55 protein-coding genes (2 of these 55 only partly in view) are annotated in these 57,671 nt (G+C 50.7%); 35 read left to right on the forward strand and 20 right to left on the reverse strand.

Annotated elements, in window-relative coordinates; all coding sequences use genetic code 11:
* The 5 genes from BUB30_RS32660 to BUB30_RS32680 form a co-directional block, all read left to right on the forward strand.
* A protein-coding gene (locus BUB30_RS32660; protein WP_073142966.1) for an acyl-CoA carboxylase biotin carboxyl carrier protein subunit crosses the window boundary here: on the forward strand, positions 1-16 show its final stretch. 479 nt of this gene lie to the left of the window's left edge; the window shows 16 of its 495 coding nt (coding positions 480-495); its start codon lies beyond the left edge, outside the window; it ends in the stop codon at positions 14-16.
* Positions 17-137: 121 nt separating this feature from the next.
* The gene (gene pyrH / locus BUB30_RS32665) at positions 138-845 is read left to right on the forward strand and encodes a UMP kinase (protein WP_073142968.1); all 708 of its coding nucleotides are present in this window, start codon (positions 138-140) and stop codon (positions 843-845) included.
* Positions 846-881: 36 nt separating this feature from the next.
* On the forward strand, positions 882-1,436 hold the full coding sequence (gene frr, locus BUB30_RS32670; protein ID WP_073142969.1) for a ribosome recycling factor: 555 nt from the start codon (positions 882-884) through the stop codon (positions 1,434-1,436).
* An 85-nt stretch (positions 1,437-1,521) separates the two neighbouring features.
* A complete protein-coding gene (locus tag BUB30_RS32675) occupies positions 1,522-2,754 on the forward strand; it encodes a serine hydrolase domain-containing protein (protein WP_073142971.1) in 1,233 nt (410 codons plus the stop codon).
* Positions 2,755-2,823: 69 nt separating this feature from the next.
* Positions 2,824-3,618, forward strand: a complete 795-nt coding sequence (locus BUB30_RS32680; RefSeq protein ID WP_073142973.1) for an Fpg/Nei family DNA glycosylase — start codon at positions 2,824-2,826, stop codon at positions 3,616-3,618.
* 36 nt (positions 3,619-3,654) lie between these two features.
* On the opposite strand, the gene BUB30_RS32685 is transcribed toward BUB30_RS32680, so the two are convergent.
* The 3 genes from BUB30_RS32685 to BUB30_RS32695 all read right to left on the reverse strand — a co-directional run bounded on the left by BUB30_RS32685 (position 3,655) and on the right by BUB30_RS32695 (position 6,635).
* Positions 3,655-5,211, reverse strand: a complete 1,557-nt coding sequence (locus BUB30_RS32685) for an Rne/Rng family ribonuclease (RefSeq protein WP_073142974.1) — start codon at positions 5,209-5,211, stop codon at positions 3,655-3,657.
* A gap of 211 nt (positions 5,212-5,422) precedes the next feature.
* Positions 5,423-6,235 (reverse strand): tetratricopeptide repeat protein, encoded by an 813-nt coding sequence (locus tag BUB30_RS32690; protein ID WP_073142976.1) that lies wholly within the window; start codon positions 6,233-6,235, stop codon positions 5,423-5,425.
* Positions 6,236-6,329: 94 nt separating this feature from the next.
* On the reverse strand, positions 6,330-6,635 hold the full coding sequence (locus tag BUB30_RS32695; RefSeq protein ID WP_073142978.1) for an HU family DNA-binding protein: 306 nt from the start codon (positions 6,633-6,635) through the stop codon (positions 6,330-6,332).
* A gap of 99 nt (positions 6,636-6,734) precedes the next feature.
* On the opposite strand from BUB30_RS32695, the gene mutY reads away from it, so the two are divergent.
* The 5 genes from mutY to BUB30_RS32720 all read left to right on the forward strand — a co-directional run bounded on the left by mutY (position 6,735) and on the right by BUB30_RS32720 (position 11,733).
* Positions 6,735-7,799: an A/G-specific adenine glycosylase gene (gene mutY, locus BUB30_RS32700; protein WP_073142980.1), complete on the forward strand. Its 1,065-nt coding sequence runs from the start codon at positions 6,735-6,737 to the stop codon at positions 7,797-7,799.
* Between the two features lie 77 nt (positions 7,800-7,876).
* Positions 7,877-8,317, forward strand: coding sequence for a single-stranded DNA-binding protein (locus BUB30_RS32705; RefSeq protein ID WP_073142981.1), 441 nt, complete (start codon positions 7,877-7,879; stop codon positions 8,315-8,317).
* Positions 8,318-8,339: 22 nt separating this feature from the next.
* A complete protein-coding gene (gene gldE / locus BUB30_RS32710) occupies positions 8,340-9,653 on the forward strand; it encodes a gliding motility-associated protein GldE (protein ID WP_073142983.1) in 1,314 nt (437 codons plus the stop codon).
* On the forward strand, positions 9,640-10,248 hold the full coding sequence (gene gldD / locus BUB30_RS32715; protein ID WP_073143469.1) for a gliding motility lipoprotein GldD: 609 nt from the start codon (positions 9,640-9,642) through the stop codon (positions 10,246-10,248). Before gldE ends, gldD begins: the two co-directional genes overlap by 14 nt.
* Before the next feature lie 126 nt (positions 10,249-10,374).
* Positions 10,375-11,733, forward strand: a complete 1,359-nt coding sequence (locus BUB30_RS32720; protein WP_073142984.1) for a dipeptidase — start codon at positions 10,375-10,377, stop codon at positions 11,731-11,733.
* Here BUB30_RS32720 and BUB30_RS32725 read toward each other — a convergent pair whose 3' ends face one another.
* Both BUB30_RS32725 and BUB30_RS32730 read right to left on the reverse strand, forming a co-directional pair.
* The gene (locus tag BUB30_RS32725; protein ID WP_073142985.1) at positions 11,734-12,930 is read right to left on the reverse strand and encodes a GAF domain-containing sensor histidine kinase; all 1,197 of its coding nucleotides are present in this window, start codon (positions 12,928-12,930) and stop codon (positions 11,734-11,736) included.
* A 90-nt stretch (positions 12,931-13,020) separates the two neighbouring features.
* Entirely contained in the window at positions 13,021-14,076 is a 1,056-nt protein-coding gene (locus tag BUB30_RS32730) for a PA0069 family radical SAM protein (protein ID WP_073142986.1), read from the reverse strand.
* A 60-nt stretch (positions 14,077-14,136) separates the two neighbouring features.
* Between BUB30_RS32730 and BUB30_RS32735 the strand changes: the two genes are divergently transcribed.
* Positions 14,137-15,054 carry a 1-aminocyclopropane-1-carboxylate deaminase/D-cysteine desulfhydrase gene (locus BUB30_RS32735; protein ID WP_084138523.1) on the forward strand — a complete coding sequence of 306 codons (918 nt, stop codon included), beginning with the start codon at positions 14,137-14,139 and terminating at the stop codon, positions 15,052-15,054.
* Between the two features lie 90 nt (positions 15,055-15,144).
* Here the strand turns inward: BUB30_RS32735 and BUB30_RS32740 are convergent, their stop codons facing one another.
* Positions 15,145-15,729, reverse strand: coding sequence for a 2'-5' RNA ligase family protein (locus BUB30_RS32740; protein WP_073142987.1), 585 nt, complete (start codon positions 15,727-15,729; stop codon positions 15,145-15,147).
* Between the two features lie 188 nt (positions 15,730-15,917).
* On the opposite strand from BUB30_RS32740, the gene fumC reads away from it, so the two are divergent.
* The 6 genes from fumC to BUB30_RS32770 all read left to right on the forward strand — a co-directional run bounded on the left by fumC (position 15,918) and on the right by BUB30_RS32770 (position 23,008).
* Positions 15,918-17,315: a class II fumarate hydratase gene (gene fumC, locus BUB30_RS32745; RefSeq protein ID WP_073142988.1), complete on the forward strand. Its 1,398-nt coding sequence runs from the start codon at positions 15,918-15,920 to the stop codon at positions 17,313-17,315.
* A 56-nt stretch (positions 17,316-17,371) separates the two neighbouring features.
* On the forward strand, positions 17,372-18,007 hold the full coding sequence (locus BUB30_RS32750) for a coiled-coil domain-containing protein (RefSeq protein ID WP_073142989.1): 636 nt from the start codon (positions 17,372-17,374) through the stop codon (positions 18,005-18,007).
* Positions 18,008-18,153: 146 nt separating this feature from the next.
* Positions 18,154-18,906 carry a hypothetical protein gene (locus tag BUB30_RS35855; protein ID WP_178377249.1) on the forward strand — a complete coding sequence of 251 codons (753 nt, stop codon included), beginning with the start codon at positions 18,154-18,156 and terminating at the stop codon, positions 18,904-18,906.
* A gap of 3 nt (positions 18,907-18,909) precedes the next feature.
* Positions 18,910-20,610 carry a single-stranded-DNA-specific exonuclease RecJ gene (recJ, locus tag BUB30_RS32760; protein WP_073142992.1) on the forward strand — a complete coding sequence of 567 codons (1,701 nt, stop codon included), beginning with the start codon at positions 18,910-18,912 and terminating at the stop codon, positions 20,608-20,610.
* A 3-nt stretch (positions 20,611-20,613) separates the two neighbouring features.
* A complete protein-coding gene (lptB, locus tag BUB30_RS32765; protein WP_073142993.1) occupies positions 20,614-21,405 on the forward strand; it encodes an LPS export ABC transporter ATP-binding protein in 792 nt (263 codons plus the stop codon).
* A gap of 79 nt (positions 21,406-21,484) precedes the next feature.
* Positions 21,485-23,008, forward strand: coding sequence for a GH3 auxin-responsive promoter family protein (locus tag BUB30_RS32770; RefSeq protein WP_073142995.1), 1,524 nt, complete (start codon positions 21,485-21,487; stop codon positions 23,006-23,008).
* Positions 23,009-23,018: 10 nt separating this feature from the next.
* On the opposite strand, the gene BUB30_RS32775 is transcribed toward BUB30_RS32770, so the two are convergent.
* Together BUB30_RS32775 and radA are read right to left on the reverse strand one after the other, a co-directional pair.
* Positions 23,019-23,939 carry a DUF6263 family protein gene (locus BUB30_RS32775; RefSeq protein WP_073142997.1) on the reverse strand — a complete coding sequence of 307 codons (921 nt, stop codon included), beginning with the start codon at positions 23,937-23,939 and terminating at the stop codon, positions 23,019-23,021.
* A gap of 78 nt (positions 23,940-24,017) precedes the next feature.
* On the reverse strand, positions 24,018-25,391 hold the full coding sequence (radA, locus tag BUB30_RS32780; protein ID WP_073142998.1) for a DNA repair protein RadA: 1,374 nt from the start codon (positions 25,389-25,391) through the stop codon (positions 24,018-24,020).
* A 98-nt stretch (positions 25,392-25,489) separates the two neighbouring features.
* On the opposite strand from radA, the gene BUB30_RS32785 reads away from it, so the two are divergent.
* Genes BUB30_RS32785 through BUB30_RS32795 form a run of 3 tightly spaced genes read left to right on the forward strand, consistent with a single transcriptional unit; the run spans position 25,490 to position 31,291 of the window.
* Positions 25,490-27,427: a DUF3857 domain-containing protein gene (locus BUB30_RS32785; protein ID WP_073143000.1), complete on the forward strand. Its 1,938-nt coding sequence runs from the start codon at positions 25,490-25,492 to the stop codon at positions 27,425-27,427.
* A 2-nt stretch (positions 27,428-27,429) separates the two neighbouring features.
* Positions 27,430-29,373, forward strand: coding sequence for a transglutaminase domain-containing protein (locus BUB30_RS32790; protein ID WP_073143003.1), 1,944 nt, complete (start codon positions 27,430-27,432; stop codon positions 29,371-29,373).
* A 25-nt stretch (positions 29,374-29,398) separates the two neighbouring features.
* On the forward strand, positions 29,399-31,291 hold the full coding sequence (locus tag BUB30_RS32795; protein WP_073143005.1) for a DUF3857 domain-containing transglutaminase family protein: 1,893 nt from the start codon (positions 29,399-29,401) through the stop codon (positions 31,289-31,291).
* 16 nt (positions 31,292-31,307) lie between these two features.
* On the opposite strand, the gene BUB30_RS32800 is transcribed toward BUB30_RS32795, so the two are convergent.
* Entirely contained in the window at positions 31,308-32,114 is an 807-nt protein-coding gene (locus BUB30_RS32800) for an SDR family oxidoreductase (protein WP_073143007.1), read from the reverse strand.
* A gap of 48 nt (positions 32,115-32,162) precedes the next feature.
* Here BUB30_RS32800 and BUB30_RS32805 point away from each other — a divergent pair, with 48 nt between their 5' ends.
* Positions 32,163-33,014: a lysophospholipid acyltransferase family protein gene (locus tag BUB30_RS32805; protein ID WP_073143009.1), complete on the forward strand. Its 852-nt coding sequence runs from the start codon at positions 32,163-32,165 to the stop codon at positions 33,012-33,014.
* Between the two features lie 139 nt (positions 33,015-33,153).
* Positions 33,154-34,107: a TolB family protein gene (locus tag BUB30_RS32810; protein WP_073143010.1), complete on the forward strand. Its 954-nt coding sequence runs from the start codon at positions 33,154-33,156 to the stop codon at positions 34,105-34,107.
* A 2-nt stretch (positions 34,108-34,109) separates the two neighbouring features.
* Here the strand turns inward: BUB30_RS32810 and BUB30_RS32815 are convergent, their stop codons facing one another.
* The 3 genes from BUB30_RS32815 to rbfA all read right to left on the reverse strand — a co-directional run bounded on the left by BUB30_RS32815 (position 34,110) and on the right by rbfA (position 38,760).
* Complete coding sequence (locus BUB30_RS32815; protein ID WP_073143012.1) at positions 34,110-37,055, reverse strand: DEAD/DEAH box helicase; 2,946 nt, start codon at positions 37,053-37,055, stop codon at positions 34,110-34,112.
* A 94-nt stretch (positions 37,056-37,149) separates the two neighbouring features.
* Positions 37,150-38,376: an FtsX-like permease family protein gene (locus BUB30_RS32820; RefSeq protein WP_073143014.1), complete on the reverse strand. Its 1,227-nt coding sequence runs from the start codon at positions 38,374-38,376 to the stop codon at positions 37,150-37,152.
* A gap of 15 nt (positions 38,377-38,391) precedes the next feature.
* Positions 38,392-38,760, reverse strand: coding sequence for a 30S ribosome-binding factor RbfA (gene rbfA / locus BUB30_RS32825; protein WP_073143015.1), 369 nt, complete (start codon positions 38,758-38,760; stop codon positions 38,392-38,394).
* 92 nt (positions 38,761-38,852) lie between these two features.
* Between rbfA and BUB30_RS32830 the strand changes: the two genes are divergently transcribed.
* On the forward strand, positions 38,853-40,247 hold the full coding sequence (locus BUB30_RS32830; protein WP_073143017.1) for a glycosyltransferase family protein: 1,395 nt from the start codon (positions 38,853-38,855) through the stop codon (positions 40,245-40,247).
* Here the strand turns inward: BUB30_RS32830 and rpiB are convergent.
* From rpiB to BUB30_RS32865, 7 genes are all read right to left on the reverse strand, one after another.
* A complete protein-coding gene (gene rpiB, locus BUB30_RS32835) occupies positions 40,237-40,665 on the reverse strand; it encodes a ribose 5-phosphate isomerase B (protein WP_073143019.1) in 429 nt (142 codons plus the stop codon). The genes BUB30_RS32830 and rpiB overlap by 11 nt on opposite strands.
* On the reverse strand, positions 40,662-41,525 hold the full coding sequence (gene tatC, locus BUB30_RS32840; RefSeq protein WP_073143021.1) for a twin-arginine translocase subunit TatC: 864 nt from the start codon (positions 41,523-41,525) through the stop codon (positions 40,662-40,664). Before tatC ends, rpiB begins: the two co-directional genes overlap by 4 nt.
* Before the next feature lie 62 nt (positions 41,526-41,587).
* Positions 41,588-42,856, reverse strand: a complete 1,269-nt coding sequence (gene glyA, locus BUB30_RS32845; protein ID WP_073143022.1) for a serine hydroxymethyltransferase — start codon at positions 42,854-42,856, stop codon at positions 41,588-41,590.
* 188 nt (positions 42,857-43,044) lie between these two features.
* Complete coding sequence (locus BUB30_RS32850; RefSeq protein ID WP_073143024.1) at positions 43,045-43,983, reverse strand: TPM domain-containing protein; 939 nt, start codon at positions 43,981-43,983, stop codon at positions 43,045-43,047.
* 76 nt (positions 43,984-44,059) lie between these two features.
* The gene (locus BUB30_RS32855; protein ID WP_073143026.1) at positions 44,060-44,797 is read right to left on the reverse strand and encodes a TPM domain-containing protein; all 738 of its coding nucleotides are present in this window, start codon (positions 44,795-44,797) and stop codon (positions 44,060-44,062) included.
* Positions 44,798-44,853: 56 nt separating this feature from the next.
* Entirely contained in the window at positions 44,854-45,516 is a 663-nt protein-coding gene (locus BUB30_RS32860) for a TPM domain-containing protein (RefSeq protein WP_073143028.1), read from the reverse strand.
* 111 nt (positions 45,517-45,627) lie between these two features.
* Positions 45,628-46,341 carry a pyridoxine 5'-phosphate synthase gene (locus BUB30_RS32865; RefSeq protein WP_073143029.1) on the reverse strand — a complete coding sequence of 238 codons (714 nt, stop codon included), beginning with the start codon at positions 46,339-46,341 and terminating at the stop codon, positions 45,628-45,630.
* Positions 46,342-46,442: 101 nt separating this feature from the next.
* Here BUB30_RS32865 and BUB30_RS32870 point away from each other — a divergent pair, with 101 nt between their 5' ends.
* The 12 genes from BUB30_RS32870 to BUB30_RS32925 all read left to right on the forward strand — a co-directional run bounded on the left by BUB30_RS32870 (position 46,443) and on the right by BUB30_RS32925 (position 57,362).
* On the forward strand, positions 46,443-46,895 hold the full coding sequence (locus BUB30_RS32870; protein ID WP_073143031.1) for a GatB/YqeY domain-containing protein: 453 nt from the start codon (positions 46,443-46,445) through the stop codon (positions 46,893-46,895).
* Positions 46,892-47,389, forward strand: coding sequence for a CvpA family protein (locus BUB30_RS32875; protein ID WP_073143033.1), 498 nt, complete (start codon positions 46,892-46,894; stop codon positions 47,387-47,389). The genes BUB30_RS32870 and BUB30_RS32875 overlap by 4 nt, the downstream gene beginning before the upstream one ends.
* 75 nt (positions 47,390-47,464) lie before the next feature.
* Entirely contained in the window at positions 47,465-48,217 is a 753-nt protein-coding gene (locus BUB30_RS32880) for an alpha/beta fold hydrolase (protein WP_073143035.1), read from the forward strand.
* Positions 48,218-48,262: 45 nt separating this feature from the next.
* Positions 48,263-48,928 (forward strand): CBS domain-containing protein, encoded by a 666-nt coding sequence (locus BUB30_RS32885; protein WP_073143036.1) that lies wholly within the window; start codon positions 48,263-48,265, stop codon positions 48,926-48,928.
* 96 nt (positions 48,929-49,024) lie between these two features.
* The gene (locus BUB30_RS32890; protein ID WP_073143038.1) at positions 49,025-49,897 is read left to right on the forward strand and encodes an NAD kinase; all 873 of its coding nucleotides are present in this window, start codon (positions 49,025-49,027) and stop codon (positions 49,895-49,897) included.
* A 52-nt stretch (positions 49,898-49,949) separates the two neighbouring features.
* On the forward strand, positions 49,950-51,005 hold the full coding sequence (locus tag BUB30_RS32895; RefSeq protein ID WP_073143039.1) for a DUF6089 family protein: 1,056 nt from the start codon (positions 49,950-49,952) through the stop codon (positions 51,003-51,005).
* The gene (porG, locus tag BUB30_RS32900) at positions 51,002-51,706 is read left to right on the forward strand and encodes a type IX secretion system protein PorG (protein ID WP_073143041.1); all 705 of its coding nucleotides are present in this window, start codon (positions 51,002-51,004) and stop codon (positions 51,704-51,706) included. The genes BUB30_RS32895 and porG overlap by 4 nt, the downstream gene beginning before the upstream one ends.
* A 109-nt stretch (positions 51,707-51,815) precedes the next feature.
* Positions 51,816-52,532 carry an isoprenyl transferase gene (locus tag BUB30_RS32905; RefSeq protein WP_073143043.1) on the forward strand — a complete coding sequence of 239 codons (717 nt, stop codon included), beginning with the start codon at positions 51,816-51,818 and terminating at the stop codon, positions 52,530-52,532.
* Complete coding sequence (locus tag BUB30_RS32910; protein ID WP_073143046.1) at positions 52,532-55,213, forward strand: BamA/OMP85 family outer membrane protein; 2,682 nt, start codon at positions 52,532-52,534, stop codon at positions 55,211-55,213. Before BUB30_RS32905 ends, BUB30_RS32910 begins: the two co-directional genes overlap by 1 nt.
* A gap of 2 nt (positions 55,214-55,215) precedes the next feature.
* Positions 55,216-55,752 carry an OmpH/Skp family outer membrane protein gene (locus BUB30_RS32915; RefSeq protein WP_073143048.1) on the forward strand — a complete coding sequence of 179 codons (537 nt, stop codon included), beginning with the start codon at positions 55,216-55,218 and terminating at the stop codon, positions 55,750-55,752.
* A gap of 14 nt (positions 55,753-55,766) precedes the next feature.
* Positions 55,767-56,342, forward strand: a complete 576-nt coding sequence (locus BUB30_RS32920) for an OmpH/Skp family outer membrane protein (RefSeq protein WP_073143050.1) — start codon at positions 55,767-55,769, stop codon at positions 56,340-56,342.
* 69 nt (positions 56,343-56,411) lie between these two features.
* Positions 56,412-57,362: a S66 peptidase family protein gene (locus tag BUB30_RS32925; RefSeq protein ID WP_073143052.1), complete on the forward strand. Its 951-nt coding sequence runs from the start codon at positions 56,412-56,414 to the stop codon at positions 57,360-57,362.
* On the opposite strand, the gene BUB30_RS32930 is transcribed toward BUB30_RS32925, so the two are convergent.
* Positions 57,337-57,671: the end of a substrate-binding periplasmic protein gene (locus BUB30_RS32930; protein ID WP_073143054.1), read on the reverse strand. 499 nt of this gene lie beyond the right edge of the window; the window shows 335 of its 834 coding nt (coding positions 500-834); its start codon lies off the right edge, out of view; it ends in the stop codon at positions 57,337-57,339. The two genes, BUB30_RS32925 and BUB30_RS32930, sit on opposite strands and share 26 nt — an antisense overlap.

Raw genomic sequence — 57,671 nt, forward strand, 5'->3', positions numbered from 1 at the left:
GTTGATCGAATTCTGAAAAACCGCTCCCGGTGCTTTTAGACACACGTTTTTGCGGAATTTGAAGGGTGCCGTTTTTCAACCTTGCTGCTTCTGAATATATTGCGACACTTTTTTACGGCCTCATTAACCAATCCTGAATGAAATACAAGCGCATCCTCCTCAAACTCAGCGGTGAAGCACTCCAGGGAGCATCCAAAAGCACCAACATCAATCCCGATGTGCTGGAGCAGTACTGTGCCGAGATCAAGGCGTTGCAGCAGGAAAAGGTGGAAATCGCCATCGTGATCGGCGGCGGCAACATTTTCCGTGGCGGCCAGGCCGAAGCCCTGGGCATCGACCGCGTGCAGGGCGACTACATGGGTATGCTGGCTACCGTGATCAACGCCATGGCCCTGCAAAGCGCCCTGGAACGTCACGGCGTCTACACCCGTCTCATGTCGGGCATCAAGATGGAGCAAGTGTGCGAGCCTTTCATCCGCCGCAGGGCCATCCGTCACCTTGAAAAAGGAAGGATCGTCATTTTTGGCGCCGGCATTGGCAACCCCTATTTCACCACCGACTCCACCGCCAGCTTGCGCGCCGTGGAAGTTCAGGCCGACGTAGTTTTGAAAGGCACCCGGGTGGATGGCGTCTATACCAAAGACCCCGAAAAATTCCCCGACGCCACGCGCTACACCAAACTTTCGTTCCAGGAAGCCTACGAAAAGAATCTCAACATCATGGACATGACCGCCTTCACGCTCTGCATGGAGAACAACCTGCCCATCATTGTTTTCGATATGAACAAAAAAGGAAACCTGTTGAAAGTGGTGAAGGGCGAAGAGGCCGGCACCCTGATCAGTTAAAACGACACGACCACGCTTAGCTAATCACATAGTATCATGGAAGAAATTCAGTTATTCCTTGACGAGGCAAAGGACCTCATGACAAAAGGCCTCAACCACGTGAGCCACGAGCTTACCAAGATCCGCGCCGGCAAGGCCAATCCGGCGATGCTGGATGGCATCATGGTGTCTTACTACGGTGCCATGACGCCCATCAACCAGGTGTCGTCCATGACCTCGCCCGATGCGCGAACCATCTTCATCAAACCCTGGGAAAAAGGAACGATCCCCGAAATTGAACGCGCCATCATAAACGCCAACCTGGGTCTCAACCCGCAAAACGATGGACAGCAGGTGATCATCAACGTACCCATGCTCACCGAGGAGCGCCGCAAGCAGCTGGTGAAGCAAGTGGGCCAGGAATGCGAGCACGGCAAAGTGAGCGTGCGCACCATCCGCAAGGAGACCAATGAGCAACTAAAAAAGATCAAGGGTGCATCGGAAGATGACGTGAAGAACGCTGAAGAAACCGTCCAAAAAATGACCGACGATTTTATTTCCCGCATCGACGCCCTCATGAAAAAGAAAGAAGCCGAGATCATGACCGTTTAAAGATCATTTTCTATCAACCTTATAAAAAGCCTGCCAATTCGCGCCAGGCTTTTTTTATTTGTATAGCCGACCTAAACCAAACGCTATGAAAGCCTCTGCATCGTTCATCTTCCTTGCCTTTTTACTGATTGCCACCACGGCATTCGCGCAAAAGAAAAACGCACCAGCTCCCTACTATCCCGAGCCCACACAGTGGCAAACCAAAACGCCAGCAGAGGCAGGCCTGAACGCCGACAAACTTGCAACGGCCATCGCGTTCGCGAAAGAAAAGGAAACAAAAAATCCACGCAACCTCGAGGTATCACACTATCAAACCTATGGCAAAGAGCCTTTCGGCGATGGCATCGGTCCCTTTGCGACACGAGGTGAACCCACGGGCATTGTGGTGCGAAATGGTTACATCGTGGCCGAATGGGGCGAGCCGTTGCGCGTCGACATGACCTTTAGCGTCACCAAAAGTTTTCTTTCCTCCGTGGTGGGCGTGGCCTACGACAAAGGCATGATCCCTGACCTCTACGACTCCGTCTACAAGATGATGGCGCCCGTGAACGTATACAACCCGATGCCTGGAGCAAACAAGGCGGATCATTTTGGAGAGCCTTCGCTGATCCGTCTTTTCGACACGCCACACAACCGGACCATCTCCTGGAACGACATGCTTCGTCAAACCAGCGATTGGGAAGGCACCCTTTGGGGAAAACCGGAATGGGCCGATCGCCCCGGACCGAATCCGGCGGAGTGGCAAACCCGTCCACGGTCCAAACCTGGCGCCGTGTATGAATACAATGACGTGCGGGTGAACGTGCTCGCGTTGGCTACGCTCAACCTCTGGCGCAGACCCCTCCCACAAGTGTTGAAGGAATACATCATGGACCCCATCGGTGCATCGCCGTCGTGGCGGTGGATGGGCTATGAAAATTCATGGGTGGTTTTGGATGGACAACTGGTGCAAGCCGTGGGTGGCGGCGGCCACTGGGGAGGCGGCATGTTCATCAGCGCGCGGGATATGGCGCGGTTTGGCTACCTCACATTGCGCAGGGGCAAATGGAAAAATACACAACTGCTCTCCGACAAATGGGTGACCTTGGCCCTCACGCCAACACCGGCTCAACCCACGTATGGTTTCATGAACTGGTTCTTGAATACAGACAAAAAATATCTTCCGAGCGCTCCCGCCACGGCCTTTGCCCACATTGGCAACGGCACCAACATGATCTATGTCGACCCGGAACACGACCTGGTGGTGGTGACCCGTTGGATCGATAATGCGGCGCTGGATGGATTTGTACAACGCATACTCGAAGCCGTAGAAAAATAAACGCTGAACTCAGCCCGCCTGCTTCCTGAACAATGCCAATGGACCGGTCGTTAATAACCAAAAACACCCATGCCCGAGCTACCGGAAGTAGAAAGTTTCAAACGCTATTTTGACAAAACATCCCTTCGTCAAAAAATAAAACGCGTCCGGCTCGCCGCTCCGGGAATGCTTTTTCATTCTACAGAAAAAGAGGTGTTGGATAACCTGGAGGGCAACATGTTCACAGAAACCCGGCGACATGGAAAATTTTTCTTTGCTCTCCTCAAACGGAACGGCGCGCTCATGCTACACTTCGGTATGACCGGGGACCTGGTGTATCATAAGCCCGACAAAAATTCACCGATACGTTTTGCCCTCCTCATCGAATTTGCGAACGGAAAAAATCTGGCCTTTCAAGACACGCGCAAGTTGGGCATGATCGGCTGGGTTAACGATGTGGACGCCTTCATCCAACGTCAGGGCTATGGAGAAGATGCTTTAAAAATATCGGAGAAGGAATTCGTGGCGTCGCTTCAAAAGCGAAAAACCGCAATCAAAACGACCATCATGAACCAGCGCGTTGTTGCGGGAGTGGGGAATGAGTACTCCGATGAAATTCTTTTTCGATCAAGCATTCATCCCGAAAGTCCAGCTAACGCATTAAGTGATGCGAAATTGAAAGAGATCTACTCCCATATGAAATCCGTTTTGAAGGTGGCCGTGAAAAGGAGGGCTGATCAGAAAAAAATGTCTGAATTTTTCTTCTTAGAAAACCGGCAGGCGGGATTGAAATGTCCCGAAGGATGCAAGGGCTTTACGGAGTTCAAAACGATTGGGGGACGATCGGCTTATTTCTGTCCGGGTTGTCAAAAACTTTACACGTAGCGCCGGTCAGGCCGACCAGCGCTACGCAAAAGGTATTTAAGAGGTGAGTTGAATTTCTTCGCCTTCCTTGTTGAGGAATTTGTATTCGGTGATGGCCATGGAAGTGTCCTTCACCATTTTCACCCAGCGCTTGTATTTGAAATACCAGCGCATGCGCTCGGAGATAAAGCCGTTGGTGAAATAGGCAAACAAATACGGGTGAAGGGCCAACACGAGATCTTTCTCGTTTTGTTTCACCAGCAGGTGCTCAATATTTTTCTCGATAAGATCCGAAATGAGAATGGATGCGGTGATCTTGCCCGTGCCGTTGCAAGTAGGGCAAACCTCCTTGGTGGCGATGTTCATCTGCGGGCGAACGCGCTCGCGGGTGATCTGCATGAGCCCAAATTTCGACAAGGGCAACACGGTGGATTTCGCCTTGTCGTCCATCATCTCATCTTTCATGATCTTGAAGATGAGCTTCTTGTTCTCGGGGTTCTTCATGTCGATGAAGTCCACCACGATGATCCCGCCCATATCGCGCAACCTAAGCTGGCGGGCAATTTCTTTGGCGGCCTCCATGTTCACGGAGAGTGCCGTCGTTTCCTGGTTTTCTTCCCGGTTCGACTTGTTGCCGCTGTTCACGTCGATGACGTGGAGCGCTTCGGTGTGCTCGATAATAAGATAACCTCCCGCACGCAAGCTCACAGTCTGTCCGAAAGCCGATTTGATCTGGCGTTCGATACCATAGTGTTCAAAGATCTTTGCCTTGCCGTTATACAGCTTGACGATCTTCTCTTTGTCGGGAGCGATGGTGTGGATATAGGTCTTCACATCCTCGTAGATCTTCTTATCGTCTACGTGGATGTTGTCGAACGACTCGTTGAGCATGTCGCGCAACAGCGACGATGTTTTGTCCAGTTCGCCGATGATCTTTTCGCGCGGTTGTGCATTGACAAGGCGTGTCATGCCTTCTTCCCAGGTGGTCACCATCGAGCGCAGGTCGCGGTCGAGTTCGGCTACTTCCTTGTTTTCGGCTACGGTACGGATGATCACCCCGAAGTTGGGTGGCTTAATGGATTGGATGAGGCGAAGCAGGCGCTTGCGCTCTTCGCTGCTCGTAATTTTTTTCGAAACGCTTACGGCATTGGAAAATGGTACCAATACCAGGTATCGCCCGGCCAGGGATAGCTCACAGGATAGTCGGGGCCCTTTTGTGGAGATCGGCTCTTTAACAATCTGGACCGGAATCAATTGATTCTTGGACAACTGCTGGGTGATTTTCCCATGCTTGTCGATGTCCTGTTCCGGCGAGAATTTGTCAAGTTTTCCACCATTGATCTTTTTGGCGCGCACCAGCTTCGTAAATTTTTGAAGCGAGCTGAATTGAGGGCCAAGATCGAGGTAATGAAGAAAGGCGTCTTTATCGTAACCAACATCGATGAAAGCTGCATTAAGCCCCTGAACCACTTTTTTAACAGTGCCCAGGTAGATGTCGCCTACCGTAAACTTGGTTCCTTCTTCTTCATTGTGGAATTCAACCAGTGTCTTGTCTTTGAGAAGGGCTATACGACATCCGTCCTGAGTGGCACTAATAATTAGTTCGTTACTCAAAACCTTAGAAATTAAAATAAAAAGATGTGTATAGGCCGGCTCGTGATGAGCCGGCAATTAAATCGGTGACCCGATTATTTCTTCTTGTGCCTGTTCTTTCTAAGACGCTTCTTCCGCTTGTGCGTTGCCATTTTATGCTTCTTTCTTTTCTTACCGCTTGGCATAGTAATGTTTTAATTTTTATCCGCCATGACGACGGACGGTTTAACAATTATTTTAAATCCTTCAGATAAGAATCCACGGTGGCCTGCACGGCCGGATCGTTATCCATTTGTTTCACTTTGTCGAACTGCTCCTTCGCCTTTGCTTTGTCGCCCAGGTTCATCCAGGCGATGCCCAATAACAGCTGGGCTTGCGTGTGCTGGGGGTTGATCTTTGTCAGGGTTTCCAACCGCTCAACGGCCTTGTCGTATTGGCCGGATTGAAACGAGAGCATGCCCATATTAAAGAGTGCCAGTTCATTTTTAGGATCAGTGGCCAACACCTCACGCAACATCATGATGCCCTGCATGGGGCTCGGCGACGAGACATAGGTCATGGCCATTTTCGTTTTTATGTCGAGGTTCTTGGGGTTTGCGTCCAGGGCCTTTCCATAAAACTCGCGGGTCTTTTCGGCGAGCTGTTCTTGCTTGCCTTTTTCCACCGCGAAGGTGTAGGCCTGGTAATAGAGGTCACCTGCCTTGATCCAACTTTCAGTAGTATTTAAGAACGTCGATGCTTCTTCGGCAAACCAAGCTGCACTGTCAAATTTTCCAGCCGTTTGGTACAATTTTGCCAAAGAGTCGGCAAAGATAGCATTTTTTTCTTTCGCCGCACTTTCCCGCAATTGAACCCGCAAAATTCGAATCCGGTCCAATACCTCTCGTGGTGCCTGTGCATGCATGTCGGCCGCCGGTGCCTTGGCGGAGTCGGCGGTGTTTTCGGTCAGCTTTTTGTCGTTGTCCACCACTACCTTGGGCAATAGGAAGATCAGCCATATGACAATGGCGCTGACGACGATCAATAAAATCCTGGTTTTGAGCATGGGGTTGAAGGGCGAGCGGTTAGTTTAGGATGGGCGCTGGATGTAGCGCCCTGTTTTCCATCACCGTGTCGTTGAAGCCCCTGGAATTAAGGTTCTACTTCTCTTCCAGTTGCTTTACCTTGTCGCTGTTCTTGATCTTGTTCACGAAGATCTTGGCAGGTTTGAAGCTGGGCACAAAATGCTCGTCAATAACCAAAGCGGTATTGCGTGAAATGTTGCGGGCTATCTTTTTCTTGCGCTTTTTGTTGATAAAGCTGCCAAAACCACGGATGTAGATGTTGTTGCCATTGGACATGGAAGTTTTCACAACGCTGAAGAAGGCTTCCACCGATGCGGTAACGTCGGCTTTGTCTACTCCGGTCTTTTCAGCGATTTCATTGATGATGTCTGCTTTGGTCACAGTGTTATATTTTTAAGTCGAAAAATTTTCGGGAGGGCAAATTTAAAGGCTGCCCCCAGAATTAAAAATGAATATTGAAAAAATCTGATAATCAGCAAGATGGACAAGCGATATTTCTCTGATAAAGTCGTTAAATGGTATGAAGAAAACAAGCGCGACCTCCCCTGGCGCGACACAAAAGATCCCTATAAAGTCTGGCTATCGGAGATAATCCTCCAACAAACGCGTGTAATCCAGGGTTTGCCCTACTACCTGAAATTCGTTGAAAAATTTCCCACCGTCCAGGCCCTGGCCGCCGCCTCGGAGCAGGAAGTGCTCCGGCTTTGGCAAGGGTTGGGCTATTACACGCGGGCCCGCAACCTCCACGCCTGCGCCAAAGAGGTCGTGAGCCGCTACCAAGGCGTTTTTCCACAAACTTTTGAAGAACTGAAAAAGCTGCGCGGCGTCGGCGACTATACCGCCGCCGCCATCGCATCGTTTTCCTTCCAGGAGCCGGTGGCGGTGGTCGACGGCAATGTGTTTCGTGTGCTATCGCGCGTGTTTGGTATAGATAAGGAGATCAACAGCCCGGAAGGAAGAAAAATGTTCACCCAATTGGCGAACGAACTCATCTCCCGAAAACATCCCGATCGGTATAACCAGGCCGTTATGGAGTTCGGGGCGCTGTTTTGTACGCCCAAAAATCCGGATTGCCCGTCCTGCACCTTCAAAGCCACTTGTTTTGCGGCCCAGCACGACATGCAAGCCGTGCTGCCGGTGAAAGCCAAAGCGAAGGCTGCCCGGAAGCGTTACTTCTACTATTTTGTTTTTCAGCAGGGAAGGTCACTGCTCATGAAAAAACGGGAAGCAAAAGACATCTGGCATGGCTTATACGATTTTTACCTGGTCGAAAAATCAAAACCCATGAAAACAGAGAGGCTGATCCAGGAATTCAACACTTCGGGTCCCTGGGTTGTTGAAGAGGACGGCGAGGCCTCCGAACAATACAAACACGTGCTTAGTCATCAGATTATTCTTTCGAAGTTCATTTTGGTAAGGCTCGACGCGAAGCCGGTTAACGGGCTGACCAAGGACATGAAATTCTATTCGCTGAAAAAAATTGCTGACCTGCCCAAGCCTGTGCTGATTAGCCGTTTTCTAGCCGATCGCGACCTTTTAAAGTAGTGCGAAGATTGATATTTTTGGTTTCGGCCCCTCAAGAGCCGTTATTTGTAACCAAGTACCCTTAATATAAACAACCTATGTCTGGAGTAAATAAAGTGATCTTAGTAGGACGCCTGGGCAAAGACCCGGAAGTTAGAAACCTCGAAAACGGAGCCACCGTGGCCAACTTCACCATTGCCACCTCGGAAAGCTATAAAGACAAAACCACAGGCGAAAAGAAAGAGATCACCGAATGGCACAACATCGTGCTGTGGCGTGGACTGGCTGAGATCGCCCAAAAATATCTTCACAAAGGCGACATGGTTTTTGTGGAAGGCAAACTCCGCACCCGCTCCTGGGAAAAGGAAGGTGTGACACGCTACACCACCGAAGTCGTGGGCGATAACATGACCATGCTCTCCACAAAAGGTGGCGGCGGCTCCAGCGGCGGTGGCTACTCGGGAGCGGAAAGCAATTCTTCCGACAGCTTCCGCGCCAGCGCACCGGCCGACAACAGTACAGACGACTTGCCGTTCTGATGTTTCACCAACGCTAACGCTTGTGGACGAACCTCCCAGTTACACCCCGATCCTGCTCGACATTTTTTCAGGACTGCACGCCGTAAGCCTGTCCTTTCTTGTGCTGCTCCTTATTTTATCGGCGGTGATCTCGGCCTGCGAGGCGGCGTTCTTCACCCTGACGCCCAGTGACCTGGAAGCGTTCCGTCAAAGCGCCGACAAGCGAGACCGCGACGTGGCCACGCTGCTGAGCAAACCGCGTGTGTTGCTGGTGACCATTCTCATTCTCGACGGGCTGGTGAACGTATGCCTGATCACCTTCCTGGCGTTGCAATGGTGGATCCTGAACGATGCGTATAACCCAACCGTTTGGCATGTGACCGTGACCCTCGTTCCAGCAGCAGCCTTTCTGGCGTTCTTCGGAGAAATCTTCCCCAAAATGTTGGCCGCTCCGCGTAACAAAGCGATTGCACGGCGCGCTGCGCCCACCTGGAAATTTTTTGCCGCCCTATGCAAACCCGTTTCCAAACCCATGCGCAGGATGACGGTTTATGTGGAACGTTTTTTTGAACCCCATTCGCAAACACCGGCCCAGGAATTGAACGAGGCCATAGAACTGGCGTCTGCCGATGACGCGACCTCCGAAGGCGAAAAAGAGATCTTAAGGGGTATTGTCAATTTTGGTACGCTTACCGCAAAAGAGATCATGTGCGCACGCCGTGAGATCTCGGCCATCGATATTGCCAGCAACTTTCATGTGCTCATGGAGCATGTTGAGAAGTCGGGATTTTCGCGTATTCCCGTCTACCGCAATTCGCTCGACACCGTCGAAGGCATTTTGTATATAAAAGACCTGCTTCCTTTTCTGGAGCTGGAGGCAGACTTCAGCTGGCAGTCGCTGCTTCGTCCCGTCTTTGCCGTGCCCGAAACCAAAAAGATCGACTCCCTGCTAAAAGACTTCCAGGAGAAACGCGTACACATTGCCGTGGTCGTGGACGAGAACAAAGTCACATCAGGATTGATTACGATGGAGGACATTATTGAAGAGATCATTGGCGACATCAACGATGAGTTCGACGAGGTAGCCATTCCTTTCCAACGTATCGGCCGGAGGTCTTTTATTTTTGAGGGCAAAGTTTTGCTCACCGATTTTTGCAAAACGCTGACGATCGACCCGGGCATTTTCAGCGCCGTGGCCGGGGAGGCCGGCACACTGAGCGGACTGATCCTCTCATTGCACGGCGAGTTGCCGCCGGTGGGTGCGCAAATTACCTTCGAACACCTTACCTTTGTTGTCGAATCCATCGATCATAACCGGATAAAACGTGTACGTGTACAAGTTCATGAGCAGGCTTAAAAAGTTTCGTGTCACTTCTTTCACTGCCTGGCTTGTTGCGGGCTTTTCCCTTGGCTTTTGGGGATGCCAACAGGAGTATCAACCAAAACCATTGGGGTATAACCGGCTCCTTTTGCCCGAACATGAATACCGGAGTCTGCCGGATTCGTTGCCCTACTCGTTCGAATATTCAAAGCATGCCACGCTGCTGTCGGATACGTCGCGTATTCGCGAACGATTTTGGGTAGAGATCTACTATCCTACCATCAAGGCGAATGTGCATATCACCTATAAGCCGATCCAAAATCAAAAAATGCTGAAGGAATATCTCGACGATTCCTACACGCTCACGGCCAAACACCAAATCAAGGCCTACGCCATAAACGAAGCGATCACGAAAACACCCAGCGGAAAAACGGCGGTCATCGCCGAGTTAGAGGGGGAGGTGCCCAGCCAATTTCAATTCACGGTAACGGACTCCACAAAGAATTTTATGCGCGGGGCGTTGTACTTCAACACGAAAGTGGCCAACGATTCGCTGGCACCGGCCATCGAGTTTATGAAAAAAGACATCATGCACCTGATCAACACCCTGGCGTGGAAACAGGGCAAATAGCGCCCTGGTTTGGGCTAATGCATGACCCCGGTGTGTCCCCGTTCTAATTACATGGCAACACTTGGAGGCTGCCAACCCAAATCATAATTTGCGGTCATAACTCATTTTCCTAACTCTATCATTTTTATGGTGAAAGAATATATTGCGTCAAACAAAGACCGTTTCCTATCGGAGCTTTTCGATTGGCTTCGCATCCCCTCGGTGAGCGCCGACAGTCGTCACAAAGGCGATGTTCGCAAGGCAGCGGAATTCCTTCGCGAAAAATTTTCGCAGGCCGGCGTCGACAAAGTAGAGATCTGCGAAACAAAAGGTCACCCAATTGTTTATGCTGAAAAAATTGTCAACCCCGCACTGCCCACCGTGTTGGTGTATGGTCACTACGACGTGCAGCCACCCGACCCGTTGAACCTGTGGACATCGCCTCCCTTTGAGCCGGTGATCAAAGACGACAAGATCTATGCCCGCGGCGCATGCGACGACAAGGGCCAGGTGTACATGCACGTGAAAGCTTTCGAGACCATGATGAAACTTAACCTGCTGCCCTGCAACGTCAAGTTCATGGTGGAAGGCGAAGAAGAGGTGGGCTCCGACAACCTCGGAACCTTCGTAAAGGAAAACAAAGCCAAGCTAAAGGCCGACATCATTCTCATTTCCGACACGGCCCTTATCTCGCTGGAACATCCCTCCATCACCACAGGATTGCGCGGACTGAGCTACATGGAAGTGGAAGTGACGGGCCCTAACCGCGACTTGCACTCGGGCGTATACGGTGGCGCCGTGGCCAACCCCGTGAATGTGCTGTGCAGCATGATCGACGCCTTGCACGACGAAAACGGCCGGATCGCTATCCCTGGTTTTTATGACAAAGTAGCCGAATTGACTGCAGCACAGCGCAAAGCCCTTAACGATGCGCCGTTCGACCTGGAAGAATACAAACACGAACTTGGCATTGCCGACATAAAAGGAGAGAAGGGCTACACCACGTTGGAACGCACCGGCGTGCGTCCGACGCTCGACGTGAATGGCATTTGGGGTGGCTATACCGGCGAAGGAGCCAAAACCGTGTTGCCCTCGAAGGCGCACGCAAAAATTTCCATGCGCCTCGTGCCCAACCAGGTGAGCGCGGAGATCACCGACCTCTTCACAAAACATTTCCAGTCCCTCGCGCCGAAATATGTTACGGTGAAAGTGATGGCACACCACGGTGGCGAACCTGCCGTGACATCGACAGAGTCACCTGCCTACCAGGCCGCGAGCCGTGCCTTTGAAGATGTCTTTGGAAAAACCCCTATCCCGACGCGCGACGGTGGAAGCATTCCCATCGTGGCGTTGTTCAAAAAAGAATTGGGATTGGATACGGTGCTGCTGGGCTTTGGATTTGATACCGATGCGATACATTCACCCAACGAACATTATGGCGTGAAGAATTTTGTGATGGGCATCGAGACCATTGTATCGTTCTACAAGCACTTTGTAAAAAAATGATCAATACTGTTTGAGCATGCTAAGGGGGAGAGAGAAATAGAACCGGGAGCCTTTCCCGGGTTCACTCTCCACCCAAATTTTGCCATGCATTTTTTCCACCACTTCTTTGCAGACTTGCAGACCTAGGCCTGAGCCTTTTTCGCCGTGTGTGCCGGCGGTGCTTTTTCGCTTCTCCCAATGGAACAATCCTTCGAGGGTTGGTGTGGTCATGCCCGCGCCGGTATCCTCCAGGCAAATGACGGCCTCCAATGTTCCGCTTTTGGCAGACAGTGCGATGGTGCCGTTTTGAGTAAATTTATTTGCGTTGTGCACCAGGTTCCGGATCACAAAACGCACCATGTTGGGATCGGCCCACACGTTGATCTCATCGTGGATGGCGTTGACAAACCGGTTTCCTTTTTCGGCAAAGTAGTCATAGCCCACGATTTCATCCGTGAGCAATACTTTCAAATCGATCTGTTGCCACTGCGGGCCACCACCATCAAATTGAGTGGAGGCCCATTGCATGAGGTTGTTGAAAAGAACGTTGGTCGATCCCAGCGACTTGCCAATCGTGTTGATCATCGACGCAAATTCACCAGGCGTCAGTGCTTCCGCTTTGGCCAGGCCAACAACGCTTTCGAGACTTTGCATGGGACTTCTCAAGTCGTGGCCAATAATGGAAAGCATTTTGCTGTTTGCGTCGTTGAGGCGTTTCAATTCTTTTACCGTGGCACGCAGTTCAAGCTGTTTCATAACTTGCTTGGCCAGAATCTTCAAACCAAAGATCTGTTTCTGGGTAAGTTCTTTTGGTTTCCGGTCGATGACACAAAGGGTTCCCAGTTTAAAGCCTTCGGAAGTGATGAGTGGCATGCCGGCATAGAAGCGAATGTCGGGGCTTCCCGTCACCAGCGGGTTGTCGCGGAAGCGCGCATCGGCGGTGGCATCGTGGACGGCCATGATATCGTTCTGGTGGATGGCATGGGCGCAGAAGGCGATGTCGCGAGGTGTTTCGTGCGCTTCCAAACCGTGACGGGCTTTGAACCATTGCCGATCGGAATCGATGAGGCTTACCAGGGAAATGGGTGTCTCGCAAAGCTGCGAGGCCAGTTCCACGATGTCGTCGAAGTCTTTTTCTGCGGCGGTGTCTAAGATGTCGTAGTAGTGCAAAGCCTGCAGACGCAAGCTTTCATTTTCGGGTTTGTGCGGAACAGTCATGAAGAGGGTAAAGTCGGGTCCAATACAAAGTTAAACCCTACATTTTCCGGCAGACAGCAAAAATCAGATCAACGGCAGAAATGTAATTTTTCAGAACAAACTCAAGTTTCCTCCTTTGCGGAACTTCGTGAGATCGAGCGCGGGCATGGACCGGTCTTTAAAATATTTTCGTTTTGCCGTGCGGTGCAATTGGTGGATGGCCTCTGCAAAATTGCCTTCACCGCTCATGCGTCTTCCAAACTGCGAATCGTTTACATTTCCGCCGTGCATCGAACAGATCTGATGCCACACTTTTTCAAAACGGTCCGGAAAATTTTTGCGCAACCAATCCTCAAAGATGTTGCCGATGGCACCGTTCAACCGCACGATCGTCATACCTGCCGACAGCGCGCCATGATCGGCCGCCGCTTTTAACACCTGAGGAATTTCATGATGATTTAAGCCTGGAATGATGGGCGCATTCATAACGCTCACGGGCACACCCGCTTTGGCAAGTTCCTCGATGGTCTTCAATCGCTTCACTGCACTGGCAGTCCGGGGTTCCATGACACGACGCAACGACTCATCGAGCGTTGTGATGGAAATATAAACATGGACGAGGTTGTCTTTTGCCAAATCGGTCAACAAGTCCAAATCCCGCAACACCAGACTATTTTTGGTAATCATTCCCAAAGGGTGTCGATACTGCGCAAAGATTTTCAACAAACTTCTCGTGATCTCCAGTTTCTTTTCGATGGGTTGATAGCAGTCTGTATTGCCGCTCACGCTGATCGGCACAGGATCCCAATTCGGATTTAGAATAAATTTCTGCAGCAGTGATGCCGCGTTCTTTTTCACGATGATCTTTGACTCGAAGTCCAAGCCGGCGCTAAAACCCCAATACTCATGGGTGTTCCTGGCATAACAATAAATGCAACCATGCTCACACCCCTGGTATGGGTTGAGCGAATAGGCCAGCCCCAGGTCGGGGCTGTTCACTTTGTTCACCACCGTTTTGGCGGTTTCGTAGAATATCTGTGTTTGGGGTGCGCTGAGCAAAGGCTCGTCGAGGCCTTCAATATGTTCTTCCACATATTGGGCCTTCAGAAATTTATTTTCTGTTTTTATCTGAGCGCCACGCCCTTTAAAATAGTCCTCCTCCTCCATAGCGCCTAACTAATTAATTTAGTTATATTCTCTAACAATATTAGTGTTGTCTTTTGGTCCATGCAACCTTTTGGGGAAGATTTTTTTCTGATCTTTGATGTGAACCTCTATTGTGTGCTGGCCTATCAATCCACTCCCCTTGTTGAAATTAACGACCCCGCTTTTGCAGCAGCCGGCATCCGCGTGGTGTTGAAACGAGAGGATCTGAATCATCCCCATGTATCGGGCAACAAGTGGTGGAAGTTGAAATACAACATCGAAAAAGTTTTGCAGCATCCTTCAAGAACGCTGCTCACTTTCGGCGGGGCTTATTCAAATCATTTGTATGCCACGGCAGCCGCTTGCCACGAGCTGGGACTTCGCTCCATTGGCGTTGTCCGCGGCGAAGAGCATCCGCTTTTAAATGACACCTTACAGTTTGTAAAAGACCAGGGCATGCAGTTGCATTATGTCTCCCGCGAATCTTATCGCCATAAAACAGAAGCCGATTTTATCGATGCCCTCGAGAATGAATTTGGCGCATTTGTTTTAGTGCCGGAAGGAGGTAGCAATGAGGAAGCCGTGCAGGGTGCGTCCGAATTTGCCGCATCACTTGATCAGTCGTTCGATTATCTCTGCTGCCCTGTAGGAACGGGAGGAACACTGGCGGGTCTCATCCGCGGTTATAACTCAACAAAAACAATATTGGGATTTTCAGTTTTGAAAGGCGCTTACGGAATGGTCGAAGAAATCCGGCACTGGAACCCCGGCAAAACAAACTGGCAGCTCATCACGGACTATCACTTCGGAGGCTACGCCAAATCCACACCCGACTTGCTGCAATTCATAGCACAATTCAAAGCGCGTCACGCCGTACCCCTCGAACCCATCTACACCGGCAAAATGATGTCGGGCATTTTCGATCTCACAAAACAAGGATTTTTCAAACGAGGCTCGACACTATTGGCTATCCACACCGGCGGCCTCCAGGGAAAATAGGAATAGTTTGTATTGGGATAAACGCAAATCGAGCCATCAACCTCTTGTTGGTGTCCTACCAACAAGAAGTAGGTCCAGCTCCTCAAACCCTCACGCCACCGCCTCCTGTAGCTTAAACTCCTCATACACCTTCCACACCCGTCCATCATGCTTCAGCAACGCCATCTTATCCGCGACAAACTCAGCCTCAAAATTCTTCTGTTGAAATTCTTCCCATGCCCGCTGATAATTAGGCTTCTTCAAATCGCGAAATGCCAGCGTCACGTGCGGATGAAACGGGAGCTCCTTATAGTTGGCATTGAAAAGATTCAACACCCTTTTACAGAACCGGTGAAGGCTCTTTTGAAGATTGTCCAGCTCCTGACTCAACACCACGTTTATAAAAATAACCCGGGGAGGAAACGACGAGAAGTTCTCCAACTTGACGGGCACAGCCGGGGTGTTGCGTGAAAAATGAAGGAGCTGATCTCTCAGTTCATCCTCTTCCCGTTCCTTCCATTTGAAAGGCATGTGCAGCGTGATGTGGGGCGGAGAGTTGAGCGAGGCCTTGCTGTTGTAGTGTGTTTTGAAATACTCCTTCTGTTCCAACGCAACTTCATAGATAGGGGCGGGAGGAATAATGGCAATGAAATAGAGCTTTTCTTCTTTGGAGTCGTCAACTTGGGGCCGCCGCATAGAGCTTAAAGATACGAATTCGCCGCAGCCATCACAACTATGGAAGGCGTCCGGCCCGTTTGGAAGGACATTTTCGGATGCATGTCCCAGCTTTTTAAATCGGTATAAATGGCCCTTTGCTTTAAATTGACCGGAATGGATTTTCTTTTTAACCTTTTCCTATTTTTGCCCTCAAATTTAAAAACGCTATGAATTATCGCATCGAGAAAGATACCATGGGCGAGGTGAAGGTGCCGTCCGACAAATACTGGGGCGCACAAACGGAACGTTCCCGCAACAACTTCAAGATCGGCCCCGAGGCCAGCATGCCCAAGGAGATCATTTATGCATTTGCCTATCTCAAAAAGGCTGCCGCCCAGGCCAACCACGAACTGGGCCTGCTCGCGGCCGACAAGAAAGATCTCATCGCCAAAGTCTGCGACGAGATCCTGACCGGCAAACTCGATGCGGAGTTCCCCCTGGTGATCTGGCAGACCGGCTCCGGCACCCAAAGCAACATGAACGTGAACGAGGTCATTGCCTACCGCGCCCATGTGATCCACGGCGGCAAACTGGAAGACGAAAAGAAAGTGTTGCACCCCAACGACGACGTGAACAAATCACAGTCGTCTAACGATACCTTCCCCACGGCCATGCACATTGCGGCCTATAAACAAGTGACCGAGATCACCCTGCCCGGCATACAGAAACTGCGCGACACCCTGGCCAAAAAGTCGGCCGAGTATAAGAACATTGTGAAGACGGGCCGTACCCATTTCATGGATGCCACCCCGCTCACCCTGGGTCAGGAGTTTTCCGGCTATGTCCAGCAACTGGATAATGGTATGCGCGCCTTAAGAAATGCCCTGGAGATGGTGCGTGAACTTGCCTTGGGAGGAACCGCTGTGGGCACAGGCTTGAATACCCCGAAGGGCTACGATGTGCTGGTGGCCAAAAAGATCGCCGACCTCACCGAGTATCCCTTTGTCACCGCCCCCAACAAGTTTGAAGCCCTGGCCGGCCACGATGCCATGGTCGAGTTGTCGGGTGCCTTGAAGCGGGTAGCCGTAAGCCTCATGAAGATCGGCAACGACATTCGCATGCTTAGCTCCGGTCCGCGGTCGGGCATCGGCGAACTCGTCATCCCCGATAACGAGCCCGGTTCGTCCATCATGCCCGGCAAGGTCAACCCAACCCAACCCGAAGCGTTGACGATGGTATGTGCTCAGGTGATGGGCAACGATGTCGCGGTTTCCATTGGTGGAGCCACCGGCCATTTCGAACTGAACGTCTTCAAGCCCGTCATCGCGGCCAATGTTTTACAGTCGGCCCGCCTCATCGGCGATGCCTGTGTGTCGTTCAATGAGAAGTGCGCAGAGGGTATCGAGCCCAACTATGCCATCATCAAGCAGCACATGGAGAACTCGCTCATGTTGGTGACAGCGCTCAACCCCCACATCGGCTATGAGAATGCGGCGAAGATTGCCAAGAAGGCCCACAAGGAAAACAAGACCCTTCGCGAGGCCGCTGTCGAGTTGGGATTATTGACGTCGGCCCAGTTCGATGAGTGGGTAAGACCCGAGAAAATGGTAGGCAGCTTGGACTAGGTTGAGCATATTTCCAAAATTATCGTACCTTTAATTTGATTTTAACCAATCCGAGAATGAAAAAAGGAATCATACTATTCTTCTGCCTCGCGTTGATGATTGCTTCGACGCAGACCTTTGCACAGCTCTCTAAAAAGGAGAAGAAAGAATGGAAGAAAAAAGCCAAAGAGTATGGCAAGAACCCCGCCAACCTGAAGCAACTCATCGAGGACAAACAGACCGCCGACAACACGGTGAGCTCCCTCAACCAAAAGGTCACCCAGATGCAGTCTTCCATCAGCGACAAAGATGCGAAGATCGCCGAACTGGAAGATCAGTTGACCCAACTGAGAGGCCAACTCACTTCCACCAAGGCCGAACTGGCCGCATTGAAGGAAGCCCCGGTGGTGAACTCTATGGACTTCTCGAAAGGTGTGGTCTTCAAGGTGCAGATCGGCGCCTTCAAGAATAAGAACCTGCAGAAGTATTTCGACAACAACCCCAACTTTGGTGGCGAAGCAAAAGACGGCGAGCCTCAAAAGTTGACCATCGGCATCTTCCGCGACTATTGGGAAGCCGATACATTTAAGAAATACATGCGCGAAATGGGCGTGAAAGATGCCTGGATCGTGCCCTACAAAGACGGCCAACGCGTCGAGATCAAAGACGTGCTGGAAGGTGTGGTGGGCGACAAGCCGGCTGCCGGCAAGTAGGCTGACATTCAAATTATTAAATGCCAAAGCAGTGCGGAATCGCACTGCTTTCTTTATTTCTCCGGATTCGCACCGAACTAATTTTCTTAAGAAGAATACTGGATTATTTTTGTGAGATGGGTCGAGTAGTGTTTTGGTTTTTTGCCATGGTTTTATCCTCTGCCGTGACCGCGCAAGTCAGGGTGAGCAAACTCGTCATCAAAACAAACCAATCCTACGACCTGGGCCAGTCCGATATTCTCGTGGCCGACACGCTGGTGATGATGGATTCCTCCCGTCTGATCCTGAATAAACTGAAACCCGAAAATTTTATCCGCGTCAAGGTAGCCGCCATCGGCAACCATTGTGTCATCGACGGCAAGGGCATCAATGGGCAGGCGGGCCGCAATGGCAAACCCGGCATCACCCCGATTGGCCCCTGTCTGGACGGCACAGCCGGCCGCGATGGCACCAAAGGCCTCGATGGTACAGCAGGGATAAATCTTTTTCTGTATCTTGAAAGAGTTAGCCTGAAAGGCGTACTCACCATCGACATCTCCGGAGGCAACGGCGGTCGCGGGGGGAACGGCGGAAACGGCGGCGGCGGCAGTCCGGGCACGTTGCACTGTAATGGCGGCAATGGCTCGAACGGCGGAAACGCAGGACAGGGCGGCAATGGCGCGAACGGCGGCGTGCTCACCCTGACCAGCAAAAAGACACAGCTTCTTCGCGATATGTTAGGCACAAAGATCCTCGTTAACAACAATGGCGGCGCCGCGGGCCTCAGCGGCAAAGCCGGATACCACGGCGGCGCAGGCCTGGGCCCTTCGAGAAAGAATGGCAAAGACGGCGTGCCGGGGTTAGACAGCATCAGCGGCGTTACGGGTATTAAAGGCAGTGTAAAAATCGAAGCAAACTAGTTCATGGATAAAAGATGGTTGTTAAGGGATATTCCTGCTCCCGAGCAGATCGAGCAGTTATCGAAGGCCATCAACATCAATTCCTATCTATCGTCCATCCTAATCCAGCGCGGGATCTCCGACTTCGAAAGCGCTAAATTTTTCTTTCGCCCATCGCTGGAACATCTGCACGATCCCTTTCTCATGAAGGGGATGGAGAAGGCGGTGAGCCGTCTGAAACAGGCCATCGACCGCGAGGAAAAAATTCTCATCTACGGCGACTATGATGTCGACGGAACCACTTCCGTGGCGCTGGTCTATAGCTACCTGCGCAATTTCTATCCGAACTGCAAGATCTACATCCCCGACCGGTATGCCGAGGGTTATGGCGTTTCGCTGGCCGGCGTGGAATGGGCCGAGCAAAACCAATGCACGCTGATCATCGCGCTCGACTGTGGCATTAAGTCGTCGGAACTGGTAAACATCGCCCTGTTGAAAGGCATCGATTTCATCATTTGTGATCACCACTTGCCCGACGAATCCATTCCCCAGGCTGTAGCGGTGCTCGATCCCAAACAAAGCGATTGTCCCTATCCCTATAAAGAACTGAGCGGTTGCGGCCTCGGCTTCAAATTCATGCAAGCTTTTGCGCAGCGTTTCCGCGACGAAAAAGAAGTGTATGGATTCCTCGACCTCGTCGCGGTGAGCATCGCTTCAGACATTGTTCCCATCACGGGCGAAAACCGCATCCTGACCAATTTCGGATTAAAAAAACTGAATGAAGACCCCCGGCCGGGTCTCAAGGCCCTCAAGGACATTGCCGGCCTTCGCAATGAGTTGGATGTCTCTGGCATTGTGTTCACACTCGGTCCACGCATCAACGCCGCAGGCCGTGTGGCCCATGGCAGCGCCGCGGTGGAGCTTCTCATCGCCGAAACAGAGGAAGAAGCCAACATGATGGCCGAAAAGGTGAATCTCAAAAACGAAGTACGCAAGCAATTCGACTCCGACATCACCGAGGAGGCCATCGCCATGATCGAAGGCGACGCCACGCTGCGGGCAGCAAAATCTACGGTGCTTTTCAAAAATACCTGGCATAAGGGTGTTATTGGCATAGTTGCTGCTAGATGTGTGGAGAAATATTATCGCCCCACCGTGATCCTGACCGAATCGAACAATAAAATTACCGGCTCCGCCCGCAGCGTGAATGGCTTTGACCTCTATGGCGCCATCCTCGAGTGCAGCGACCTGCTGGAAAAGTTCGGTGGCCACAAATACGCCGCAGGACTCACCCTGGACATCAACAACCTGGAGTTGTTCCAGCAGAAATTCGAACAGGTGGTGTCCTCTACCATCACCGAGGAAATGCTCACGCCGGTGATCGACGTTGACATGCCGCTTCATTTCGACATGATCACTCCCAAGTTTATCACCGTGCTCAAGCAAATGGCCCCGTTCGGACCCGAAAATCAGCGTCCTGTTTTCGAAGCGAGCGGACTGTATGTTTTCAATTCGTTGTCGAGTTTCAAGGACCGTCACGTTCGCTTTCTCGTGGCACAACACAAAAATGAAAGCGTTTTCCAGGCCGTGGGCTTCGACCTGGCCGATCGCTATGAGCGACTGGCCAAAGGCGACATGTTCAAGATGGTGTTCACCATCGAGGAGAACACGTTCAATGGCACCACTTCCATTCAACTGCGTATAAAAGACATCAAATTTCATTGAGGCATGATCCTTCGGGCAGAACATCTGATCAAAAAATATAAAACCCGTACGGTGGTCAACGACGTATCCGTCCAGGTGAGCCAGGGCGAGATCGTGGGACTGCTGGGGCCCAATGGCGCGGGAAAGACCACATCATTTTACATGATGGTGGGACTGATCAAACCCAACGAAGGCCGCATTTTTCTGGATGATGAAGAGATCACACCGCTCCCCATGTACCAGCGGGCTCGCAAAGGCATTGGCTATCTGGCGCAGGAGGCTTCCGTTTTCCGCAAGCTCACCGTAGAAGAAAACATCATGTCGGTGTTGGAGATGCGCAATTTTAACAAGCAGCAGCGCAAAGAGAAGGTAGACATGCTCATTGAAGAGTTCAGTCTGCATAAGGTTCGCAAAAACCGGGGCATGTCGCTCTCGGGTGGCGAACGACGTCGCACCGAAATTGCCCGTGCGCTGGCCGTGGACCCACACTTCGTTCTATTGGATGAACCCTTTGCGGGTGTCGACCCGATTGCTGTGGAGGAAATTCAATCCATCGTATCAAAACTGAAAAATAAGAACATCGGCATCCTCATCACCGACCACAACGTGGACGAAACCCTTTCCATCACCGACCGCGCCTACCTGATGGTGGATGGAAAATTATTCAAAGCCGGCACCGCCGAAGAATTGGCCAGCGACCCGCAGGTGCGCAAAGTCTATCTCGGCCAAAATTTCGAACTACGACGCTCCAAACTCGCATCCAAAGCCGTGGACACCAACGACAATTGGCCAGACCCCTCGGAGTCGAACATCTGATTTTTTGTTATCTTTTGTTGTCTAAGACGCAGACTAACTAACTGCAAGTTTGTTTATTTTTGAAGTTGACACGTTTTCAATGGGGTTGATCAATTCGATATTGACATGGGTAATGCAAAAGCGCATTCATCAGATTGAGCTTTTCATGAAGTACCCTATTGAGGTTCAGGATGAGCTTTTAAAAAAGTTGATCCAAACCGCGCGTTTCACCGAATTTGGCCAACAGTATGACTTTGGCAGCATTCAAACCTACGACCAGTTTCGCGAGCGCATTCCCATTCACACCTACGAAGAGACCTATCCTTACATCGAACGGCTCATGAAAGGTGAGCAGAACATTCTGTGGCCCTCGGAAATCAAGTGGTTCTCCAAGTCGTCGGGCACCACCAATGCACGCAGCAAGTTCATCCCGGTGTCGCAGGAGGCTTTGGAAGATTGTCATTTCAAAGGGGGCAAGGATTTGCTCTCCATTTATGTGAACAATTTTCCGGAAACGAAGCTTTTCGATGGCAAAGGCCTTGCCGTGGGCGGAAGTCACCAGATCAATGAACTTGATCCAAGTGCATCGTCCTACTACGGCGACGTGTCGGCCGTGATCATGCAGAACCTTCCGCCTTGGGCGCAGTTCATTCGCACACCAAGTCTGGAAACGGCGTTGATGGGCAATTGGGAAGAGAAAATAGAAAAGCTGGCGCGGGAAACGGCCAAGACCAATGTCACCAACATTGCCGGTGTGCCGACGTGGACGGTGCTGCTCATTCAAAAAATCGTGGAGCTCGAAAAGAAAAGCAGCATCCTCGAAGTGTGGCCCAACCTGGAAGTTTTCTTTCATGGCGCCGTATCGTTCGCGCCCTACCGCTCCCTTTTCCAATCGCTTATTCCCGCCGAAAAGATGCAGTATTGGGAAACCTACAATGCCAGCGAAGGCTTTTTTGGCATTCAGGATCAGAAGAATTCAGAAGAGCTCCTGCTGATGCTGGACTATGGTATCTTCTACGAGTTCATTCCCGCCCACGAGCTGGACAAGGAACATCCCCGCGCCGTGCGCTTGGGTGAAGTGGAGTTAGATAAAAATTATGCGATGGTCATCTCCACCAATTCGGGTCTGTGGCGCTACAACCTGGGCGATACTGTAAAATTCACGTCACTATCGCCCTACCGGATAAAGATCACGGGACGCACCAAACATTTCATGAATGCATTCGGCGAAGAGGTGATTGTGGAGAACGCCGAGGCCGCCATCACAAAAGCCTGTGAAGCAACCGGCGCCGTGATCGACAACTTTACGGCTGCGCCCGTCTATCTCGAAGAAGGCAAGCAAGGCCGTCACGAATGGATCATTGAATTTAAAGTAGAGCCTCCAACGCTCCCCGCCTTCGCCCACGAGCTCGATGAAGCATTGCGCTCCATCAACTCAGATTACGACGCCAAGCGTCATCACAACCTGGCGCTCATCGCACCAAAAATCCACAGCGTGCGGGAAGGCACGTTCTATAACTGGATGAAGCGCCGCGGAAAACTGGGTGGTCAAAACAAGGTTCCCCGCCTTGCCAATTCACGCGAGTATGTCGATGACATCCTCAGCATGATGCGGGAGTCCTGACATCAAAAAATTATTTCTTCACGATGGTGTAGGTGATCTGTGTTAAGATCTCCATGGGAACATCCATGTCTGTCGGGATCATGCCCCCGGCCAGGAGGGTCATTTTTCCTTTTAGGGTAGAGGTGATGTGTATTTCGGTTGGCCAGCCCGTCTTGGCATTCACATCTGCCTTGGTGGCTTGGTTGCCTGCCAGATCCATTTTCGCCTGGATGCCACCCGGCATGTTCACGGTCTTGTTCTTGTCGAGCGTGGCAAAGGTGGCGTCGTTGTTCACTTTCGCAGCGTCGCCGGCCAGGTTGGCCAGACTCCAGGTGTTGTTGGATTCGATCGGAAAATCCATGGGGAAAGCATTTTTCGAGAACCAGGTATCGCCTTGTTTAACTTTCTTGTCGCTGTAATATACCATGGCTTGTTCCAGGCTGTTCTTCAGCGATTTCTTTCCCATCATTTGCTCCATAACGATCTTCATTTGCGCCAGGGTGGCCTCATCCAGACCGAGGTCGTCCATGCCGGTCCACAGGTTGTCTGAATTTTCTACTTCTACGATCCCTTGTTTGCTGATGCTGATCAGGACAATCTTATTCATCATCGACTTCAGCACTTTGTTCTCTGTGTTTTCGCTGTCTCCCTCCGTGTCCATCGCCTTTTCGCCCATAACCGATTTGAGACTGGATTTCAACTTCAAAAATCGCATCTCCAGCTTTGCTCCCGTGGCGGTGACGGCGGTCACTTTATATTTCATCTGACCCGAGATCAAATTTTCAGCAACCTGGTCCATGCCCATTATGCTTTGCTTAATGGTTTGATTGGTGGTTTGATTCAGCGTGTACTCGTCGCCCACCTTAAAAACGTATTCCAACTTCACTTCCTTGGCTGGAAATGTAAAGGCCGATGCCGCCAGAAATATTAAGACAAACCCAATTCTTTTCATTTGTAAAAATTTTAAAGGATAACGAATTACGATAAAAATAGCATTCAAAACCATCACCCGCTGGATCGATGCCAAGCACTAGCCAAACAAATCCTCAAAAACTTCGGTCAGTTTCCCAAAGGATTTGATCGCGATTTTTGTATTCTTCAAACCGATCGCCTTCTGACTGTATTTTGAAATATAGATCTCCTGGAAACCCAGCTTCTCCGCCTCGGATATGCGCTGGTCAATTTTATTTACCGCCCGCAATTCTCCACCCAATCCGACTTCGGCCGCAAAACAAATTTTGTCCGATATGGAGATCTCCTCCATGGAAGAGATAATGGAAATGCACACCGCCAGGTCAATGGCCGGATCCTCCACTTTGATGCCGCCGGCCATGTTAAGAAAAACATCCTGCGTACCCATGCGGAACCCGCAGCGTTTCTCGAGCACGGCCAGCAGCATGTTCAAACGCTTTTGATCAAAGCCAGTAGGCGTGCGCTGCGGCGTGCCATAGGACGCCGGGCTCACCAGCGATTGTATTTCGATGAGCAGCGGCCGGTTGCCTTCTATCGTCGCGCCAATGGTGACGCCGCTGATGGGTCCGTCTTTTTGTGATATCAGTATTTCCGAGGGGTTGCTGACCTCGCGCAGGCCAGTGCCCAACATTTCATAGATGCCGATCTCCGACGTAGAGCCAAAACGGTTTTTTGTTGTTCGCAAAATGCGATAGGCCAGGTGGCGGTCGCCTTCAAATTGCAGCACGGTGTCAACCATATGTTCCAACACTTTGGGGCCGGCCAGCATGCCGTCTTTGGTGATGTGACCGATCAGAAAAACGGGTGTCGCGGTTTCCTTGGCAAACTTCATCAACTCGCCCGTGCACTGCCGCACTTGCCCGATGCTGCCAGCGGTAGAATCCAGTTGCGCCGAGTGCAAGGTTTGGATGGAGTCGATGATTAGTACGTGGGGTTCCACCGTTTCGATCGCCAGAAAAATGCTCTTCGTGTTGGTCTCTGTCAGGATATAAAAATTCTCCGACGTGTTGCCCAATCGCTCGGCGCGCATTTTGATTTGTTGTTCGCTTTCCTCACCGGACACATAGAGCACCCGTTGTTTTTTTAGCAACAAGCCCACTTGCAACATGAGGGTCGATTTCCCAATGCCCGGTTCGCCGCCGATGAGCACGAGCGACCCGGGAACAATGCCACCCCCCAACACCCGGTTCAATTCTTCATCGATAGAGTGGATGCGGATCTCCTCGGTGGATTCGATCTCGTTTAGCGTCTTTGCCCTCATGGCCTTCGAGCGCGTCGACTCCTGGCGCCACTCGGTTTTGGGGCCTTCGTCTTTTGTGATCACCTCCTCCACGAACGTATTCCACGCGCTGCACGAAGGACATTTTCCAAGCCATTTAGCCGACTCGTAGCCACAGGATTGACAAAAAAAGGTTGTTTTAGTTTTCGCCATGTTGGGGTGTAAACTTACTAAAGTATCCCTGCTGAAAAGTAGAAATATTATAATTCAATATTTTTTTTAATCTTGCATTTTCTAAACCTAATAGTTGCATGAAATCGGTGTTTTTAGGACTATTCGTCCTCGTTGTGTGTACTGTCTACGCACAAAAATCGCCTATCAAATTTGGCGTAATTCCCCAGGAAGATCTCAAAATGACAACCTATGACATGGATACCTCCGCGGAGGCCGTCATGCTCACGAATTATGGATCAGCATACATCGTTATCAGCACCGGGAATGCCTCCCTGGTATATGAGCGGCACGTGCGGATCAAGATCCTGAAAAAGGGTGGATTGGATTGGGCCAATGTTTCCATTCCTTTATATCATTCCGGAAGCAACGAAGAGCATGTCACCCGCTTGAAAGCCTCCACCTACAATTTGGAGAACGGAAAAATAGTGGAGACCGAGATGGAGAAAACAAGCATCTTCAAGGAGAAGCATAGCCGTAGCATCAATCTTCAGAAGTTTTCACTCCCCAATGTAAAAGAAGGCTCCATCATCGAATACAGCTACACGCTCAATTCGGATTTTCTCACGTCCTTTCCCAATTGGCAATTTCAATATGATATCCCGGTCCGCTGGAGCGAATACTGGGCGCTTTTGCCGGACTTCTTAGTATTCCAAAAATACATGCAGGGCTACATCACGCCGGCGGTCTATGAAGTAAAGGACTTTTCGCGCGACGGCTACCGGGAAGCCGGCCATCATTGGATTTCCAAGAATGTGCCCGCCTTCAAAGAGGAACCTTTCATGACTTGCGAGGATGACTATGTTTCGAAAATAAACATGGCCCTCTCTCATATCACGATGCCCAACCAGATGGTGCGCGAGATCATGGGCAGCTGGTCAGGTCTCAACAACAAATTGATCGACAGCGACGACTTTGGCAAAGTGATCACCGGCTCGGGGTTCTTAAAAACAAAGGCGAGAGAGCTCACCACCGGTATGACCGACCCCATGCAAAAAGTGACCGCCATCTTTAGCTATGTTCAGCAAACCCTGGAATGGGACGGCACGAAAGACAAATATCCCGACAACCTGAAGAAAGTATTCGACGATAAAAAGGGTACTGCCGCGGACATCAACTTCATTGTGGCAGCGATGTTGGAAAAAGTGGACGTGCCGGCCGATATGGTTCTGCTGAGCACTCGCGACCACGGTTTCATTCGTCAACAGTACCCGATGGACGACCAGTTGAATTATGCGATCGTGTCGGTGATACTCGGCGACAAAGTGTTGTTGCTGGACGCTACTGAAAAATATTTGCCTATGGGCGTTTTGCCCGAACGCTGTCTCAACGGCGAAGGGCTCGTGATCTCCAAAACGCGTCACGGGTGGATGGAGATCAAACCCAAGGCGAAGTCACGCACCGCTATAAATTCCGACCTCGTGATCAGCGCCGAGGGAGAGTTGAAAGGGAAAATGTCATTCTCCTATGACGGTTATGCCGCCCAGAAACTGCGCAAAGACTATTTCAAAAACGGGGAAGCCGACTATCTGAATGAATTCCTGTCGGACAAGACCTGGGAAGTCGAGAAAACCGAATTTCAAAACATGAAAGAGATCGACAAATCGCCGCGTCAATCACACGAACTGGTGGTGCGCGAACACGCGACGACCGCCGGCGATGTGATCTACTTGAACCCCATGCTTTCCGAGCAAATCACCGACAATATCTTTAAAGCCGAAACGCGCGAATACCCGGTGGATTTCGGCAAGCCCCTGGAGCAGACCTACATGGCACGGTTCACACTTCCTGAAAACTATGTAGTAGACGAAATGCCAAAACCCAAAGTGGTTACGCTGCCCAACAACGCGGCCAAGTATACCTACAACGTGACGCAAATGGGCAACGTCGTGAGTGTGGTCAGCATGTTGCAAATCAACAAGAGCATGTTTGTCCAGGACGAATATCCTCATCTCCGGGAGTTGTATAACCTGGTGATCGCCAAACAGGCAGAGCAGATCGTGCTGAAGAAAAAATAGGAATGAAAGCGCTGCTGTTTTCAGGTTTCCTTGCCTTGACGGTGTGTCATGTTTGTGCGCAGAAATCGCCCATTTTGTACGGGATAATTCCGTTGGAAGATCTCAAAATGACCACCTACCCCTTGGATACCTCTGCAGTCGCCGTTGTTCTCACAGACTTTGGCAAGGTCTACACCTCCATCAATGCCGTTGATGTGCGATTGACTTACGAGCGTCATGTGCGCATTAAGATCCTAAAAAAAGAGGGTCTGAATTGGGCGAATTTTATTATTCCACTATTTCACGATGGTGGGCATGAAGAACGCATCACGCGACTGAGGGCAAGCACGTTTAACCTCGAGCACGGGAAACTGGTGGAGACCGAAATGGAAAAATCCAGTGTATTCAAAGAACATCATAGCCATAACATCAACCTTCAGAAATTTACTTTTCCGAACGTTAAAGAGGGTTCTGTTCTTGAACTGAATGTAACGATAGCGTCTGATTTTTTGACCGCTTTTCCCAATTGGCAATTTCAGTTTGACATTCCCGTGCGCTGGAGTGAGTATTGGGCATTTTTGCACGAATTCTTTGTGTTCGAGAAATATATGCAAGGCTATGTCCCCACCACGCTGTATGAAGTGGAGACCGTAAATCATACCGACTACGTGGAGTTCGCCCACCATTGGATTTCCAAAAATGTGCCCGCTTTCAAAGCAGAGCCCTTTATGACCTGCAAGAATGACTACTTCTCTAAAATAAACATTGCGCTTTCGCATGTGTCATTTCGCAATGAGATGCCACTGGAGATCATGAGCAGTTGGGAGCGTCTCAGCGATAGATTGGTTGATCATGATGAATTCGGTAAGATGATAACGGGGTCGGGATTCCTAAAGGCTAAAGCTCTGGAGGTGACAGCCGGTCTAACCGATCCCGAGCAAAAAGTGGAGGCGATATTTCGCTACGTTCAACAAACGCTGGAGTGGAACGAAATCAATGACAAATATCCCGACAACCTCAAAAAAGTATTCGAAGATAAAAAAGGTTCAGCAGCCGACATCAATTTCGTAGTAGCTGCCCTGCTGGATAAAGTGGACATTCCCGTCGACATGGTTTTGCTCAGCACCCGCGATCACGGTTTTGTTCGCAAAATGTATCCCATGGACCGGCAATTGAATTATGCTATTGCGTCGGTAAAACTGGGCGACAAGCTGTTGTTGCTCGACGCCACCGAAAAATATTTGCCCATAGGTATCTTGCCCGAACGTTGCCTCAACGGCGAGGGACTTGTTATCTCCAAGACGCGCTTCGGATGGATACCCATCGAGCCTAAGGTCAAGGCGCGTACCAGCATAAATTCCGACCTTGTTATCGATAGCCAGGGGGAGTTAAAGGGAAAAATGAGTTTCACCTATGATGGCTATGCCGCCCAGGAGCTTCGCAGCAATTATTTTAAAAAGGGCGAGTCTGCCTATTTAAAGGCATTCCTTTCAAAAAAATTGTGGACCGAGATTGAGAAAAGCGAATTTCAAAACCTAAGCGAGATCAAGAAGAATCCAAGACAGTCACACGACGTAGTCGTTAGCGAACACGTGACGATGTCCGGTGATTTGTTGTATTTAAATCCTATGCTTTCTGAGCAGATCCAGGAGAATGTTTTCAAGCTCGAAAATCGCGAATACCCGGTGGATTTTGGAAAACCCTTTGAGACAACTTACGTGGCGCGGTTCACGCTGCCCGACGATATCGTGGTGGACGAAATACCAAAACCCAAGTTGCTAACATTGCCGAATGGCGCCGCGAAGTATGCTTACAATGTAACACAGGCCGGCAATGTCCTGAACGTGGTGAGCTTGCTGCAGATCAACAAAAGTTTGTTTGATCAAACAGAATATCCCGACCTGCGGGAATTGTATAACCTGGTGGTTTCCAAACAGGCTGAACAAATTGTATTAAAAAAGAAATAAAAATATGAGAGGGTTAATTCTTGTTATGATATGTTGGTCGGTTGCATCAGCATTCGCCAAAGATGCACCAAAGTTTCCGGTGAGCGCCATTTCCGAGGAAATGAAAAAAGATGTGAACGTGGTGTATCGTGAGGACCAGGCTGTCTTTTCCATCATCACGCGGAGCAAGGCCCTCTATCATGTTCACCAGGTCAAAACCATTCTGAATGCAAATGCCAAGGGCAACGCAAGCGAGGCGGTTTTCTATGACAAGTTGAAAAAGATCACATCGCTAAAAGCAACGGTCTACAATGCCGAGGGATTCGAGATCGCCAAGCTGAAGAACAGCGACATCCAGGATCGTAGTGTGTTCGACGGGATCACATTGTTCAGCGACAGCCGTGTGAAAAGTTTCGACCTTTCCCAGGGGACTTACCCTTACACTATCGAAATTGAATACGACCTGGAGTTTAAGTTTCTGTTTTTTATCCCTGATTTCTACGTTACCGTGGGTGAAAAGGGCTCCGTCGAGCATTCGCTCTACCGGCTGGAATATTCCGCCGCCAATCTCGCACCCCGCTACAAAACCTACAATCTTCCAAAGCAGCCAGCCACCGAAAAGCGTCCCGATGGCAGTGGGTCAATTTCCTTCGAATTCACCAATGTGAAGCCGCTCAAGCTGGAGTCCTATAGCGACGACCGGTATCAGCATCAATACATCGAGGCTGCGCCGACCAATTTTGAATACGAAAGCTATGTCGGCACCATGGATACCTGGGACAACTTCGGTCTTTGGATAAATTCCTTAAACAAAGGCCGCGACGTATTGCCCGAAGCCACCAAACAAAAAGTCAGAAGCCTGGCCGCGCAGGGAAAAACCGACGAAGAAAAAATCAAGATCATCTACGAATACCTCCAGGGAAAAACCCGCTATGTGAACATCCGTCTGGGCATCGGAGGGTATCAGCCTTTTGAAGCTTCTGTGGTGGATCAAACAGGCTATGGCGACTGTAAGGCGTTGTCCAACTATATGGTGGCGATGTTGAAAGAAGTGGGCATCAAAGCGCACTATGCCTTGATCTTTTCGGGTGATGAGCACCTGGAGATCGATCCAAAGTTTCCGCAAACCCAATTCAACCACGCCACGGTTTGTGTTCCGTTGAAAAAAGATACGGTATGGATGGAATGCACCAGTCAAACCGATCCCTTCGGATACCAGGGCACGTTTACGGGCGACCGGCAAGCGTTGATCATCACCGACAACGGTGCCAAGGTGGTGAACACGCTGCGCTATCCCGCCGAAAAGAATTTGCAAACGCGTACGGCGGACGTATTTCTTCAACTCACCGGAGATGCCACGGCGAAAGTGAAAACCACCTACAGCGGGTTGAAATACGAAGACGATGGCTTGAACTTCATCCTCAACAATCAGTTCGACGAGCAAAAGAAATGGCTGCAACGAGTGATCGATATCCCCAGCTTTGATATCACATCCTTCAAGATGCAGAATCACAAAGACAAAATTCCATCGGCCGAAGTAGCCGTCGACCTTTCATTGAAGCGTTTTGCCACCGTGAGCGGCAAGCGCGTGTTCATCACCCCTAACCTGATGAATCGCTCAGCCTTCGTCCCTGAGAAGACCGAAAGCCGCAAAACCAAGGTCGTGCTTCACAACGCCTTTGTCGACCTGGACACGATCCGTTACCATTTGCCCGAAGGCATCTATCCGGAATTCCTGCCCAAGCCTGTGACGTTGAAGTCTCGCTTTGGCGAATACCAAGCCGACTTTAAATTGGATCAGAACGATCTCATCTATGTGCGTCGGTTGAAAGTCCAGCGCGGCGAATACCCTGCGGAATCGTACGCGGAATTTATGGACTTCTTCAAAAGCCTGAACCGGGCAGACAACACCAAGCTCGTCTTCCTCAGCAAAACCTAGAGCAGAAATTATGTAATTATTTAATGGGCGCATCCGTCTCCCGGGCCATGGCCTCGTAGACGATTTTGTCCGACAGGCTGGGCAGCCATTTGCTGAGGAACACGGCGATTTTTCCTTCGGTGGTGAGCACGATGTTGCGCTTGCGCTTCACGGTGGCCTTGTAGATATGACGGGCGCACTCTTCGGCCGTCATCATCTTGCCTTCCTCGCGGGGCGATTCGCCCTGGGCCTTTCCGTTCTTTGTGAGCGACCGCTTGCGTATGTTGGACGACGTGAATCCCGGGCAGGCCGTGAGCACGTGGACATCCCTTTTCAGGTATTCTGTGCGCAACACTTCCAGGAAACCGTTCAGAGCAAACTTGGAAGCTGAGTAACCGGTGCGCCCGGGCAGACCACAATAGCCGGCAATCGACGAGATGCCCACAATAGACCCTTTGTTTTTTACGATCTCGGGAAGGCAATATTTGGTCGCATAGAGCACGCCGTAAAAGTTGATGTCCATCACTTTCTTCACCACCTCCAGGTCGACATCCTCAAACAAAGCCCGCATGGAAATGCCCGCGTTGTTGATGAGCACATCGATGGTCCCATAGCGTTTGATCACCTCTTCGGCCATCCGCTTGTTGTCTTCCTCTTTGCTGACATCGGCCTGTAGTCCATAGACCAGGATGCCCTTGTCGCGAAGCTCTGCCACGGCCTTGTCAAGACCGGTCTGATCCCTTCCGGTAATAAAGACCTTGGAACCCTTCAGCCCGAACTCCTGGGCCAGGGCAAGTCCAATACCGGAGGTTCCCCCGGTGATCACGACAACTTTGTGCTTCATGCGCCAAAAGTAATAATAGTTGTTTAACTTGCCCGGCACAAACCTGCTATGTTTTTCATACGCTTGCTCTCCCGGTTACCCCTGCCGGTGCTTTATGCATTTTCAGATTTCCTTTTTGCCGTGAGCTATTACCTGGTGCGCTACCGGCGGGCTATGGTGCAAAAGAATCTCAAAAATTCGTTTCCCGAGAAGACCCAGGCCGAACGCGACCAGATCGAAAAACAGTTCTTTAAGGATTTGTGCGACTATGCTGTAGAGATGCTGAAGCTGCTCACCATCAGCCAGGAAGAGCTTGGCCGGCGGGTAGTCTTCAAAAATCCGGAAGTATCCAACCGCTACATCCTCAACGGGCAATCGTTGCTGAACCTGGCCTCACACAATTTCAATTGGGAGTGGCTGCTGGTAGCCGGGTCGTTCACCCTGCCGGGGCAAATGGACTTTGTCTACCAATCGGTGAACAGTAAATTCTTTGATGATTTTTCGTATGCATGCCGGACCCGTTTTGGAGCCTATGGCATCAAGCGCGATGAAGTGGCACGCGAGATTGTGAAGCGCAGGCACATCGTGCGCAACATCGCTTTGGTAGGAGACCAATACCCGGGCTACAAACACGATAAAAAATATGCCACCCGTTTTCTGAATCAGGACACTGTTTTTTTCTACGGCTCAAACCAGTTGGCACAACTTACCCAGTACCCGGTCATGTATTACGCCATGAAGAAGGTGAAACGCGGCTATTATGAAACCCATATCGTAGAGCTGGCCCGGCCGCCGTATGCAAAAGACAGCGATGTGGTGATGGACCATTATGTGCGCGAACTCGAAAAGGTGATCCGCGAAAATCCATCGCAGTGGCTATGGTCACACAACCGGTGGAAGACGCGCCACCTCGAAGCCTAGCCCGTGGGGCGGGTTTACGCTAAATAGCAAATTGAAACATGCGCCGGGTTTTTGTACCTTGTTCTAACCCGAAAAATACCCCGTCTGGGGCGGCAGTTGGCCTGAGCATTCTTCCTAAGATTGTATTAAACCTTTTCCTATGAAAGCCTGTCTACCCTTGCTTGCACTGAGCTTTTCCACGATGCTGGCACAATCCCAACCTTTGCAACCTCCGACCCATCCTGGCCTTTTCATGGAGGGGTCTGTGAGCACAAACCTCAACGAGCGCGACATGGCCATTTCGCCCGATGGAAAAGAAATGTATTATACGCTGGAGGCGGCTCAAAACGCCTTCTCCACCATTCTCTATCGGCACAAACTTCCGGGCAACAAATGGTCAGCGCCAGAAGTCGCTCCTTTCTCCGGACAATTCAAAGACCTCGAGCCGGCGTTCAGCGCCGACGGTCATCGCTTATTCTTTAGCTCCAACCGACCACTCAGCGACACACAGCCAAAAGACTTTGACATCTGGGTGGTTGAACGAACCAAAGACGGCACATGGTCTTCGCCCCGCAACGTGGGCGCACCTGTAAACACCGGGGCAAATGAATTCTATCCGTCGGTTGCGCTGTCGGGAAATCTGTACTTCACTTCGGAGTATGAGAAAGGTGTGGGCAAAGAAGACATTTACATGTGCCCATGGCAGGGTGGAAAATACGGGGAGAGTATAGCGCTCGACACCGCCGTTAATTCGAAGCTATGGGAATTCAATGCCTTTGTTTCACCCGATGAAAAATTCATTCTCTTCACTTCCTATGGCCGCAAAGACGATCAGGGTGGCGGCGATCTCTACATCAGCTTTCGCGATGCCGGCGGCGCCTGGCAGCCCGCCAAAAATGTGAGCGCGCTCAACTCGCCGAAGTTGGACTATTGTCCCTTTGTTTCCTTCGACCAGAAGATCCTCTTCTTCACCAGCAGCCGCCACGATCTCCCGGCGACTTATGAAAAACCAGCCACACACGCGGCGCTGGTCAAGGCCTACAACGGCGTGCGCAATGGTTCGGAAAATATTTACTGGATCGATTTTCAGACACTGGTGCGTGCCCTGAAGTGAGACTACAACAACATCTGTTCGATGTCTTCCTTGGTGAGCTGCTTCATGAAGCTTTCTTCGGTGGTGATCAGCTCGGTGGTGAGGCGCAACTTGCGCTGTTGCAGCGTGAGGATCTTTTCCTCTACCGTGTTGCGTGTAATGAATTTATAGGTGAACACTTTTCGCTTCTGACCGATGCGGTGCGCGCGGTCCACGGCCTGTGCTTCCACGGCTGGGTTCCACCAGGGATCGAGAATGAAGACGTAGTCGGCTTCCGTGAGGTTCAATCCGAGACCACCGGCCTTTATGGAAATCAAAAATACTTTTAACGACGTGTCTTTGTTGAAGCGCTCCACCTGCTCCTTGCGGTCGGTGCTGGAGCCGTCGAGGTAGGTGTAGTCTATCTTGTTCGACTTCAAATACTGACGCACAATTTCCAGGTGCTTCACATATTGGCTAAAGACCAGCACCTTGTGGCCTTCGGCAATAGCGTTCTCCAACATGTGTGTGATGTCTTCCATTTTTCCGGAATCGCCCGAATAGCCTTGCTCCACCATGCGCGGGTGGTTTGCAATTTGGCGAAGCTTGGTGAGTCCCTCCAGGATCATGAAGCGGCTATTGCCGAGGCCTTCCTGTTCAATGAGCTTGAAGATCTTCTCGCGGTAATGTGCCTTCACCTCTTCGTAGCGTTTCTCCTGCTCAGAGGTCATGGAGCAATATTGAATGTTCTCCACTTTCTCGGGAAGCTCGGTGGCCACCTGTGATTTATGCCGGCGCAAGATGAATGGCTTGATCACGGAGTGCAGCTTCTTCGACCGTGCCTCGTCATTTTTCTTTTCGATCGGATTCTGAAACTCGTTCCGGAAGTATGTTTGCGTTCCCAGAATGCCCGGGTTGATAAACGACATCTGCGACCAGAGGTCCATCGTCGTGTTCTCGATAGGCGTTCCCGTCAGCACCAGTTTATGCCGCGACTTCAATTCGCGCACAGCTTTGGCAATGTTCGATGTGGGATTCTTGATCACCTGCGACTCGTCGAGGATCACGTAGTTAAAATAAAACTCACGCAACAACTCAACATCCAGGCGGGTAATGCCATAGGAGGTGAGTACCAGGTCATATTTTTCAAAACGGCGCACATCCTTGTTCCGCATAGTGCCGGTGTAGTTGAGCAAACGCAGCCCCGGTGTGAATTTGCTGGCCTCCATCTCCCAGTTGTAGATGAGGGATGTGGGCATGATGAGGAGCGTAGTGCCCGAGCCGTTTTCTTTTTCAGCCTGTAGCATGGACAGGGTTTGAACGGTCTTACCCAAACCCATGTCATCGGCCAGACATCCACCGAGTCTGTATTCGTTGAGGAAACGCAGCCAGTTGTAGCCCGCCTTTTGATAGGGACGAAGCTCGCCTGAAAAGCCTTGCGGCGGCGGGTAATTTTTTATGCCGCTAAACGAATTGAGCGAACGCAACTTTTCGCTGAGATGGACCTTGGCCAGGTTGCCTTCTTCCAACTCCTTCACCAGGTTGAGGTGATGTTTGCGCAGCACGGGTTTCTCATTGTCACCATCCGTCTCGCTCAAGGCGAAGAGGTCGGCATATTTGGTGAGCCATGCTTCGGGTATAATGGCGATCTCACCGTTGGGTAATTTGAATTCCACTTTTTTGCGAAGGATCAGCTTTCGCAAATCCTTGAACGGAATTTCGAATTCACCGAAACGGATCTTGGCATGAATATCGAACCAGTCGATGTTCTCCTTCACCTCCACTTCGATCACGGCTTTTCCTACAAAATACTTTTTGTCGCGGCTCTCCGGTTGGCTCACTTCAAAACCCAGGTTGAGCAGGTTCACACGGTTCTCGTTCAACCACGAGAAAGCTTCCGACTTGGGTATGGCCACGCGAAATCCTTTCATGGGCAATCCCAACTTTTGCAGGGTGTGCAAAAAGTTCTTCTCGTCGTCGTTGCGGCGCGACACGCGATGGAACACGTAGCCTTCGCCTTGCTTTTCCAAGGTTACGCTGACCGGTCCCAGGTGGTCGCCGCGGAAACGATGCTTGCCGTATTTAAACGAAAGGTCAAAAACAATTTTGCCGGCCTCGTCGGTAGCCGCCTCCTCAGCGGGACGGCGGTCTTCGAAAAGCGATGGAGCCGACGTGGTTTGTGCCGAGTGAAGCTCCGAGAGCGTCAGCACAGGGTGTGGATCGTAGGTGCTTTTATTGATCTCAAAACCGCTGGCCTCCACGTCGTCGAACGAGGCAATGAGGGGCGCGACAAAACGGTTGTAGTACGTTTCTTCTACGTTCTTCGGGATGACCACATATTTCTTGGTAAAAAACGGGATCAGTTTTTTGCCGTCGACGTGCTTTTCAAAACCGTGGAGGCGGCCGTTCAATACCATCCAGGCCGGGCTCTTACAGATGAGGTAGGCCGATGGGTTGGGGAGGTCCAGTTTCTTCCCCTGGTAGAATATGGTGGGGTAGTAGTTCGTGTGATCGTCCGTTCGCATAAAATGGAACTGGATGGTGGCGCGCTTGTCGAGCACTTCTATTTTGCGCCAGGTGGGCTCGCCGTCGTTGCCCATTTCGAAAAGCACTTTGCCTTTCATTTTCTCCAGGATCTTGGCCCGGCGTTTCTCCATGTAGTCTTCGATCTGCTCTTGCAGCATTTCGTTGCCCTTCACTTTGTCGTAGGTCTTGGAAAAGAACTCTTCCGGTTTCATGAACTTGGCGGAAAATTTCTTTACGATCGATTCCTGCGTCATGGAGTCCATGAGTTCGATCAGCTCGAAGTCGCGGTCATCGAGACCTTTCGAAAATTCGCGGGCGTTTTTGGAGGAAATGTTCTGGTGCTGATACGTGAGCTTCCCTTTTTCGTCGAGATGGACAATGTAGGATTCAAACACGAATCCCAGGTATTCGTGTTGATACAACGAATATATAATTTGAAAAGGTTGTGAAGCAGACACTTTCATCTCGAAACCTGCATTTTGATGAAAACGGAATCTGAAAATTAGGGATTATCCAGCAGAAAAAACTGCCTTTTTCGGGATATTTAGTACATGGATATTACAGGTTTTGAACGGAAGCAAACCGTGACGCGAGGGCAGCTGGTCGCGAAGAGATGGCCAAGGTGACCACGGCCATTATAGAAAACACGTAGAGGAAGTCGGAAAACAACATTTTTACAGGATAACCATCCACCACCGACGAATTCATACCCATCGAAACAAAGCCAAATTGTTGTTGCAACAATAGAATAAGGCCACCGAAAAAAAGACCTATCCCAGTGCCAATAGCGGCAATGAGCAAGCCTTCGGTAATGAAAATCCTTCTTAACAGGCGGTTATCGGCACCCAAGGCCGCCAGGATGGTGATGTCTCTCTTCTTGTCGATGGCCAACATCATGAGGCTGAAATAGATGTTGATGGAACCGATCACCAGCAACAGGATGGCCGCTACCGAGGCGAACAACTTTTCCAGCTTCAACACTCGGTACAGATCCTCGTGTTGCTCTTCGCCATTGAGCACATTAAAATCTTTTCCCAGCGCTAGCTGCAGAGCCCCTTCCACGTTTCGTATGTCGGCACCGGGATTCACTTTTATTTCCAGCGACGTCCGCTTGTTGTTGTAGTTGAGCAATTGCTGGGCAAAATCCAGCGGGACGATCACATAGTTTTCGTCGAAGGTTTGAATGATGGAGAAGACGCCGGCGGGTTGAATGTTTTTTTGCGTATACATTTTCGACGGGTCGAAACTTCCGCTCTTCACACTTTTCACATAATACAATTGCAACGCATAAAAATCCTGGTCAACGGCAATGGATAAGGTGCTCCGCACACCATAACCCACCAGGGCACGCGGCTTGCCATTCTTCTTTAACACCAGGTCGCCTTCGACAATGCTTTCGGCGGGTATGCGGTCCTGCTGCATAAAGTTGTCGCTCACGCCTTTCACCATCACCACTTGCGTGGCATCGTTGTAGCGGGCGTAGGCATAGTCCTCGATCACTTCCGTCACGAGCTTGACGCCTGGAACGCTTTTTACTTTTTTCAACAGGACGTCGTTCACCTCAAACGATTTTCCCACGCTGGCTTCTATTTTGATCTCGGGGTCGAAGGAGTTGTTGATGGCATGCAGCAAATCGCCAAGGCCGTTGAAGATGGAGAGCACGATGATGATGGCCGCCGAAAGGATGGCCACAGCAACCATGGAGATGATGGAGATCACGTTGATGAAATTCTTCTTCCGCTTCGAAAGCAAATAGCGCCGGGCAATGAAGTAGGGGACGTTCAACGTTTTGAGGATTGGTTAGCTTTTTTGTTCCGGCGGGATGTGGAGGTTCTTGATCAGGTCATCCATGCGGGTTGCATTTTCCTCCACTTCGTCTTTGAAGAAGATCAATTCGGGCACAATGCGCACTTGCTTGCCGATCTTGTCGCCCAAGGCCTTGCGGATCTCGCTTTTGTGTTTGTTTATCTTCTCCAGTGTTTTCTCTTTGTCCTTCGCCAGCAACATGCTGATGTAGATCTTGGCCACGCTCAGGTCGGGATTCATGCGTACGTCGGCAATGCTGATAAAGGCGTTGTCGAGGATGCCCCGTTTATCGCGCTGAAAGATATCGCTCAATTCCTTCTGGATCAGCTTCGCGTATTTTTGTTGTCGGGTCGTGCCACTCATAGGGACAAATATCTCGCATCCCCCAACAATTAGCAATGAACCATTGGCAATTATAAAAACCTTGGTCTATTTTGTGCACTTAACACGTCGCCTTGTTACAATATTTCCGCATCAACGACCCTTACCGCCTCCTGGGCGTGCTGGTGATCATGCTTCTGATCGGCCTGCCTTTGCTTATCGACTCACCCGGCATGACCTATCCTGAGTTGAAAAACCTGGTGGTGGGGGAAAAAGTCCACAACGGAAGTGCGCTCTATACCGAGCTGGTAGATTCGGGCGGACCGCTGGCCGGTTGGTTCAATGGCTTATTGGATATGGTTTTTGGCCGGTCGCTATTGGCCCGGCACATCCTGGCATTTATCGTCATCTTCTTCCAGGCGTCATACCTGGGCATCGTTTTCGCGAACAAGAAAGCGTTTTCCGAGAACACCTACATCCCATCCCTGCTCTTCGCCATCTTTTCGTTCTTTTCCTTCGACACACTTTCGCTGACTCCCGAGCTGCTTGGATCGGGGTTTCTGCTGTTGGCCCTGAGCAACTTGTTTACGGAGATCGAATTCCGCGCGCAACGAAACGAAACGATCTTTAACCTGGGACTGTATATCGGGCTAGCATCTCTCTTCTCGTTCTCCTACAGCGTTTACTTGATCGGTGCATTGATTGTCCTGATCATCTTCACCCGCCACACCTCGCGCAAATATGTGCTGCTCGTGGTAGGATTCTTCATTCCCCATTTTTTCCTGATGACGGTCTACTATTTGAAGGAGGGTCTCTCGGAGTTGTGGCAATACTATTACTTGCCAAACCTCGGCTTTCACGCCACCAACTACGTATCCTCGGGCAGTCTCTGGTTTCTTTCCGCTGTGCCGTTATTCTTTCTGGTCGTCTCTCTGGTCATGCTCAATCGCGATGCACGGTTCACAAAATATCAGTCCCAACTGGTGCAAAGCATGTTTCTCTGGATGATCTTTTCCATCCTCCAGGTTTTCTATTCCAAAGACTGGCGCCCGCAAAGCTTCATCACGCTCATTCCCAGCCTGAGCTTTTTCATCGCCCAGTTTTTGTTGCTGATCCGCCGCAGAAAGTTTGCGGAAATAAACACATGGGTTATGCTGGTAAGCGTGGTCTCGATCTGCTACCTGGCACGTTACGATAACATCGGCAGCGTGAATTACACACGTCTTTTTGTGCCCGATCCTCCCGCGCTACCCCAGGCCACGCGTGTGCTGGTTTTGGATGACGACTGGAGTGTCTACAAACAACATCCGCTCGGCTCGGCGTTCTTCAACTGGACACTCAGCAAAGACATTTTTGCCCATGCTGAATATTACGACAACGTGATCCAGGTATACGAGGGCATAAAGTCAGACCCGCCGTCGGTCATCCGCGACAAAAACAATTTGTTCGGTCCCTTCCTGGAAAGGATCCCCGAGTTCAAGAAAATGTACGTGAGAAAGGGCGAGTACTACACCACGGTCAGCAACTGATCTTACTAACTCTCCGGGCGTGGCGGCCACCTTCGAAGGCCGTGGTCAGGAAAATGCCGGTGATCTTCTCCGCCGTATCCATAGACACGAAGCGAGCCGGAATACACACCACGTTTGCATCGTTGTGCTGGCGCGACAGGGCGGCGAGTTCTTCGGCCCAGCAAATGGCCGCACGGATGCCCTGGTGCTTGTTGGCCGTGATGGCCACACCATTGGCGCTGCCACAAACCAACACACCAAAGTCGCATGCTTTGCTCTCTACGGCTTCGGCCACAGGGTGGGCAAAGTCGGCGTAGTCGGCCGCTTCAGCGCTGTGGGTGCCGAAATCTTTCAGGCTGTAGCCGTTCTTCTCCAGCCATTTTTTCAGGGCTTCCTTATATTCAAATCCGGCGTGGTCGCTGCCTATGGCTATGGTCATGATGCAGAGGATTGTTCGCGGAGTAATTCTTCGGCTTCATCTTTTGCTTTCTGACGTGCAACAATGGCCGAAATGACAATACTGATCTCAAAAAGAATGTAGAGCGGGATCGTGATCATGATCTGGCTCAGCGGATCGGGAGGCGTCACGATTGCGGCAATGATCAGGATCACCACTACGGAGTGCTTCCTGTACTTGCGCAGAAATTGCGGCGTAACAATGCCCATCTTGGACAAAAAGAAGATCACCACCGGCAACTGGAACAACAAGCCGGATCCTAACACCAACAACACCACGGTCGAAACATACGACGTGATATCGAACTCGTTCACGATCATGTCGCTGATGCTATAGTTCGCCAGGAAGTAGACCATCCAGGGAGCAATGATAAAATAGCCGAAGAGCACGCCGGAGAAAAACAAAATTGAAACGGCCGCCACCGCACCCCGCGAATACCGGCGCTCCTTCACTTGCAGACCTGGCTTGATAAAACGCCAGATCTCCCAAACAACATAGGGAAAAGCAATGACCAACCCGATGATGAACGACGCCATGATGTGCATGGTGAACTGCCCGGTCATGAAACGGCTTTGCACTTTGAAGGGAATTTCCTTCACGCAGAGCGCTTCGTGGCCAATGAGATCGCCCAACTTGCAAAGCCACTTGAACGTGGCAAAGTCAACGCGGGCGGGCGCAAACACGATGTTCTGAAATATCCACGGCGCCAAAACAAATGCCACGATGGTGAAGATCACCACGGCAATCAACGATCGGATAACGTGCCAACGCAACTCTTCGAGATGGTCCAGAAAACTCATCTCTTTTTCTCCACCATTCGACTCTTCTTGATCCAGCGGCATGATTCAGGTTTGTTAAATTCTTGTTTGGCGTTTGTTATCGTGGGGGATTTAGAGGGATTTTATTAGTACAAGGGGAATTTTTCCATGAAGCGGTTCACTTTGCGTTTCACCGCTTTCAGGTGTTTGGTGTCTTCCGGTTTTTGAAGGGCCTCGTCGATCAGGTCTACCACTTTCTGGACATCCTTTTCTTTCAGACCGCGTGTGGTAATGGCCGGTGTGCCGATGCGCATACCCGAAGTGATCATGGGCGATTGCGTATCGAACGGCACCATGTTCTTGTTGATGGTGATGTCGGCCTGGATAAGGCCTTCCTCGGCCTGCTTGCCGGTAAGTTTTTTCGAACGAAGATCGATCAGCATCAGGTGATTGTCGGTGCCACCGGAAATGATCTTGTATCCCTTGTCCAGGAATGACTGCGCCATAACCTTCGCATTTTTCGATACCTGGAGAATATACTCCATGTAGTCGTCCGACAGGGCTTCGAGGAACGATACGGCCTTCGCGGCAATAACGTGTTCCAGGGGCCCGCCTTGTGTTCCGGGGAACACGCCGGAGTCGAGCACTGACGTTATTTTTCTCAGCTCGCCTTTCGGTGTCTTCAGTCCCCAGGGGTTGTCAAAGTTTTTACCCACCAGGATCATCCCGCCGCGGGGACCTCGAAGGGTCTTGTGCGTAGTGGTGGTCACGATATGGCAATGTTCCATGGGGTCGTTCAGCAGTCCGCGGGCAATAAGACCGGCAGGGTGCGACACGTCTGCCAACAATAGGGCGCCCACACTGTCGGCAGCCTCTCTCAGCTTTTTATAATCCCAATCGCGGCTATAGGCGGAAGCACCGCAGATGATCATTTTGGGCTTCTCGCGTTGCGCGGTTTCAATCACTTTGTCGAAGTCGATAAGGCCGGTGGCTTGCTCAACGCCATAGAAGGACGGCTGATACAATTTTCCGGAGAAGTTCACGGGCGAACCGTGGGTAAGGTGACCGCCGTGCGACAGATCAAAACCCAGAATTTTATCGCCGGGCTTGAGACACGCCAACATGACGGCGGCATTGGCCTGCGCACCGGAGTGCGGCTGGACGTTGGCCCATTCGGCACCGAAAAGCTCCTTGGCGCGGTCGATGGCCAATTGTTCTACCTCGTCCACCACTTCGCAGCCGCCATAATAGCGCTTGCCCGGGAGGCCTTCGGCATATTTGTTGGTCAGCACCGAACCCTGTGCCTTCATCACCTGCTGCGAGGTGAAGTTCTCGGAGGCAATCAGTTCAATTCCGGCTTCCTGACGCTGTTTTTCTTTCTCAATGAGGTCGAAAATGGCTTTGTCGCGTTTCATGTTGTGGATGGGGTGTTTTTAAAAGAAGCGTCAAAAATAGTCTAGCCAACCGAGAACACAAATTTTTGTTTGCGGGTTGTTTGCAGGCTTTTTTTAGAGGAGAAATATCCGTTAAAAAAAGGGGCTGGGGCACCCATTTTGTCACTATTATACGGCATCGCCGCTTATCAAATTTAAGTGTCGGATGGTCACCACGACCCACTGCTACCGCCGCCGCCAAAGCTGCCACCACCGCCAGAAAAGCCTCCGCTGCTGCTGCCCGAAGACCAGCCGCTGCTGGACGACGAACCACTGGACCATCCCGAACCAGACGACCAGCCACCACCTCCACTAACCCCTCCACCTTTACCTCCTTTTCCGATCTTGTTGCCTGCTTTCTTTCCCCACGATGACCGGGGTAAGATGAACCGGAGGATGGGGAAACCCACCAGGTAGCAAACCAGGATCACCAGCCCGGCCGTTACCCCGTAGATGGCCATCGGGAAAATGGCGTAAAAGGGAATGAGGAACAGGTATAAGAACCACCCCATCTTGTCGGGAATAAGTACGCCGAGACCGGTAAACACCCCCAGGATGCCAAAAATAAAAAGCCCCAGAACAACTTTCTCCACCCAACCCAGCTCCTCACTGTTGTCCTCACCACCATCAGCCGTGTATTCTCCGCCAATGGCAGCAACGATGGCATTGACGGCCTCCTTTATGCCCGTGTCATAATCGTCTTTCCGAAAATTGGGCGCCAGTTCGTTACGGATGATGCGCGAGCTCACGGCATCCGTCAACGTGCCCTCCACGCCGTGGCCGGTCTCGATACGCATCTTGTGATCTTGAACGGCAACCAGCAACAAAACACCATTGTCCTTCCCTTTCTGACCCAACTTCCACTTCTCGGCTACCTTCATCGAATACTCTTCGATCGCCTCGCCATCAAGGGACGAAAGGATGAGGATGGCGATCTGGTTAGAGGTGGAATCTTCGTATTGTTTGAGTTGCTGTTCGAGCGCATCTTCCGTTTCCTGCGAGAGCACATCGGCATCGTCGTGAACATGAAGACCCCATAACTCCGGCACGGCCTTTTGCGCTGATGCCGGGACGTCGATCAACAGCAACAGCAGAAGGAAAGCAAACATACCTGACAGATTCCTGCAACCGGGGATCATCCCATGAAAATGGACCATATTCATTTTTCTACCGTTCTGTTATTTTTTACCAGGAATCGCTGGAACCACCGCCACCGAATCCACCGCCACCACCAAAATCAGCGCCGCCGCCAGAGCCACCACCCCAGCCGCCGCCTCCACCAAAGCCACCGCCACCAATCCAGCCACCGGTCGACCAATAGCCGCCACGTCGGCCTCCGCCACCGCCTCGTCGCGATGCAAAAAGAATGACCAAAATGATAATAATGATGGTGACCCATGGCGACGAGCGCCGCGAGACTTTTCTGCGGGGAGGGGTGTCGTTCTTGTATTCACCTTTAATGGTTTGAATGATCGCACGCGCGCCGGCGTAAACGCCTTCGTCATATTTCTCCTGACGGAAATAGGGTGCTACTTCGTTCCGGTTTATCCGGCTCGACATGGCATCCGTGAGCACGCCTTCCAGGCCATAACCGGTCTCGATGCGCAACCGGCGATCTTGTATAGCAATGAGAAACAAGACACCATTGCTTTTGGTCTTCTGACCGACGCCCCACTTCTCGGCTACACGCAGCGAGTAGTCCTCGATCGCCTCCCCCTGCAGCGAAGGAATGATGAGCACGGCGATCTGGTTGCTCGTGCTGTCGCGCTCCGCTTTGAGCATGGCTTCGATTTGTGCTTTTCCGGAGGGCGTGAGAATGTTGGCTTCATCGTGTACCCATACGCCTCCGTGTTCAGGAATGCTCAGTTGGGCAAACACCGTAGCCGGCAGCAGGAGCAAAAGAAAAAAGTACAGGGATTTCATGCAAGGGTGGCAGGTGGGTTGTTTCATCGATAAGCGTGGCGACGGGAGGGTGTTCATCAATCTATTCTCAGGTCGTCGCTCAATTCATTCACATCGTCGTCGGCTTTATGAAATCCTTTTTCCAACAAAATTTCGCCACATCGTTTTATACCGGCCTCAAGGCCCTCCACAATTTTGCCATCGCGTATTTGGCCCACGAGGTCGGCCACGATTTTGTCCCATTGTTTTTGCTCCACCACTTTGCTGATGCCCCGGTCGGCCATCACAATCACTTCGTGTTCAAAAAAAGAAATGAAGATCATGATGCCCGTGCGGTGTTTCGTGTTGAAAACTTCTTCTTCCAGGAAGGCTGTCTCGGCCCGTTGCCGTGTCACCTGGTCAAGTTGCACCTGGCCCACGAGCTGCCGCTTCAGTCCTTCCACAAAATTGGGCAGCAAGCCGCCCACCAGGCCTCCGAGGATGACCACGAAGAAAATGAAAACCGGGTCGTAAAAAAGCGTGTTGCTATAATCGGAAATGATGTAACGATCCAAAATGATCATCAGGATGAACGCCAGCGACCCGCCCACGATGGCGGCTTTGTAGTTGGCCGTCATATATTGCCCGCTGCGCTCTACGATGACCGGCACGATCTCACCGGAGATGCTGTTCTCCGCATCTTTCACTGCCGTTTTTATGCGTTGCAGATCCTGATCGGAAAATCGTTCTTTAATTTTCATAACGCTACAGTTATTGGTTTTCTCCGGAATATCCGGTGGGCTCCTGGTTTATTTTTTGACGGGTGAAGATAGCCCTTAAAATTCAGGGACGAACTTCCATCCTGTTTTATTCTATTTCAGTGCTTTGAGATACAGCTGAATGGTATTCTCCAATCCATAGTAAAGGGCATCGCAAATGAGCGCGTGCCCGATCGAAACCTCATCCAGCGATGGAATGCTTTGGGCCAGGAAGCGGAGGTTTTCCAGGTCCAGGTCGTGGCCGGCGTTGAGACCCAGACCGGCTTCTTTGGCCACGCGCGCACTTTCAACATAGGGTTTGATCGCGATGTCGCGGTTCACCTTATATTCATGCGCATAGGGTTCGGTGTACAGCTCCACGCGATGGGCGCCAAGCCGGGCTGCCCCCTCTACCATGCGCGGCTGAGGGTCGACAAAAACAGACACGCGCACACCGTGAGATTTGATTTCGGCGATGATGTCTTTTAATAAGGCGGCGTGTTTCAGCGTGTCCCATCCGGCGTTGGAAGTGATGGCATCAGGAGCATCGGGCACGAGCGTGGCTTGCCCCGGTTTCACCTCGCGGATGATCTTCATATAACGCGCGTCCGGATAGCCTTCGATGTTGAACTCGGTGGTCACCTTGTCTTTCAATGCCATCACGTCGGCATAGCGGATGTGGCGCTCGTCGGGCCGGGGATGTACGGTGATGCCCTCGGCGCCAAACCGTTCACAGTCAAGCGCCGTTTTTACGACATCGGGATTATTTCCCCCCCGTGCATTCCGGAGTGTGGCAATTTTATTAATATTGACGCTGAGTCTGGTCATATTGTATTTACGCAAAGCACAAATATATTTCCGGTTGAACGAACCCGTTATCGTTTCGGTCTAAAATCGTTCGAAATTAAACATTAACAAAAAGATAATGTATGAGTCTGAAGCAACAAATTGACAACGATATTAAAAAGGCCATGTTGGCCAAGCAGAAAGAAGAACTGGAGGCGCTGCGCAGCATCAAATCCATGATCTTGCTGGCAGAAACTGACAAAAGCGCTTCAGGTGAAATTTCGGGCGATGCCGAAAATAAGATCCTCATGAAAGCCGCCAAGCAACGCAAAGAGTCGGCCGACATTTTTCAGCAACAAAATCGGCAGGATCTTGCCGAAAAGGAGTTGTTCCAGTTGGAAGTGATCAGTCGTTATCTGCCCAAGCAACTGTCCGAGGAAGAGATTGCCTCCAAAGTAAAGGAAATCATCGCCCAGGTGGGCGCAAAAGGTCCGCAAGACATGGGCAAAGTCATGGGCGCCGCCACCAAAGCGCTGTCGGGCCAGGCCGATGGCAAAGTCATCTCTGAACTTGTAAAAAGACTTCTGACCGCGTGAGTATTATTGACATTGCCCTCCTCATTTTCATAGCGCTTGGCGCCTACGGCGGATATAAGGACGGGTTTGTAGTGGAGATCTTCTCGCTGATCGGCATCGTGCTGGGCGTACTGGGTGGATTTAAGCTCATGGGATGGGCCATGGTCAGGTTGGCCGACCGTTTCAACATAGACGAAAAAGTGTTGCCCTACGTCGCTTTCGGAGTGGTGTTCATCGCCATCGTGGTGGCCGTTAGCCTCACGGCCAGGCTCATCAAGGCATCGTTCAACAAAACATTGTTGGGTGCCGCCGATCAGGCTGCAGGTGCCGTGCTGGGGATAATGAAGACAACTTTTATGCTCAGTATTATGTTGTGGATCGTCGATTCACTGGAAATAAAGTTGCCAGAGCGATGGACCGACCACTCCTGGGTATATCCTGTTGTGGCGGGCGTGGCTCCAAAAATTACCCACTGGATCGGTGGAATTTTGCCCTTTTTCAAAGATGTGTTTTAGCACGTTTCGGCCCGGGGGTAAAAACTTTTCTTTCTCATTATTTTTTTTCCTTACTTATCGCCGATAAAGAAGATCATGGCCATTTTAGTCAAAGAAGAAAACGGAATCCGGTACGTAGAAGAAGGCGAAGGACCCGTCCTGTTGTTGCTGCACGGCTTGTTTGGTGCGCTGAGCAACTGGGAAGGCGTGGTCAACCGTTTTTCAAAAAATTTCCGTGTGCTCATTCCCATGCTTCCCATCTACGAAATGCCCATACGCGAAGCGGGGTTGGACGGCTTACGAAAGTTCGTGGAGGATTTTGTTGCGCTAAAAAAATTGAACGACATGATCATCATGGGCAACAGCCTGGGCGGTCACATCGCTTTGATCTATACACTGAACAATTCCGACAAGGTGAAAAAGCTCATCCTCACCGGTAGCTCGGGGCTCTTTGAAGATTCCATGGGAGGCTCTTACCCCAAGCGCGGCAATTACCAGTACATTAAGGAGCGGGTGTCTTATACTTTCTACGATCCGGAAGTTGCGACGAAAGAACTGATCGACGAAGTCTTTGAGATCACCAACAGCATTCCCAAATGTTTGCGCATTGTGGCCATTGCCAAGTCCGCACAGCGAAATAACATGGCCGACGAAATTCCCAATATAAAAATACCTACTTTGCTGGTGTGGGGACTGAATGATACCATAACTCCCCCTATGGTAGCCCATGAATTTAATCGGCTTATTCCCAATTCGGACCTTAAGTTCATCGACAAATGTTGTCATGCACCCATGATGGAGCATCCAGAGACGTTTAATGAGCTGGTGGCAGACTTTTTGATAACATAAAACCAAATCCAATCGCACCACCAAAAGCGTACGTATAACAACCTTATGATTGCCGAAGATCTTATCAACCACATGATCCCTCCCCTCAAAGGATCCGATGACGCCCACAAGGCGATCGTGTGGATGGAAGAATTTCGTTGCAATTTTCTTCCCGTCGTCGAGGAGAGCAAGCTGCTGGGCTTCATCTCGGAAGAGATCATCCTGGAGGCCAACGACATCGACAAACGGGTAAAGGATTTCAACCTCGTAGGGCAAAACTGCTTTGTTCACCTCGACACGCATTTTTACGACATCCTCAAAGTAGCCGCCGATAACAAATTGCAGGTCGTGGCCGTGCTCAACGAAGAGCAAAGCTATACCGGCCTCATCACCGTGCAGGATACCCTCACCTCATTTGCCCAAACCGCCGCCGTGCAACTCCCGGGTGGCATTTTGGTGCTGTCGATGAATCACGTGGACTATTCCCTGGCCGAGATCAGCCGCCTGGTGGAGGAAAACCACGCCAAGATCCTCAGCAGCATCGTGAAGGAGGATCCCCTCGATCCCGGCAAGCTTCGTCTCACCCTCAAAATCAACCAGTTGGACTTGTCGCGCATCGTGGCCACCCTGGAACGGTTCGGCTATAAAGTCATTGGCCGCTACCACGAAACCAAGGCCCTGGGCGACGAGAAGGACCGCATCGATATGCTGCTCCGCTACCTGGATATTTAAAATCCACCTACACTTTTGCGCCTTCCACTGCCCTTCCTATCTTTAAACTAGATTCGGAAAAACCGGCTTAACCAACTTTAAAAAACCACGGGCTGCATGAGAGTTGCTGTGCATGGAAAGGATTTTAATCGTGCATCGGCACCCTTCATCGCGCAGATCTTCGAGGTTCTGAGCCGGTACAAGATCGACCTCTGTGTTTCCGAGAAATTCAGCGGCTACCTCGGCAAGGCCGGCATCAAAACCAAATTCAAAACTTACAGTTCGGCAAAGGATCTCAAAAACGTTCAGATCTTCCTCAGCATTGGGGGCGATGGCACGCTGCTGGAGTCCGTGACACACATCAGCCGGTTGGAAATTCCCATATTGGGTATCAATACGGGACGGCTGGGGTTTCTGGCCACCATCAGCAAAGAAGAAACAGAAAAATCGCTGCAGCATTTGTTCGACGGGGCCTACACGCTGGATCAACGCGCGCTCCTGAAGCTGGACACGGAAAAAGATATTTTCGGATCGCTCAATTTTGCTCTGAATGATTTCACGGTCGTGAAGAAAGATAGCTCGGCCATGATCACCATTCACACCTACATCGACGGTGAATTTCTGAACTCGTATTGGGCCGACGGCATCATCATCTCCACGCCAACAGGTTCCACCGGGTACTCCTTGAGTTGTGGAGGGCCGTTGATCTTTCCGCGCTCCGGAAACTTTGTCATCACACCCGTAAGCCCTCACAATTTGACCGTTCGTCCTATTGTTGTTTCCGACCAATCGGAAATCACCTTCGAGGTCGAGGGCAGAAGCAAACGTTTCCTGGTTTCACTGGATTCTCGAATGGCCCCGGTCGACCCCTCGGTGAGATTGAAAGTCACTAAAGCAGATTTTAAGGTCAACCTCATTCAGCTCGAGGGCACGCATTATTTTAAGACGCTGCGCCAGAAGTTGAATTGGGGGTTGGATATTCGGAATTGATTTTTTATTACCTTTGTAGTTCACTGATTGATAAATACTTATTCCTGACTCAATGAGAAAGCTTCTTTACGTAGTGCTGGCCGTTTTCATGATCTCAGTTGCCCATCAGGCAGAGGCTCAAATGAGCCGAAGAAATATAAAAAAGAACAACAAACGCATCTCCACCTTCCGGGGGCGCAAGGCCTGGTTCGCCAAAGAAAAAGTATATAACGCAATTGGTTTCTCCGTTAGCGCTTTGAATTACTACGGCGACTTGGCACCACGCCCCAGTCGTTTCAGCACCGATATTTCTTTTACTAAACCTGCCCTTGCACTGTCCTTCTCGCACCGCTTCGGTCCCCGGTATACGTTGACAGCCGCGTTCATGTATGGAACCCTCAAAGGCTCTGACGCCGAGTCGGCTGATAAGAACGACACGGGAAATGGCATTTTCCGCTATCAAAGAAATCTATCGTTCCGGAACCGGATAAAAGAGTTCTCGATCGTTGGAACCTTCGATCTGTTTCCCAACAACGCCACCTACATCAGCCGTGTGAAATGGACGCCCTATGCTTTTGTAGGCGTTGCCGTTTTCCTCCACAACCCCCAGGCACAGGCACCAGCCCTCGACCCTCAGGGCAATCCTCTGCCGGAAGCCGGAAAATGGGTTGACTTACAGCCTCTTGGCACCGAAGGACAATATGCGACCCTGCAAGAGGGCGACGCCAACTACGGTATCAAACCCTACAAAAAAATTCAACCCGCCATACCTTTTGGTATAGGCGCGCGTTTCAGACTAAACGAAGTGATGGATTTGGCCGCAGAGATTGGATTCCGCTATACATTCACGGATTACCTGGACGACGTCAGTAAGAACTACGTCGATCTTGGCGTGTTCCAGAACAACCAATTAGCCAAAGCCATGTCATACCGCTCGTCGGAAGTGGCCACACCCGGCACGACCTACGTGGGTCGCGACGGAGGAACATACACTGTAGTTTCCGGTTACGGTCAAGAATTTCCCGACAACGTGAGAGGCAATAAAAACAACCGCGACATCTATATGGTGACCACGGTGCGTGTGACCTACATCCTCGGCAAGAACTTTCACCGCGCTAAATTCAGATGATGCGTTCCCTCATAAAGAACCTCATTTGTCTATCGCTTTTCATCACGGCTTTCACGGTCGCACGTGCTCAGAGTGCAGAAGTCAATAGCGCCGAAGTAGGATTCGGCCTGGGCACATTCAACTACACCGGCGACCTGGTTCGCTTCTACAATTTCAAATACTCAAAACCCGCGGCCACCGTCCACTACAAATCCAACCTTAGCCGGGTGGTCAGCTTCCGTGTTACCATCACTGCCGGACAGCTGGGCGCCAGCGAAAAACCGATCGATGCTTTTGCGACCCAGCGGGATGCCTCGTTCAATATTTTTTTATTGGAAGCCGCCACAGGCGTGGAGTATCATTTCCTGAACTGGCGCGACCCCAAACGCTTCATCCGTTTCTCACCGTATTTATTTGGAGGTGTCGGCATTTTTAGCATGAGCGGCAACGCCACCAAAACCGCCAACTACAGCAACGTGCAGGCGGTCATTCCTTTTGGTGGGGGCATCAAATACGTATACAATCCCAAGTGGTATTTTTCGCTGGAGTTTGGCGTTCGCAAAACCTTCACCGACTACCTGGATAACATCTCTGACGGCGACCCACGCTATAAAAATTATCAGTACGGCAACCCCAACGACAACGACAATTACTACTTCCTGGGGGTGAGCATCACGCGCACATTCTACTCCATACCCTGTCCCTCCAATCCTTACAAGTAAAAATTCCCATTTCGTCTACACTCGGCTCCTCAATCCATTAATAACCAATATCTTTTATTAATTTTGAACCCCTGTGGCTTCATATAAGGAACATATCGACTTTAATAATATGCCCCAACACGTGGCGGTTATTATGGATGGCAATGGCCGGTGGGCCAAGAAGAAGGGAGCCATGCGCATTTTTGGCCACCGCAACGCCGTTCAGGCCGTTCGCGATGTGACCGAGGGCTGTGGGGAGCTGGGGATCAAGTATCTTACCCTGTACGCCTTTTCCACCGAAAACTGGAATCGCCCAAAGGCGGAGATCGACGGCCTCATGGAGCTGTTGGTGAACACCCTGAAACAGGAGATCAAGACCCTTTCCGAAAACCAGGTACGCCTGGTCACCATTGGCGAAACTTCTCATTTGCCGGGCGACTGTCAGGCCAACCTTCAGTGGGCAATCGACCAAACAAAAAATAATAGTGGCCTTACGCTCATCCTGGCCCTCAGCTATAGTGGCCGGTGGGAGATCATGAAGGCCGTAAAAGCCCTGGCCAAGGACGTTTCCGAGGGAAAAGTGGCACCCGATGCCATAAATGAAGCCGTATTTGAAAACTATTTGCAGACTTCCGGCATCCCTGATCCGGAGTTGCTCATCCGCACCAGCGGCGAGATGCGCGTCAGCAATTTTTTGCTGTGGCAAATTGCCTATACGGAACTCTATATCACACCCACACTCTGGCCAGACTTTCGAAAAGAGCACTTGTACGAAGCCATCTGGGCCTATCAACAACGTGAACGTAGATTCGGAAAGACAAGTGAACAATTGAACCCTGTAAGTTGATGAAGCGAGTTTTATTCCTGATTATTCTTTTAAGTGTTGCTGCTGACGGCTGGGCTCAATTCAGGGGAAGGCGTTCGGGAACGGCTTCAAATGTCACCGGAGATTTGAATTATGCCAACCCGGCCGAATATATCATTGGAGGAATTGAAGTGACGGGATTGAACGTGCTGGATAAAAACGCCATGGTCTCCCTGACGGGTTTAAAAGTCGGCGACAAAATAAAAATCCCTGGCGACGCCATTTCCAGCGCCATCCGCAGTTTGTGGAAACACGGCCTGGTGGGCGACGTAACCATAAAAGTAGACCGCATTGAAGGCCAAACGGTCTTTCTGAACATCGCTCTCTCCGAACGCCCGCGCCTGACCGGATTCTATTTTACCGGCATCTCCAAATCACAGGAAAGTGGTCTGAAAGACGATTTGAAGCTTATCCGCGGTAAGATCGTGACCGAGACTATGATCCGGAACACGGAAACCGGTGTAAAAAAATACTTTGTCAAGAAGGGATTTCTCAACGCGGTGGTGAAGATCACGCAGCAGCGCGATACGCTGAACCGCGATGGTATCAAACTCAAAATTGCCATCAATCCAAAGTCGAAAGTCAAGATCAATCACATCTCCTTTGTGGGCAACGAAGCCATGTCAGATGCTGTGTTGAAAAAGAAGCTAAAGAAAACACACGAGCGCCCGCGCTTTGCTTTGCACCGGACCATTCTCAATAGCGTGGTGAACCTTAAGCCGAAGGAGTTTATCGACTCCAGCTATAAAGTGAGCCCGAAACAGCTCAAAGAATTTCTCGCCCAGAATGTCAAGCTCAACATCTTTGCCGGATCAAAATTCATCAAGACCGACTACGAGGAGGATAAAAAGAAACTGCTTGCCTTCTATAACACCAAGGGCTATCGCGATGCTGAAATTGTTTCCGACTCGATCTACGCCCACAGCGAAAACACCATCAACATCGACTTTGTGATCTCGGAAGGACCGAAGTACTATTTCCGCAACATCACCTGGACCGGTAACTACATCTACACCGACAAACAATTGGCCGCCGTGTTGGGCATCAATAAAGGCGATGTGTTCAATCGTGAGTCGATCGACAAAAAATTACAATTCAATCCGAAAGGACTTGACATCAGTGGGCTTTACATGGATGACGGCTATTTGTTCTTCCAGATCCACGCCGTGGAAGTGGCCGTGGCCGGCGACTCGATCGACATCGAGATGCGCATCAACGAAGGCGAGCAAGCCACCATCAATGAAGTGACCATCACCGGCAACCAACGCACCAGCGACCACGTGATCCGCCGGGAGTTGAGCACCGTGCCCGGACAAAAATTCCGCCGCTCCGACATCATCCGTACACAACAACGCCTTGGACAATTGGGCTACTTCGCTCCCGACAAGATCGGTCAGAACCTCGTGCCCAACCCCGCCAAAGGAACGGTGGATGTTGAATGGCAAGTGGAAGAACAGTCCAACGACCAGGTGGAATTGTCTGGTGGTTGGGGAGGTTATTATGGCTTTGTGGGAACCTTGGGTTTAACGTTCAACAACTTCTCGTTGCGCAATATCCCGCACTTCAAAAACTGGAAGCCTCTGCCCGTGGGCGACGGTCAGCGTTTGTCGCTCCGTATGCAAGCCAACGGCCGGTCCTTCCAGAGCTACAGCTTCTCGTTCACAGAGCCCTGGCTGGGCGGACGCAAACCTCACTCACTTAGCGTGAGCTATGTGCGATCCTTGTCTCGCTATGCCGGCGCGGGTGCGACCAGCTACAACGACCTGAACTCTGGAATAAAAGCCGACAACATTTCCGTAGGCTTGGGACGCATGTTGGAATGGCCCGACAACTATTTCACGCTCACCAACTCGCTGTCGTATGCGGTGTATTCCCTGAAAAATATCAACTACGGCCTGGGATGTACGACTTGTAAATCCTATGCGTTGACGTTCAACACCACCATTTCACGCAACAGCATCGACAACCAGATGTATCCTTCGTCCGGCTCATCGGTTTCGCTGAGCCTTACGCTGACCCCTCCGTATTCGGCCTTCAATGGTCTTGACTACACTACCGCCACGGCCGAGCAAAAGAATAAATGGCAGGAATATCACAAATGGATGTTCGATGCAAAGTATTATCTTCCCCTCGACAGCAAGAAAAAGCTGGTGTTGGAAGCCAAAGCACACTTCGGCTTCCTCGGCGCCTATAATAAAGCCAAAACCGGCATCGGACCTTTCGAGCGCTTTGTGCTCGGCGGCAGCGGTTTGGCAGGGGGCTTCAACTCCTTTGTTTTGGGCAAGGAAATCATCGGTTTGCGAGGCTACCAGGACAATCAGATCACGCCACCTACGTATGCTGTGGGTAACAGCACCTCGCAACAAGGCGGCGTGGTTTACGAAAAACTGGGCTTGGAATTGCGCTATCCCGTCACTACGGGGAACGCTGCAACGATCTACGGCTTAGTTTTCACGGAGGCCGGAAACAACTGGGGTACTTATGAGAACTTTAATCCGTTTAGTATGTATAAATCGGCCGGCTTTGGGGCCAGGATCTTTATGCCTGCGTTTGGATTGATTGGTTTGAACTGGGCATATGGATTTGATCCTGTTCCGTTGGGAAGCAGAGGGCCGGTCAGTGGATCGCAATTCCACTTCACCATCGGTCAGCAAATCAGATAGTTATGCGCTTTTATATAATTACGATTTTTTTTCTCATTTTCGGCCTGAATTTTGGCTGTGCTCAGAGGTTCGGCTACATTGACACAGACTTCATCCTGAATAAAATGCCCGAATACAAAAAGGCGCAGGAAGAGATCAATCAGCTGTCGCAGGCCTGGGAAAAGGAAATCCAGGAGATGAGCAAGAAACGGGACGAGATGTACAGCGCGTTCCAGGCCGAACAAGTGCTGCTGACCGAAACCATGAAAAAGGAACGGACAGAGGCCCTTCAGAAAAAGGAAACCGAGCTGAAAGAATACCAGAAAAAGGTCTTCGGTTTTGGCGGGTTATTTTTCCTGAAAAAACAGGAGTTAATCAAGCCCATTCAGGACAAAGTGTGGGATGCTGTCGATAAGGTTTGCAAGGAAAACAGCCTTGCCATCATGTTCGACAAAGCCGGTGAGCTGGTGATGATTTACACCGATCCCCGCTATGATTACACCGATTTTGTACTAGACCAATTGGGCCTTGGAGACCCAAATGATAAGATTAAAAACTAAATTGAATTACTGTAATGAGAAAACTCGTTTTATTCGTGGCCTTGGCACTAGCAGCCTTTGTATCCCATGCACAGGCACCAGCGACAACTACCACCACCAAAGTAGGCTATGCGGATGTTGACTATATCTTCAGCCAGATGCCGGAAGCAAAACAAATTGATTCCGATCTTAAATCGCTTCAAACTCAATTGAAAAACCAGGTTGATACCAAATACCAGGAATTTCAGAAAAAGCTTGCCGACTACCAGGCCAATCTCAATACGATGATCGATGCCGTTCGTGCCAACACGGAACGCGAGCTTCAACAAATGCAGCAAAACATTGAAAAACTGCAACAGGATTCGCAAACCACCCTCCAGGCAAAACAAACCGCATTGATGGACCCCGTCTACAAAAAAGTGGGCAAGGGCATTGAAGATGTGGCCAAGGAAAATGGCTATACCTTCATCCTTAACCAGCAAATCGGTGGCCTCGACGTGATCTTATATGGCGACGAGAAAATGGACATTTCTGACCTGGTGTTGAAAAAATTGGGTGTAACACCCAAACCGGCCGGTACACCTGCTACCACCCCGGTAAAACCCAAATAAAGATTACACGGCTTTTATAATCAATAACCCTCCCGGATAAATCCCGGGAGGGTTTTTTATTTTTGATAGATGATCAGACCACCTTTTCTTTCGACAGGAGACACCGTAGCACTGGCCGCCACCGGGAGAAAAGTTTCCTCAGCCCAAATGCAAAAGGCCATGGAAGTACTCTCGTCCTGGGGATTGAATGTCCTGCAAACGCCTCACCTTTTCAATGAAGCGCATGGTTACCTGGCCGGCAACGATGAAACGCGGCTGCGCGATTTCCAACAGATGCTGGACGACAAAAACGTTCACGCCATTTTTTGCGCCCGTGGCGGCTACGGCACAACCCGCATCCTGGATTGTCTTGATTTCACATCCCTTCTGGAAAAGCCAAAATGGATCGTTGGCTTTAGCGACGTGACGGCCCTCCATCTGAAGCTTCTTCAATTGCGAATAGAAAGTATCCACGGCACCATGCCCATTCTATATCCAAGTGCCGGCGTCGAGCCTTCGTTGGAAAGTTTGAAAAAAATTCTTTTTGGAGAGGATTTCACCCTGCAAGCCACCTTCCACAAAGCCAACCGCATGGGTCAGGCGACTGGCCCCATTTTGGGTGGTAATCTTTCCTTGCTAACGGATGCATTGGGCACGTCGTGCGAACCCGACACGGTCGGAAAAATTCTTGTCATCGAAGAAATTGATGAGTACAAATACCGGTTAGATCGCATGCTTACCCATTTGCGGCGTGCGGGAAAGCTGGATCACCTGGCAGGATTGATCATTGGGCATATGACGGACATCAAAGATCCCGACCCTGCCTTTGGAGAGGAAATCGCCGCGATGGTGATGGATAAAATTGACGACACGCCATATCCGGTGGCGTTCAATTTTCCCATCGGGCACGAAAATCCAAACCTGGCCTGGCGGCATGGTTCGCTCATGTCGCTGGATGTAAATCCAACCGGCAGCATGCTGCAACCGGCAACGGGGTTGTTGCGTGAGGCGTATATTATCGGACCAGGTTCAAAAAAGTAGAGCCCAGGTTGTCGGCAATGATCTTTTTATAGCGAACGCCCTTGCGATAGTCGTCCGTTAAAAATTCCTTCCAGAGGCCATCCCAATCGGATTGTTTTGCCATAATGAATCCCAGTTCTTCGGCATTACCCAGGTCGACGTCTTGTCGCTTGATGGGAAGTTTTTTTCTAACGACGCCCACATACTCCGTGAAATCAAGAATCGAAAAGATTTTTGGATTGGCCGTAAGACTCTTGATCACCGTCTCACTCGATGGTGCATAGGTGATGTTGAGATCGGGGTAGTATTGTTTTTTGAGCATGTCGGCAT

Origin of the sequence: Chryseolinea serpens, assembly GCF_900129725.1 — a bacterium.
GTDB classification, from domain to species: Bacteria; Bacteroidota; Bacteroidia; order Cytophagales; family Cyclobacteriaceae; genus Chryseolinea; species Chryseolinea serpens.

What these genes read in the sequence shown, in the direction of transcription:
- BUB30_RS32740 (WP_073142987.1), bottom strand. Translation starts at nt 15,729, where the DNA reads ATGCGGCGGCCCCAAGTTGACGACTCCAAAGAAGAAAAGCTCTATTTC.
- BUB30_RS32855 (WP_073143026.1), bottom strand. Translation starts at nt 44,797, where the DNA reads ATGAAATCCCTGTACTTTTTTCTTTTGCTCCTGCTGCCGGCTACGGTG.
- BUB30_RS32720 (WP_073142984.1), top strand. Translation starts at nt 10,375, where the DNA reads ATGGTGAAAGAATATATTGCGTCAAACAAAGACCGTTTCCTATCGGAG.
- BUB30_RS32815 (WP_073143012.1), bottom strand. Translation starts at nt 37,055, where the DNA reads ATGAAAGTGTCTGCTTCACAACCTTTTCAAATTATATATTCGTTGTAT.
- BUB30_RS32885 (WP_073143036.1), top strand. Translation starts at nt 48,263, where the DNA reads ATGATTGCCGAAGATCTTATCAACCACATGATCCCTCCCCTCAAAGGA.
- glyA (WP_073143022.1), bottom strand. Translation starts at nt 42,856, where the DNA reads ATGAAACGCGACAAAGCCATTTTCGACCTCATTGAGAAAGAAAAACAG.
- BUB30_RS32735 (WP_084138523.1), top strand. Translation starts at nt 14,137, where the DNA reads ATGCAACCTTTTGGGGAAGATTTTTTTCTGATCTTTGATGTGAACCTC.
- BUB30_RS32705 (WP_073142981.1), top strand. Translation starts at nt 7,877, where the DNA reads ATGTCTGGAGTAAATAAAGTGATCTTAGTAGGACGCCTGGGCAAAGAC.
- BUB30_RS32905 (WP_073143043.1), top strand. Translation starts at nt 51,816, where the DNA reads ATGCCCCAACACGTGGCGGTTATTATGGATGGCAATGGCCGGTGGGCC.
- BUB30_RS32680 (WP_073142973.1), top strand. Translation starts at nt 2,824, where the DNA reads ATGCCCGAGCTACCGGAAGTAGAAAGTTTCAAACGCTATTTTGACAAA.
- BUB30_RS32805 (WP_073143009.1), top strand. Translation starts at nt 32,163, where the DNA reads ATGTTTTTCATACGCTTGCTCTCCCGGTTACCCCTGCCGGTGCTTTAT.
- lptB (WP_073142993.1), top strand. Translation starts at nt 20,614, where the DNA reads ATGATCCTTCGGGCAGAACATCTGATCAAAAAATATAAAACCCGTACG.
- BUB30_RS32725 (WP_073142985.1), bottom strand. Translation starts at nt 12,930, where the DNA reads ATGACTGTTCCGCACAAACCCGAAAATGAAAGCTTGCGTCTGCAGGCT.
- BUB30_RS32850 (WP_073143024.1), bottom strand. Translation starts at nt 43,983, where the DNA reads ATGTTTGCTTTCCTTCTGCTGTTGCTGTTGATCGACGTCCCGGCATCA.
- BUB30_RS32790 (WP_073143003.1), top strand. Translation starts at nt 27,430, where the DNA reads ATGAAAGCGCTGCTGTTTTCAGGTTTCCTTGCCTTGACGGTGTGTCAT.
- BUB30_RS32785 (WP_073143000.1), top strand. Translation starts at nt 25,490, where the DNA reads ATGAAATCGGTGTTTTTAGGACTATTCGTCCTCGTTGTGTGTACTGTC.
- BUB30_RS32730 (WP_073142986.1), bottom strand. Translation starts at nt 14,076, where the DNA reads ATGGAGGAGGAGGACTATTTTAAAGGGCGTGGCGCTCAGATAAAAACA.
- pyrH (WP_073142968.1), top strand. Translation starts at nt 138, where the DNA reads ATGAAATACAAGCGCATCCTCCTCAAACTCAGCGGTGAAGCACTCCAG.
- rbfA (WP_073143015.1), bottom strand. Translation starts at nt 38,760, where the DNA reads ATGAGTGGCACGACCCGACAACAAAAATACGCGAAGCTGATCCAGAAG.
- mutY (WP_073142980.1), top strand. Translation starts at nt 6,735, where the DNA reads ATGGACAAGCGATATTTCTCTGATAAAGTCGTTAAATGGTATGAAGAA.
- BUB30_RS32915 (WP_073143048.1), top strand. Translation starts at nt 55,216, where the DNA reads ATGCGCTTTTATATAATTACGATTTTTTTTCTCATTTTCGGCCTGAAT.
- BUB30_RS32690 (WP_073142976.1), bottom strand. Translation starts at nt 6,235, where the DNA reads ATGCTCAAAACCAGGATTTTATTGATCGTCGTCAGCGCCATTGTCATA.
- BUB30_RS32870 (WP_073143031.1), top strand. Translation starts at nt 46,443, where the DNA reads ATGAGTCTGAAGCAACAAATTGACAACGATATTAAAAAGGCCATGTTG.
- BUB30_RS32750 (WP_073142989.1), top strand. Translation starts at nt 17,372, where the DNA reads ATGAAAAAAGGAATCATACTATTCTTCTGCCTCGCGTTGATGATTGCT.
- BUB30_RS32910 (WP_073143046.1), top strand. Translation starts at nt 52,532, where the DNA reads ATGAAGCGAGTTTTATTCCTGATTATTCTTTTAAGTGTTGCTGCTGAC.
- BUB30_RS32810 (WP_073143010.1), top strand. Translation starts at nt 33,154, where the DNA reads ATGAAAGCCTGTCTACCCTTGCTTGCACTGAGCTTTTCCACGATGCTG.
- BUB30_RS32890 (WP_073143038.1), top strand. Translation starts at nt 49,025, where the DNA reads ATGAGAGTTGCTGTGCATGGAAAGGATTTTAATCGTGCATCGGCACCC.
- BUB30_RS32775 (WP_073142997.1), bottom strand. Translation starts at nt 23,939, where the DNA reads ATGAAAAGAATTGGGTTTGTCTTAATATTTCTGGCGGCATCGGCCTTT.
- BUB30_RS32800 (WP_073143007.1), bottom strand. Translation starts at nt 32,114, where the DNA reads ATGAAGCACAAAGTTGTCGTGATCACCGGGGGAACCTCCGGTATTGGA.
- BUB30_RS32795 (WP_073143005.1), top strand. Translation starts at nt 29,399, where the DNA reads ATGATATGTTGGTCGGTTGCATCAGCATTCGCCAAAGATGCACCAAAG.
- BUB30_RS32770 (WP_073142995.1), top strand. Translation starts at nt 21,485, where the DNA reads ATGGGGTTGATCAATTCGATATTGACATGGGTAATGCAAAAGCGCATT.
- BUB30_RS32895 (WP_073143039.1), top strand. Translation starts at nt 49,950, where the DNA reads ATGAGAAAGCTTCTTTACGTAGTGCTGGCCGTTTTCATGATCTCAGTT.
- BUB30_RS32675 (WP_073142971.1), top strand. Translation starts at nt 1,522, where the DNA reads ATGAAAGCCTCTGCATCGTTCATCTTCCTTGCCTTTTTACTGATTGCC.
- gldD (WP_073143469.1), top strand. Translation starts at nt 9,640, where the DNA reads ATGAGCAGGCTTAAAAAGTTTCGTGTCACTTCTTTCACTGCCTGGCTT.
- BUB30_RS32925 (WP_073143052.1), top strand. Translation starts at nt 56,412, where the DNA reads ATGATCAGACCACCTTTTCTTTCGACAGGAGACACCGTAGCACTGGCC.
- radA (WP_073142998.1), bottom strand. Translation starts at nt 25,391, where the DNA reads ATGGCGAAAACTAAAACAACCTTTTTTTGTCAATCCTGTGGCTACGAG.
- BUB30_RS32920 (WP_073143050.1), top strand. Translation starts at nt 55,767, where the DNA reads ATGAGAAAACTCGTTTTATTCGTGGCCTTGGCACTAGCAGCCTTTGTA.
- fumC (WP_073142988.1), top strand. Translation starts at nt 15,918, where the DNA reads ATGAATTATCGCATCGAGAAAGATACCATGGGCGAGGTGAAGGTGCCG.
- BUB30_RS32860 (WP_073143028.1), bottom strand. Translation starts at nt 45,516, where the DNA reads ATGAAAATTAAAGAACGATTTTCCGATCAGGATCTGCAACGCATAAAA.
- recJ (WP_073142992.1), top strand. Translation starts at nt 18,910, where the DNA reads ATGGATAAAAGATGGTTGTTAAGGGATATTCCTGCTCCCGAGCAGATC.
- rpiB (WP_073143019.1), bottom strand. Translation starts at nt 40,665, where the DNA reads ATGACCATAGCCATAGGCAGCGACCACGCCGGATTTGAATATAAGGAA.
- BUB30_RS35855 (WP_178377249.1), top strand. Translation starts at nt 18,154, where the DNA reads ATGGTTTTATCCTCTGCCGTGACCGCGCAAGTCAGGGTGAGCAAACTC.
- frr (WP_073142969.1), top strand. Translation starts at nt 882, where the DNA reads ATGGAAGAAATTCAGTTATTCCTTGACGAGGCAAAGGACCTCATGACA.
- tatC (WP_073143021.1), bottom strand. Translation starts at nt 41,525, where the DNA reads ATGCCGCTGGATCAAGAAGAGTCGAATGGTGGAGAAAAAGAGATGAGT.
- BUB30_RS32865 (WP_073143029.1), bottom strand. Translation starts at nt 46,341, where the DNA reads ATGACCAGACTCAGCGTCAATATTAATAAAATTGCCACACTCCGGAAT.
- porG (WP_073143041.1), top strand. Translation starts at nt 51,002, where the DNA reads ATGATGCGTTCCCTCATAAAGAACCTCATTTGTCTATCGCTTTTCATC.
- BUB30_RS32880 (WP_073143035.1), top strand. Translation starts at nt 47,465, where the DNA reads ATGGCCATTTTAGTCAAAGAAGAAAACGGAATCCGGTACGTAGAAGAA.